At 39.9% G+C, this 57,671-nt stretch carries 48 protein-coding genes, 1 pseudogene and 1 other annotated feature (1 of these 50 running past the window's edge); of the genes and pseudogenes, 42 read left to right on the top strand and 7 right to left on the bottom strand.

Annotated elements, in window-relative coordinates; translation table 11 throughout:
- Nucleotides 1-726: the 3' portion of a 1-phosphofructokinase gene (pfkB, locus tag HMPREF2988_RS04210; protein ID WP_002297537.1), read on the top strand. It extends 189 nt beyond the left edge of the window; only the last 726 of its 915 coding nucleotides appear in the window; its start codon lies beyond the left edge, outside the window; the stop codon is at nucleotides 724-726.
- Nucleotides 727-743: 17 nt separating this feature from the next.
- Nucleotides 744-2,675 carry a PTS fructose transporter subunit IIABC gene (locus tag HMPREF2988_RS04205; protein WP_070770041.1) on the top strand — a complete coding sequence of 644 codons (1,932 nt, stop codon included), beginning with the start codon at nucleotides 744-746 and terminating at the stop codon, nucleotides 2,673-2,675.
- A gap of 105 nt (nucleotides 2,676-2,780) precedes the next feature.
- Here the strand turns inward: HMPREF2988_RS04205 and HMPREF2988_RS04200 are convergent, their stop codons facing one another.
- The gene (locus HMPREF2988_RS04200; protein WP_002340759.1) at nucleotides 2,781-4,340 is read right to left on the bottom strand and encodes a ClC family H(+)/Cl(-) exchange transporter; all 1,560 of its coding nucleotides are present in this window, start codon (nucleotides 4,338-4,340) and stop codon (nucleotides 2,781-2,783) included.
- A gap of 154 nt (nucleotides 4,341-4,494) precedes the next feature.
- Here HMPREF2988_RS04200 and pcrA point away from each other — a divergent pair, with 154 nt between their 5' ends.
- The 8 genes from pcrA (at nucleotide 4,495) to HMPREF2988_RS04160 (ending at nucleotide 14,775) form a co-directional block, all read left to right on the top strand.
- Nucleotides 4,495-6,732 carry a DNA helicase PcrA gene (pcrA, locus tag HMPREF2988_RS04195; protein WP_002335752.1) on the top strand — a complete coding sequence of 746 codons (2,238 nt, stop codon included), beginning with the start codon at nucleotides 4,495-4,497 and terminating at the stop codon, nucleotides 6,730-6,732.
- Nucleotides 6,733-6,748: 16 nt separating this feature from the next.
- Nucleotides 6,749-8,785 carry an NAD-dependent DNA ligase LigA gene (gene ligA, locus HMPREF2988_RS04190; RefSeq protein ID WP_070770040.1) on the top strand — a complete coding sequence of 679 codons (2,037 nt, stop codon included), beginning with the start codon at nucleotides 6,749-6,751 and terminating at the stop codon, nucleotides 8,783-8,785.
- A gap of 105 nt (nucleotides 8,786-8,890) precedes the next feature.
- Nucleotides 8,891-9,196 carry an Asp-tRNA(Asn)/Glu-tRNA(Gln) amidotransferase subunit GatC gene (gene gatC, locus HMPREF2988_RS04185; RefSeq protein ID WP_002288477.1) on the top strand — a complete coding sequence of 102 codons (306 nt, stop codon included), beginning with the start codon at nucleotides 8,891-8,893 and terminating at the stop codon, nucleotides 9,194-9,196.
- Complete coding sequence (gene gatA, locus HMPREF2988_RS04180; RefSeq protein WP_070770039.1) at nucleotides 9,196-10,668, top strand: Asp-tRNA(Asn)/Glu-tRNA(Gln) amidotransferase subunit GatA; 1,473 nt, start codon at nucleotides 9,196-9,198, stop codon at nucleotides 10,666-10,668. The genes gatC and gatA overlap by 1 nt, the downstream gene beginning before the upstream one ends.
- The gene (gatB, locus tag HMPREF2988_RS04175; protein WP_002297526.1) at nucleotides 10,665-12,095 is read left to right on the top strand and encodes an Asp-tRNA(Asn)/Glu-tRNA(Gln) amidotransferase subunit GatB; all 1,431 of its coding nucleotides are present in this window, start codon (nucleotides 10,665-10,667) and stop codon (nucleotides 12,093-12,095) included. The genes gatA and gatB overlap by 4 nt, the downstream gene beginning before the upstream one ends.
- A gap of 9 nt (nucleotides 12,096-12,104) precedes the next feature.
- Entirely contained in the window at nucleotides 12,105-13,160 is a 1,056-nt protein-coding gene (locus tag HMPREF2988_RS04170; protein WP_002292050.1) for a diacylglycerol kinase, read from the top strand.
- A 110-nt stretch (nucleotides 13,161-13,270) separates the two neighbouring features.
- A complete protein-coding gene (rlmD, locus tag HMPREF2988_RS04165; RefSeq protein ID WP_070770038.1) occupies nucleotides 13,271-14,644 on the top strand; it encodes a 23S rRNA (uracil(1939)-C(5))-methyltransferase RlmD in 1,374 nt (457 codons plus the stop codon).
- Between the two features lie 2 nt (nucleotides 14,645-14,646).
- The gene (locus HMPREF2988_RS04160) at nucleotides 14,647-14,775 is read left to right on the top strand and encodes a 30S ribosomal protein S9 (RefSeq protein ID WP_002295229.1); all 129 of its coding nucleotides are present in this window, start codon (nucleotides 14,647-14,649) and stop codon (nucleotides 14,773-14,775) included.
- A gap of 570 nt (nucleotides 14,776-15,345) precedes the next feature.
- Here HMPREF2988_RS04160 and HMPREF2988_RS04155 read toward each other — a convergent pair.
- Both HMPREF2988_RS04155 and HMPREF2988_RS04150 read right to left on the bottom strand, forming a co-directional pair.
- On the bottom strand, nucleotides 15,346-17,130 hold the full coding sequence (locus HMPREF2988_RS04155; RefSeq protein WP_070770037.1) for an ABC transporter ATP-binding protein: 1,785 nt from the start codon (nucleotides 17,128-17,130) through the stop codon (nucleotides 15,346-15,348).
- 14 nt (nucleotides 17,131-17,144) lie between these two features.
- Complete coding sequence (locus HMPREF2988_RS04150) at nucleotides 17,145-18,866, bottom strand: ABC transporter ATP-binding protein (protein WP_070770036.1); 1,722 nt, start codon at nucleotides 18,864-18,866, stop codon at nucleotides 17,145-17,147.
- 98 nt (nucleotides 18,867-18,964) lie between these two features.
- On the opposite strand from HMPREF2988_RS04150, the gene HMPREF2988_RS04145 reads away from it, so the two are divergent.
- The 3 genes from HMPREF2988_RS04145 to HMPREF2988_RS04135 all read left to right on the top strand — a co-directional run bounded on the left by HMPREF2988_RS04145 (nucleotide 18,965) and on the right by HMPREF2988_RS04135 (nucleotide 22,398).
- Complete coding sequence (locus HMPREF2988_RS04145; RefSeq protein ID WP_070770035.1) at nucleotides 18,965-19,726, top strand: MerR family transcriptional regulator; 762 nt, start codon at nucleotides 18,965-18,967, stop codon at nucleotides 19,724-19,726.
- 123 nt (nucleotides 19,727-19,849) lie between these two features.
- Nucleotides 19,850-20,081: a binding site (T-box leader), on the top strand.
- A 92-nt stretch (nucleotides 20,082-20,173) separates the two neighbouring features.
- Nucleotides 20,174-21,310, top strand: a complete 1,137-nt coding sequence (locus tag HMPREF2988_RS04140) for a 5-methyltetrahydropteroyltriglutamate--homocysteine S-methyltransferase (RefSeq protein ID WP_002292037.1) — start codon at nucleotides 20,174-20,176, stop codon at nucleotides 21,308-21,310.
- A 77-nt stretch (nucleotides 21,311-21,387) separates the two neighbouring features.
- Nucleotides 21,388-22,398, top strand: a complete 1,011-nt coding sequence (locus tag HMPREF2988_RS04135; RefSeq protein WP_024636158.1) for an alpha/beta hydrolase — start codon at nucleotides 21,388-21,390, stop codon at nucleotides 22,396-22,398.
- Between the two features lie 64 nt (nucleotides 22,399-22,462).
- Here HMPREF2988_RS04135 and HMPREF2988_RS04130 read toward each other — a convergent pair whose 3' ends face one another.
- Nucleotides 22,463-23,497, bottom strand: coding sequence for a LacI family DNA-binding transcriptional regulator (locus HMPREF2988_RS04130; protein ID WP_002319100.1), 1,035 nt, complete (start codon nucleotides 23,495-23,497; stop codon nucleotides 22,463-22,465).
- 113 nt (nucleotides 23,498-23,610) lie between these two features.
- Between HMPREF2988_RS04130 and HMPREF2988_RS04125 the strand changes: the two genes are divergently transcribed.
- The 10 genes from HMPREF2988_RS04125 (at nucleotide 23,611) to pheA (ending at nucleotide 36,376) form a co-directional block, all read left to right on the top strand.
- On the top strand, nucleotides 23,611-25,836 hold the full coding sequence (locus tag HMPREF2988_RS04125; RefSeq protein WP_070770034.1) for an alpha-galactosidase: 2,226 nt from the start codon (nucleotides 23,611-23,613) through the stop codon (nucleotides 25,834-25,836).
- Between the two features lie 17 nt (nucleotides 25,837-25,853).
- A complete protein-coding gene (locus tag HMPREF2988_RS04120; protein WP_070770033.1) occupies nucleotides 25,854-27,737 on the top strand; it encodes a glycoside hydrolase family 2 TIM barrel-domain containing protein in 1,884 nt (627 codons plus the stop codon).
- On the top strand, nucleotides 27,718-28,692 hold the full coding sequence (locus HMPREF2988_RS04115) for a beta-galactosidase small subunit (RefSeq protein ID WP_070770032.1): 975 nt from the start codon (nucleotides 27,718-27,720) through the stop codon (nucleotides 28,690-28,692). Before HMPREF2988_RS04120 ends, HMPREF2988_RS04115 begins: the two co-directional genes overlap by 20 nt.
- A gap of 657 nt (nucleotides 28,693-29,349) precedes the next feature.
- Nucleotides 29,350-30,372: a 3-deoxy-7-phosphoheptulonate synthase gene (aroF, locus tag HMPREF2988_RS04110; RefSeq protein ID WP_002313693.1), complete on the top strand. Its 1,023-nt coding sequence runs from the start codon at nucleotides 29,350-29,352 to the stop codon at nucleotides 30,370-30,372.
- Nucleotides 30,373-30,404: 32 nt separating this feature from the next.
- Nucleotides 30,405-31,469, top strand: a complete 1,065-nt coding sequence (aroB, locus tag HMPREF2988_RS04105) for a 3-dehydroquinate synthase (RefSeq protein WP_070770031.1) — start codon at nucleotides 30,405-30,407, stop codon at nucleotides 31,467-31,469.
- A 1-nt stretch (nucleotide 31,470) separates the two neighbouring features.
- On the top strand, nucleotides 31,471-32,637 hold the full coding sequence (gene aroC, locus HMPREF2988_RS04100; protein WP_070770030.1) for a chorismate synthase: 1,167 nt from the start codon (nucleotides 31,471-31,473) through the stop codon (nucleotides 32,635-32,637).
- A 16-nt stretch (nucleotides 32,638-32,653) separates the two neighbouring features.
- Entirely contained in the window at nucleotides 32,654-33,745 is a 1,092-nt protein-coding gene (locus HMPREF2988_RS04095) for a prephenate dehydrogenase (protein WP_070770029.1), read from the top strand.
- Nucleotides 33,746-33,757: 12 nt separating this feature from the next.
- Nucleotides 33,758-35,053, top strand: coding sequence for a 3-phosphoshikimate 1-carboxyvinyltransferase (gene aroA / locus HMPREF2988_RS04090; protein ID WP_070770028.1), 1,296 nt, complete (start codon nucleotides 33,758-33,760; stop codon nucleotides 35,051-35,053).
- Nucleotides 35,046-35,555: a shikimate kinase gene (locus tag HMPREF2988_RS04085; protein WP_002329282.1), complete on the top strand. Its 510-nt coding sequence runs from the start codon at nucleotides 35,046-35,048 to the stop codon at nucleotides 35,553-35,555. The genes aroA and HMPREF2988_RS04085 overlap by 8 nt, the downstream gene beginning before the upstream one ends.
- Nucleotides 35,552-36,376: a prephenate dehydratase gene (gene pheA / locus HMPREF2988_RS04080; RefSeq protein WP_070770027.1), complete on the top strand. Its 825-nt coding sequence runs from the start codon at nucleotides 35,552-35,554 to the stop codon at nucleotides 36,374-36,376. The genes HMPREF2988_RS04085 and pheA overlap by 4 nt, the downstream gene beginning before the upstream one ends.
- An 81-nt stretch (nucleotides 36,377-36,457) precedes the next feature.
- Here pheA and HMPREF2988_RS04075 read toward each other — a convergent pair whose 3' ends face one another.
- The 3 genes and pseudogenes from HMPREF2988_RS04075 to HMPREF2988_RS13850 form a co-directional block, all read right to left on the bottom strand.
- Nucleotides 36,458-38,188 carry a cache domain-containing sensor histidine kinase gene (locus tag HMPREF2988_RS04075; RefSeq protein WP_070770026.1) on the bottom strand — a complete coding sequence of 577 codons (1,731 nt, stop codon included), beginning with the start codon at nucleotides 38,186-38,188 and terminating at the stop codon, nucleotides 36,458-36,460.
- Complete coding sequence (locus HMPREF2988_RS13855; RefSeq protein ID WP_257243301.1) at nucleotides 38,185-39,114, bottom strand: helix-turn-helix domain-containing protein; 930 nt, start codon at nucleotides 39,112-39,114, stop codon at nucleotides 38,185-38,187. Before HMPREF2988_RS13855 ends, HMPREF2988_RS04075 begins: the two co-directional genes overlap by 4 nt.
- A 318-nt stretch (nucleotides 39,115-39,432) precedes the next feature.
- Nucleotides 39,433-39,642 (bottom strand): annotated as a pseudogene (locus HMPREF2988_RS13850) (response regulator); the annotation flags it as partial.
- Between the two features lie 324 nt (nucleotides 39,643-39,966).
- Here HMPREF2988_RS13850 and HMPREF2988_RS04065 point away from each other — a divergent pair.
- The 19 genes from HMPREF2988_RS04065 to murC all read left to right on the top strand — a co-directional run bounded on the left by HMPREF2988_RS04065 (nucleotide 39,967) and on the right by murC (nucleotide 57,549).
- Complete coding sequence (locus HMPREF2988_RS04065; RefSeq protein WP_070770024.1) at nucleotides 39,967-41,253, top strand: ABC transporter substrate-binding protein; 1,287 nt, start codon at nucleotides 39,967-39,969, stop codon at nucleotides 41,251-41,253.
- Nucleotides 41,254-41,389: 136 nt separating this feature from the next.
- Nucleotides 41,390-42,259 carry a carbohydrate ABC transporter permease gene (locus tag HMPREF2988_RS04060; RefSeq protein WP_002329276.1) on the top strand — a complete coding sequence of 290 codons (870 nt, stop codon included), beginning with the start codon at nucleotides 41,390-41,392 and terminating at the stop codon, nucleotides 42,257-42,259.
- Entirely contained in the window at nucleotides 42,256-43,143 is an 888-nt protein-coding gene (locus HMPREF2988_RS04055) for a carbohydrate ABC transporter permease (protein WP_002327853.1), read from the top strand. The genes HMPREF2988_RS04060 and HMPREF2988_RS04055 overlap by 4 nt, the downstream gene beginning before the upstream one ends.
- Before the next feature lie 167 nt (nucleotides 43,144-43,310).
- On the top strand, nucleotides 43,311-43,994 hold the full coding sequence (locus HMPREF2988_RS04050; RefSeq protein ID WP_070770023.1) for a DUF1538 domain-containing protein: 684 nt from the start codon (nucleotides 43,311-43,313) through the stop codon (nucleotides 43,992-43,994).
- A complete protein-coding gene (locus tag HMPREF2988_RS04045; RefSeq protein ID WP_002319120.1) occupies nucleotides 43,991-44,764 on the top strand; it encodes a DUF1538 domain-containing protein in 774 nt (257 codons plus the stop codon). The genes HMPREF2988_RS04050 and HMPREF2988_RS04045 overlap by 4 nt, the downstream gene beginning before the upstream one ends.
- Complete coding sequence (locus HMPREF2988_RS04040) at nucleotides 44,761-45,159, top strand: P-II family nitrogen regulator (RefSeq protein WP_002292005.1); 399 nt, start codon at nucleotides 44,761-44,763, stop codon at nucleotides 45,157-45,159. The genes HMPREF2988_RS04045 and HMPREF2988_RS04040 overlap by 4 nt, the downstream gene beginning before the upstream one ends.
- 184 nt (nucleotides 45,160-45,343) lie before the next feature.
- Nucleotides 45,344-46,015, top strand: coding sequence for an LCP family protein (locus HMPREF2988_RS04035; protein ID WP_002327855.1), 672 nt, complete (start codon nucleotides 45,344-45,346; stop codon nucleotides 46,013-46,015).
- Between the two features lie 61 nt (nucleotides 46,016-46,076).
- Nucleotides 46,077-46,514: a hypothetical protein gene (locus HMPREF2988_RS04030; protein ID WP_002319123.1), complete on the top strand. Its 438-nt coding sequence runs from the start codon at nucleotides 46,077-46,079 to the stop codon at nucleotides 46,512-46,514.
- An 11-nt stretch (nucleotides 46,515-46,525) separates the two neighbouring features.
- A complete protein-coding gene (locus HMPREF2988_RS04025) occupies nucleotides 46,526-47,194 on the top strand; it encodes a 2,3-bisphosphoglycerate-dependent phosphoglycerate mutase (protein WP_024635050.1) in 669 nt (222 codons plus the stop codon).
- Between the two features lie 62 nt (nucleotides 47,195-47,256).
- Nucleotides 47,257-47,880, top strand: coding sequence for an HAD-IA family hydrolase (locus tag HMPREF2988_RS04020; RefSeq protein ID WP_024635051.1), 624 nt, complete (start codon nucleotides 47,257-47,259; stop codon nucleotides 47,878-47,880).
- Nucleotides 47,881-47,935: 55 nt separating this feature from the next.
- The gene (locus HMPREF2988_RS04015) at nucleotides 47,936-48,322 is read left to right on the top strand and encodes a DUF1149 family protein (RefSeq protein ID WP_002291995.1); all 387 of its coding nucleotides are present in this window, start codon (nucleotides 47,936-47,938) and stop codon (nucleotides 48,320-48,322) included.
- 211 nt (nucleotides 48,323-48,533) lie between these two features.
- Nucleotides 48,534-49,925 (top strand): L-cystine transporter, encoded by a 1,392-nt coding sequence (locus HMPREF2988_RS04010; protein ID WP_002306552.1) that lies wholly within the window; start codon nucleotides 48,534-48,536, stop codon nucleotides 49,923-49,925.
- A gap of 269 nt (nucleotides 49,926-50,194) precedes the next feature.
- The gene (locus HMPREF2988_RS04005; protein WP_002374534.1) at nucleotides 50,195-50,563 is read left to right on the top strand and encodes a VOC family protein; all 369 of its coding nucleotides are present in this window, start codon (nucleotides 50,195-50,197) and stop codon (nucleotides 50,561-50,563) included.
- A gap of 176 nt (nucleotides 50,564-50,739) precedes the next feature.
- Nucleotides 50,740-51,681 (top strand): oxygen-dependent tRNA uridine(34) hydroxylase TrhO, encoded by a 942-nt coding sequence (locus HMPREF2988_RS04000; protein ID WP_002327859.1) that lies wholly within the window; start codon nucleotides 50,740-50,742, stop codon nucleotides 51,679-51,681.
- 68 nt (nucleotides 51,682-51,749) lie between these two features.
- Nucleotides 51,750-52,481, top strand: coding sequence for a metallophosphoesterase family protein (locus HMPREF2988_RS03995; protein WP_070770022.1), 732 nt, complete (start codon nucleotides 51,750-51,752; stop codon nucleotides 52,479-52,481).
- 143 nt (nucleotides 52,482-52,624) lie between these two features.
- Nucleotides 52,625-54,805, top strand: a complete 2,181-nt coding sequence (locus tag HMPREF2988_RS03990) for a Tex family protein (protein ID WP_002348392.1) — start codon at nucleotides 52,625-52,627, stop codon at nucleotides 54,803-54,805.
- A 19-nt stretch (nucleotides 54,806-54,824) separates the two neighbouring features.
- A complete protein-coding gene (locus tag HMPREF2988_RS03985; protein WP_002329265.1) occupies nucleotides 54,825-55,295 on the top strand; it encodes a SprT family protein in 471 nt (156 codons plus the stop codon).
- Nucleotides 55,296-55,322: 27 nt separating this feature from the next.
- Nucleotides 55,323-56,084, top strand: coding sequence for a YdcF family protein (locus tag HMPREF2988_RS03980; protein WP_070770021.1), 762 nt, complete (start codon nucleotides 55,323-55,325; stop codon nucleotides 56,082-56,084).
- A 130-nt stretch (nucleotides 56,085-56,214) separates the two neighbouring features.
- Nucleotides 56,215-57,549: a UDP-N-acetylmuramate--L-alanine ligase gene (murC, locus tag HMPREF2988_RS03975; protein WP_002319131.1), complete on the top strand. Its 1,335-nt coding sequence runs from the start codon at nucleotides 56,215-56,217 to the stop codon at nucleotides 57,547-57,549.
- Nucleotides 57,550-57,671 lie beyond the last annotated feature (122 nt).

The raw sequence follows: 57,671 nt of genomic DNA, 5'->3' as shown, positions 1-57,671 counted from the left end.
GGCGAATTTATTTCGAAGTGGCTTGAAAAAGAACAAATCAACTCTTTGTTCACACACGTGCAAGAAGATACAAGAATCAATATCAAACTAAAATCAGATACTGAAACTGAAATTAACGGTTTAGGTCCAGCTATTTCAGACGAAGAAATCAATGAATTGAAGCAAGCGCTAGGGACAGTAGAACAAGGAGATATCGTCGTATTGTCAGGAAGCGCGCCAGCCAGCCTACGAAAAGGATTTTATCAAGAACTGATTGATATCATTCGAGAAAAAGGTGCAGATTTCGTAATCGATACAACAGGTGATGATCTAAAAAATGCACTTGTTAAGAAACCGTTGTTGATCAAACCAAACAATCACGAATTAGCTGAGCTTTACAATACAACCTTCCAATCTGTAGAAGAAATCATTCCGTATGGAAAAAAATTACTAGCTGAAGGGGCACAGAATGTGCTGATCTCAATGGCTGGAGACGGCGCTTTGCTCTTTACAGAACAAGGAACTTATAAAACGAATGTATTGGTTCGCCCATTGAAAAATTCAGTAGGTGCAGGGGATTCAATGATCGCCGGTTTTATTGGTGCTTACAGTCGGACAAAAGATCCGATCGAAGCCTTTAAATGGGGAGTTGCTTGTGGAAGCGCAACGGCTTTTTCTGATGACTTGGCAGCTCGCGAACTGATTGATGAGTTATTGCCAGAAGTTGAAATCACAAAAATTGATTAGTTTCAAGGAGGATAATCATGAATATCAAGGATTTAATGGTCAAAGAAGCAATGATCATGGATTTGCAAGCGACTGATAAAAAAGGCGCGATCGATGAAATGGTCCAAAAAATGTTTGATGCCGGCCGGATTTCCGATATCGACACATATAAAGAAGGAATTCTAGCTCGTGAAGCACAAACCTCTACAGGTCTTGGTGACGGAATCGCCATGCCTCACGCGAAAAATAGTGCAGTCAAAGAAGCAACAGTTTTATTTGCAAAAAGCCAAAAAGGTGTAGATTATGAAGCATTAGACGGACAGCCAACTTATCTGTTTTTCATGATCGCAGCTCCAGAGGGCGCGAACGACACACACTTGCAAGCATTAGCAGCACTATCTCGATTGCTGATTGATGCAGATTTTGTAGCGAAATTAAAAGAAGCAAGTACACCAGAAGAAGTCCAAGACTTGTTCCAAACAGCTGAAGAGCAAAAAGAAGCAGAAGAAAAAGCAGAACAAGAAACACAAGTTGCTGAAGCTTCTGCTCATCCAGAAAGAAAATTCGTTGTTGCCGTTACAGCTTGCCCAACAGGAATCGCTCATACTTACATGGCAGAAGATGCTTTGAAGAAAAAAGCGAAAGAAATGGGAGTGGAGATCAAAGTCGAAACGAACGGTTCAGAAGGGATCAAAAACCGTTTGACTGCTGAAGACATCGCTCGTGCAGAAGGCGTGATCGTTGCAGCAGACAAAAAAGTAGAGATGAACCGTTTTGACGGAAAAGAATTGATCAATCGTCCAGTCAGTGATGGTATCCGTAAACCAGAAGAGTTGATCAATCTAGCCCTTAGTGGTACTGCACCAGTATTCCATGGTGACGGAAAAGAAAATAGTTCAGAAGAAGGAAACGCGGATGGTACTGTCGGACAAAGAATCTATAAAGATTTGATGAATGGCGTATCACACATGTTACCATTCGTTATTGGTGGAGGAATCGCTATTGCTCTTTCTTTCATGATTGACCAATTTATTGGCGTGCCGCATGACCAGTTATCGAATCTGGGGAACTACAATCAAGCTGCTAGCTGGTTCAACCAAATCGGACAAGCTGCATTTGGGTTCATGTTACCGGTATTAGCTGGATTTATTGCTTCAAGTATCGGCGACCGCCCTGGTTTGATTGTTGGATTTGCTGCTGGTGCATTAGCTAATACAGGTGGCGCAGGATTCTTAGGCGCACTGATTGGTGGATTCTTGGCTGGTTATGTCATCGTATTTTTACGTAAATTATTCAAGAACTTACCAAAATCATTGGATGGAATCAAAACGATCCTCTTTTATCCAGTGTTTGGCTTACTGATTACTGGTTTCCTGATGTTGCTGGTCAATGTCCCTATGAAAGCAATCAATGATGCATTGAATGGTTTCTTGACAAGTATGAGTGGTTCGAATGCTGCTTTACTTGGTGCATTATTAGCTGGAATGATGGCGGCAGATTTAGGCGGTCCAATCAACAAAGCCGCTTATGTATTTGGTACAGCAACTTTAGCTACGACTGTTGCCACTGGCGGAAGTGTTGTGATGGCTTCTGTTATGGCTGGAGGGATGGTCCCTCCATTGGCGATTTTCGTTGCTACACGTTTGTTCAAAAATAAATTCAGCAAAACAGATCAAGATGCTGGTTTGACGAACATCGTGATGGGACTTTCGTTTGTCACGGAAGGATCGATTCCATTTGCAGCAGCTGACCCGATTCGTGCCATTCCAAGTTTTATTATTGGTTCTGCTTTAACTGGCGGATTAGTCGGTGCTTTCGGAATCAAATTACTGGCTCCTCATGGCGGAATTTTTGTTGTATTCTTACTGAGTCACCCAATCATGTATTTGGTGTTTATTGCTATCGGAGCAGTCGTCTCTGGTGTGATTTATGGTTTATTGAGAAAAGCTCCTGCAGTAGCAGAAGCATAGAAATAAAAAGAAGAGACTGGGGAAATCCAGCCTCTTCTTTTTTTGTAGAGTCAAAGTAGTATAGATGAATAGTTGTTGTGCCATAAAATAGTTCTTCCCGGTTCGTTAAAATGATTGCTTCAAATTTGTGATCGAAGATTTTGCCTCGATTTCTTGCTTGATTCTTGGTAAGTTTGCTTCATCAGTCAAGATTACCAAAATATCTCCTACATTCATGATCGTATCACCGTGAGTCAAGATTTCCTGATTTCCTCTGCGTATAGAGATTAGCAGCATATTTTTAGGCCAATTGAAGTCCCGCACCATTAATCCGTCTAAAGAACTCTCTGCCGTTACTGGAAAATCAAAAGTTGTCCTGGCACCTTTAAGAGCGGCGGTCTGATTATTTCCAAGTAAACGTTCCAACAATGATTCGTAGATCGGATTCCCTCCGAGAAGATCATTGACGATATAAGCAACAAGAGCAGCCAACCCTAAAGGCATCAGATGATTGAGAGAGCCAACCATTTCTGTCACTAAAATAATTGCTGTCAGCGGTGCTTTCCCAATTGCTGTGAAATAACCAGCCATGGCAATCACGACGAAATCCTTGATGTAGATTGGATCCATCCCGAAATCAACCATGATGTTTCCATAAAAGCTACCGATTAAAGCACCCAATGTCAATATCGGAAGGAAAATCCCTCCTGGAAGACCACCACCATAAGAAATCATGGAAAAAACGAATCGAAGAACAAACAAACCGATAATCATAATGATTGGCAATGAAGCATGTCCAAAAGCTAAAACGATTTGATTGCCTCCGCCTAGCGTACTAGGCCATAAATAACCAATCGGCAAAATCAGCAAGAAAGGAACGAATCCATGAAAATAAGCTGGTAAAGGCAATCGGTTGTAAAATTTTGGCAATGCCAGCAGGACCTTTTGATAAATAAAACCTAAGACGCCTAGAAGTACGCCTAATACCACCAAAGAACCATAATATTTCAACGGCAAAGAAGGAAGATCCCCTAGATATAAAACTGGTCTTAAGCCAAAAAAATAAAGAGAGACAAAGTTAGCCGTGATGGCCGCAGCAAAAGATGTCAGCCAAACAAGAGGAGAGAAGGAGTGATGGATTTCTTCTAAAACAAAGAGTAATCCTGCGATAGGAGCATTGAATGCTGCTGCAAGTCCGCTACTTGCTCCGCTAGAAATCAAAATCTTTTCTTCTGAAGATGGACTCCGAAACAATTGTCCAGCTCCTTGTCCGATAGCTGCGCCAAGCTGTATAGAAGGGCCTTCTCGACCTAGAAAAAGTCCTGCGCCAACTGAAAGTACACCACCAATGAACTTTTTCCATAAAACAGAGAACCAGTTCATTGATAATTCCCCTCGAAGCTGTCCTTCTACTTGTGGAATCCCGCTTCCTTTGATATCCGGTTCATTTTTGACCAGATAACCCACAAAAAATGCTGCAAGGATGCAGCAAATAGCCATGCCAACTAAGTAAATCGGCTGTTCCCGACTTATTTCATAGATACTTCGAACAAAATCGCCTAACTTTTCGATTGATAAACGAAACAGGCTAACCACGATTCCTGTCAGTAGTCCAACGAATATTCCTTTTAGAATAAAATATATCTGAGTTTTATCTAATTTCTTGATTTTTCCTTTTTTTTCCATTCAAACGCCTCGCTTTCTTTTAATTTAGCGCGAAATCAACGAATTGACAAGGAGAAATCCATAAAAAGAAACAAATGATTTTGAATTAGCTAGTTTAATGAAAGCCAAGAAAATGCTATAATTAACAAGATTGATAAAAGAAAGGATGTTGTTAATGTCATCCAAAGCTGAATTATTAAACGGGATGAACCCCCGTCAGAAAGAAGCTGTTCTTCACACTGACGGACCATTATTGCTGATGGCAGGTGCGGGAAGTGGAAAGACGAGAGTGTTGACGCATCGTATTGCCTATTTGATTGAGGAAAAAGAAGTCAATCCTTGGAACATCCTAGCGATTACTTTTACCAATAAAGCTGCAAAAGAAATGAAAGAACGTGTCAATGCGATTCTCGCATCTGGAGGCGAAGATGTCTGGGTATCGACTTTTCATTCAATGTGTGTGCGTATTTTAAGAAGAGATGTTGATTTTATCGGGTATAACCGGAACTTTACGATCATCGACTCTTCTGAACAGCTGACCTTGATGAAACGGATACTGAAAGAACTGAACATTGACCCGAAAAAATATGATCCTCGCAGCATATTAGGAACAATCTCCCAAGCAAAAAATAGCTTGCAGACCCCTCAGGATTTTGCAAAAATGCAAGGTAGTTATTACGAAGAGATTGCGGCAAAATGTTATGCTGCTTACCAAAAAGAGCTTCAATACAATCAATGTATGGACTTTGACGACCTGATCATGAATACGATCCGGTTATTCGAAGAACATCCTGATTCACTCACATATTACCAAAACAAATTCCATTATATTCATGTAGATGAGTATCAAGATACAAACCACGCACAGTATACGTTGGTCAATTTATTGGCAGGTAGATTTAGAAATCTATGCGTAGTGGGAGATGCAGATCAAAGTATCTACGGCTGGCGCGGTGCAGATATGCAGAACATCTTGGATTTCGAAAAAGATTATCCAGATGCTGCAGTGATTTTACTGGAACAAAACTATCGCTCCACGAAAAACATTCTTAGCGCGGCAAACCAAGTCATTGAAAACAATAGCAATCGAAAACCAAAAAACTTGTGGACAGAAAACAAAGAAGGAAACAAGATCACTTACTATCGTGCAGATAATGAACGAGACGAAACTCGTTTTATCGTAGACCGGATGCAAGAAGAGATTCGAAGCAATCATAGGAATTACGGCGACTTTGCCATTTTGTACCGGACGAACGCACAATCTCGTGTAATGGAAGAAACCCTGTTGAAAGCAAATATTCCTTATAAAATGGTTGGAGGGCACAAATTCTACGATCGTAAAGAAATCAAAGATATTTTAGCGTATTTAAATGTGCTGGCAAATCCTCAAGACTCAATCAGTTTTGAGCGTATCGTTAATTCGCCCAAACGAGGCATCGGACCAGGATCTATCGAAAAACTACGCAGTTTTGCTTCTCTCCATGAATGGCCGCTGCTTGAAGCAGCCCAAAATGTGGATCTGGCAAATATCGGTGGAAAAGCAGGCCAGCAATTAGGTGCATTTGGAGAGATGATTCAAGAAGTCACGCAGATGATCCCATACTTGACAGTGACAGAATTGACGAAAGAGGTTTTGGATCGTAGCGGTTACCTGGAAGATTTAAAAATCCAAAATACATTAGAAGCACAAGCGCGCATCGAAAACTTGGAGGAATTTTTAACGGTCACACAAGAATTCGATAAGCAGTTCGAACAGCAAAATGAAGAAGATGCTGATGCACCAGAAGAAAAACTAACGGTCTTCTTGAACGATCTGGCACTTGTTTCTGACATTGACAATTTAGAAGAAGACGCTTCGCAAGTGACATTGATGACATTGCATGCAGCCAAAGGATTAGAATTTCCAGTTGTATTCCTGATTGGTCTAGAAGAAGGTGTTTTTCCTTTATCTCGAGCATTGATGGAAGAAAGCGAACTGGAAGAAGAACGTCGTCTCGCTTATGTGGGAATCACGCGAGCAGAAGAAGCGTTGTATTTAACCAATGCTTTCTCCAGAACATTATATGGACGGACGCAATATAACCGACCTTCTCGTTTTGTAGAAGAAATCGATCAAGAATTGCTAGAAATCGAGGGCATGCGTCCTACGCCTAAAAAAACACCTGTATTCGCTAAAAAAACAGCAGCATATAGCTATAAACAGCCAGAGACAGCGGTTGTTTCCTCTAAAAGTGCCACTGGAGGGGAAAAGAACAGCTGGAAACCTGGAGATAAAGTCAAACATAAAAAATGGGGACTAGGAACAGTCGTCCGAGTAAGTGGGACGTCGAAGGATCTAGAACTAGATGTGGCTTTCCCAAGTCAAGGAGTAAAACGTCTTTTGGCTGCCTTTGCGCCAATTGAAAAAGCTTAGTAGTGGAGGGTAAATGATGGAACATGAAATGACGATTGACGAAGCTGCTAAACGAGCAGAAGAACTTCGTACAAGATTGAACCAATGGTCTCGCGAATACTACGTAGAAGATAAACCAACAGTGGAAGACTATGTTTATGATAAAGAATACGCAGAATTAGTAGCAATCGAAGAACAATATCCTGATTTGATCACGTCGGATTCTCCCACTCAACGAGTAGGCGGAAAAGTATTAGAAGGGTTTGAAAAAGTCACTCATGATATTCCGCTTTACAGTTTGAACGACGTTTTCAGCAAAGAAGAGCTGATAGCTTTTGATCAACGTGTACAAAAAGCAGTGGGACGTGTAGTCGATTATTGCTGCGAACTAAAAATAGATGGTCTTTCCGTCTCTTTGCGTTATGAAGATGGGAATTTCGTTAGAGGAGCGACTCGTGGGGATGGGACTGTAGGAGAAAACATCACTGAAAACCTAAAGACTGTCCGATCAGTCCCAATCAAATTAAAAGAACCGATGAACATCGAAGTAAGAGGCGAATGTTTCATGCCAAAACGTTCATTTGTTCAATTGAATCAAGACAGAGAAGCAGAGGGAAAAGATATCTTTGCGAATCCTCGGAATGCCGCAGCCGGTTCCTTGCGTCAGTTAGATTCTAAAATCACAGCGAAAAGAAACCTGGATACTTTCTTATACACAGTAGCTGATTTCGGTCCTATGGAAGCAAAAACACAGTATGATGCACTAGAAGAGCTAGAAAAAATAGGATTCCACACGAATCGGGAAAAACGTCTATGTCATTCGATTGACGAAGTATGGGCATACATTGAGGAATATCATGATAAACGTGTAGATTTGCCCTATGAGATTGATGGGATCGTCATCAAAGTGAATGAGTTCTCGCTGCAAGATCAACTTGGCTTTACTGTCAAAGCACCACGATGGGCAACAGCTTATAAGTTTCCCCCAGAAGAAGTTGAAACACTGATCGAAAACATCGAATGGACAGTCGGACGAACGGGGGTAGTGACGCCAACGGCTATCATGACGCCGGTCCGAGTAGCAGGAACGACAGTAAGCCGTGCCAGTCTGCATAATGGGGATTATATCAAGTTGAAGGATATCCGCTTGAAAGATACAGTTCTGGTTTATAAAGCGGGAGATATCATTCCAGAAGTTTCGCAAGTCGTGTTGGATAAACGACCTAAAGACAGCGAAGAATACCAATTACCTACACATTGTCCAGTTTGTGGAAGTGAACTTGTCCATTTGGATGAAGAAGTAGCGCTACGGTGCATCAATCCTAAATGCCCTGCTCAAATGAAAGAAGGCTTGAACCACTTTGTCTCAAGAAATGCGATGAATATCGACGGGTTGGGCCCACGTGTGCTTGAACAGATGTATGACAAAAAACTAGTCGCAGATGTTGCTGATCTTTATAAATTGACAGAAGAAGAGTTATTGACGTTGGATAAAATAAAAGAAAAATCAGCAAATAATATTTTGACAGCAATTGACAACAGCAAAGATAATTCGGTCGAGCGGTTGATTTTCGGTTTAGGAATCCGACATGTCGGAGCGAAAGCAGCAAAAATTTTAGCAGAACATTTTGGTGATCTAGAGACATTGAGTAGAAGCGACTATGAGTCGATCATTGCGCTTGATACAATCGGTGATATCATTGCCGACAGTGTAGTCACTTATTTTAGTAACGAAGAAGTCCATGAATTGATGAATGAATTAAAACAAGCAGGCGTCAATTTCGAATACAAAGGGCTTCGAAGTACCCAATTGCAAGAAGTCGAGTCGCCTTTTAAAGAAAAAACAGTAGTCCTTACTGGTAAACTAACACGATTGACTCGTGAAGAAGCAAAAGAGACGATCGAAAATCTTGGCGGGAAAGTGACTGGTAGCGTATCGAAAAAAACAGATATCGTGGTAGCAGGAGAAGATGCTGGCAGCAAGCTAACCAAAGCACATGAATTAGGAATCGAAGTTTGGACAGAAGATCAAATGGCAGAAGCATTGGCTAAAAGCCACTCAGCAAAAGAATAAATATTGAGTTTTTTCAGACAAATTTCAATAAATAATTTCAGACAGAGCACTCTTATGTTAAAATAGAGAGCAAAGTTTTTAACTCGTTTAGAAAGAAGGGGTAGTATGGCGATTAGTGAAGAACAAGTGAAACACGTTGCCAAATTAGCAAAACTTGCGTTCGCAGATGAAGAACTTGCAAGTTTTACCGACCAATTAGGTAAAATCATCGATATGGTGGAAATGCTGGAAGAAGTAGATACGGAAGGTGTTCCATTTACGTCGAATGTTGTCGAAACAGTAAACGTGATGCGACAAGATCGGGCGCAAGCTGGATGGAACCGTGATGAATTATTGAAAAATGTGCCGGAAACAGAAGACGGCTTTATCAAAGTACCCGCAATCATCGATAATGGGGAGGCTGGCGCATAATGACAAAATTACACAATCGTTCTCTAGAAGAACTGCATCATATGCTTGTATCAAAAGAAATCACTGTACAAGATTTGACAAAAGCAACATTTGAACGAATCAAAGAAACAGAGCCTGAGATCGAAGCATTTATCACATTGAATGAAGAAAAAGCATTGGAACAGGCAAAAGCTTTAGATGAAAAAGGTATTGATGAAAGCAACATCCTTGCTGGAATTCCAATTGGGATCAAGGATAATATCGTTACAAAAGATATCTTGACAACCGCTGCATCTAAGATTCTTTACAATTTTGAACCAATTTATGATGCAACGGTCATGGATAAAATCTATCAAGCAGATATGATCCCTGTTGGTAAACTAAACATGGATGAATTTGCTATGGGCGGAAGTACAGAAACTTCTTATTTCAAGAAAACAAAAAATGCTTGGGACCAAACAAAAGTACCTGGTGGCTCTTCCGGTGGTTCTGCAGCAGCAGTAGCAGCTGGACAAATCCCAGTTTCTTTAGGTAGTGATACGGGGGGAAGTATCCGCCAACCAGCAGCTTTCAACGGCATTGTAGGAATGAAACCTACTTATGGCCGTGTCTCACGTTTTGGTTTGATTGCCTTTGCTTCATCTCTTGACCAAATCGGACCAATGACCCGTACGGTGAAAGATAACGCATTAGCATTGACAGCTATCAGTGGTTATGACGAAAAAGACGGTACTTCTTCAGGCGTTTCAGTTCCTGATTTTGCAGAGGGACTGACCGGCGACATCAAAGGAATGAAGATTGCTTTACCTAAAGAATACTTAGGCGAAGGTGTGGCCCCTGGCGTAAAAGAAGCTGTATTGAAAGCAGCAGAAACATTCCGTTCATTAGGTGCTGTTGTGGAAGAAGTCAGCTTACCTCATTCAAAATACGGTGTGGCTGTTTATTATATCATTGCCTCATCAGAAGCAAGTTCCAACTTGCAACGTTTCGATGGTATTCGCTATGGTTATCGCTCTGAAAACGTGAAATCATTGGATGATGTATATGTCAACTCACGTTCAGAAGGATTCGGTGAAGAAGTAAAACGCCGTATCATGTTAGGTACATTCTCATTAAGTGCGGGTTATTATGACGCTTACTTCAAAAAAGCAGGACAAGTCCGTACATTGATCAAACGAGATTTTGAAAAAGTCTTTGCAGATTATGACTTGATCATCGGACCATCTTCACCAACAGTGGCGTTCGGAATCGGTGAGAACATCAACGATCCAATCACGATGTACATGAATGACATCTTAACGATCCCTGTCAACTTGGCTGGACTTCCAGGTATGTCTGTACCGGCAGGATTGTCAGAAGGATTACCAGTTGGATTGCAGATCATCGGTAATTATTTTGATGAAAAAACGATGTATCAAGCGGCATATGCGTTTGAACAAGCAACAGAATTCCACACACAACAACCAGCTATTTTAGGAGGGAAAGACGAATGAATTTTGAAACAGTCATTGGACTAGAAGTCCACGTCGAATTGAAAACCAACTCAAAAATTTTCTCTCCAGCGCCAGCTCATTTTGGTGCAGAACCAAACAGCAATACAAACGTGATCGACTGGGGTTATCCAGGCGTGCTGCCAGTAATGAACAAAGCTGCGCTGGAATTCGGGATGAAAGCAGCTTTGGCATTAAACTGTGAAATCTCTAAAGATACTCATTTTGACCGGAAAAATTACTTTTACCCAGATAATCCGAAAGCATATCAAATTTCCCAATTTGATCAACCAATCGGTCATGACGGATGGATCGAAATCGAAGTAGAAGGCAAGAAGAAAAAAATTCGGATCGAACGGGTCCATTTAGAAGAAGATGCTGGGAAAAACATGCATGGTATCGGCGGCTATTCTTACGTTGATTTGAACCGACAAGGCACGCCTTTGATCGAAATCGTTTCTGAAGCTGATATGCGTTCACCAGAAGAAGCATACGCTTATCTAGAAGCATTACGTTCAATCATCCAATTTACAGAAGTCAGCGATGTGAAAATGGAAGAAGGCTCTATGCGTTGTGATGCGAATATTTCTCTACGCCCTTATGGACAAGAAGAATTCGGTACGAAAGCAGAATTGAAAAACTTGAACTCTTTATCTTTCGTGAAAAAAGGTTTAGCTTTTGAAGAAAAACGTCAAGCAAAAGTTCTTCTTTCAGGAGGAGAAATCCAACAAGAAACACGCCGTTTTGACGAAACAACGAATAAAACAGTTTTGATGCGTGTGAAAGAGGGTTCTAGTGATTATCGTTATTTCCCAGAGCCTGATATTCCGAAATTCGTGATCGATGACGAATGGATTCAAAAAGTAAAAGCTAGTTTACCTGAGATGCCAGCTTCTCGTCGCGAACGCTATATCCGTGAATTTGGTCTTCCGGAATATGACGCAATGGTATTGACACTTACAAAAGAAATGTCTGATTTCTTTGAAGCTGTTTTGGAAAATGGTGCAGATGCCAAGCAAGCATCTAACTGGTTGATGGGTGAAGTTTCTGCTTACTTGAACAGTGAGAAACTGGAATTAGCTGAGACAAAATTGACACCTGAGAACTTAGCAGGAATGATTCGTTTGATCGCCGATGGAACGATCAGCTCAAAAATCGCCAAAAAAGTCTTCCGTGAATTGATCACAAATGGCGGAGAAGCGCAAGAAGTTGTTGAGAAAAATGGTTGGGTACAATTATCTGATCCTAGCAAACTTCTTCCAATCATTAATGAAATCTTGGATAACAATCAACAATCTGTCGATGATTTCAAAAATGGTAAAGATCGTGCGGTTGGCTTCCTAGTCGGTCAAATCATGAAAGCAACTAAAGGGCAAGCAAATCCTGGTGTCGTGAACAAGCTGCTTAAAGATGAATTAGCGAAACGCTAGAGGCTGAAAATGAAAAAAGCACGCGTAATTTATAACCCTACTTCGGGAAAAGAATTATTGAAAAAAAATTTGGCGGATATCCTGCAGGCATTAGAAGAAGCAGGATTTGAAGCCAGCGCCTATGCCACTACACCAGAACCTGATTCAGCCAAGAATGAAGCACGCAGAGTTGCAGAACTAGGTTTTGATCTAGTAGTGGCAGCTGGGGGCGACGGAACGATCAACGAAGTGGTCAATGGGATCGCTCCGCTTGAACACCGTCCTAAAATGGCCATTATCCCAGCCGGTACGACGAACGACTATGCTCGAGCATTAAAAATTCCTAGAGATAATATTAAAGCAGCAGCAGAAGTAATAAAAAAACACCAAACCGTAAAAATGGACATTGGTCTTTCTGATAGCAGTTACTTCATCAATATCGCTGCAGGCGGCTATTTGACAGAATTGACTTATGAAGTTCCATCAGAACTAAAGAGTATTTTTGGTTATCTTGCCTACCTTGCGAAAGGAGCAGAGATGCTGCCTCGAGTAAAGCCAATCAAAATGCGCTTGAAGTATGATGAAGGGGAATATATCGGAAATGCTTCGATGTTTTTTCTAGGGCTGACGAATTCTGTTGGAGGATTCGAACAGATCGCGCCAGATGCCAAATTGGATGATGGCAAGTTTTCTTTGATCATTGTGAAGACAGCAAATATCTTTGAGATCTTGCATATTGCGGCACTCATGCTGAATGGCGGTCGACATGTCGATGATCCAAGAGTAATCTATACCAAAACAAGCAGTTTGTTCGTCGAAACAGAAGATGATATCAATCGACCAGTAATGATCAACTTAGATGGTGAATATGGCGGGGAAGCACCGATGCATTTCCAAAATCTTCATCAGCATATTGAGTTCTTTGCCAATACCGATCAGATTCCTGATGAAGCAATCACAGGCACAGATGAAGAAGAATTAGAGGTTGTCAGCAAAGAATTCGTAAAAGAAGTCGAACGTTTAACGGATGAAGATATCGACGGTGACGGAAAAATAGCAGACGAAACACCTAATCAAAAGAATTAATCAAAAGCCGGTGCTGAACGTAGTAAGGTCAGTGCCGGTTTTAGTTGTGTAATTAGCTGATTTATAGTAGAGTTCAGTAGGATTGAAAAATAGGCTTAAAGGAGCAAAATATGACAGAACAGCAAATAGTAAAGAAAAACGAACGATATACAGTCAAAATCGTCGACTTGAGTTATGAAGGAATGGGGGTAGCAAAAATCGATGGTTATCCATTGTTTATCGAAAATGCACTTCCTGGAGAAGAAGTAGAAATACTAGTAGTGAAAGCGGGCAATAAGTTTGGATATGGGAAAGTCGAAACATTTATTACACAATCTCCTGATCGCCAGCCTGTAGAAAACAATGCACTACTTCGCACAGGTATCGCACCTTTAGCCCATTTGAAGTATGAACAACAGCTTGTTTTCAAACAAAAACAAGTAGAGCATGTAATGGCGAAGATTGCTAAGATGCCAGAAGTTCCTGTACTTCCAACGGTCGGAATGGCAGAACCATTCGGCTACCGTAATAAAGCACAGATCCCTGTTCGCCGTATCGATGGACAGTTAGCCACCGGTTTTTACAAAAAGAATAGCCATGATCTAGTCCCTATCGAAGATTTTTATATCCAAGATCCTGTCATCGATCAAGCAATCAAAGTAGTCAGAGATATCTTGCAACGGTTCCAAGTACGAGGATATAATGAAGAAAAAAATGAAGGACAGCTTCGTCACATCATTATCCGTCGTGGTCATTATTCCCATGAAATGATGGTCGTTTTAGTTACTCGTAAAGAAAAATTCTTTAAATCCAAGGAAATTGCTGAAGCCATTCATGAAGAATTGCCAGAAGTGGTTTCGGTCATCCAAAATATCAATGAAGAAAAAACAAATGTGATTTTAGGAGACAAAGAAAAAGTTTTATATGGCAGAGACTATATCGAAGATCAGCTATTAGGAAAAACCTATCGAATCTCAGCAAAGTCATTTTATCAAGTAAATACTCAACAAGCAGAGTATCTGTACCAAACAGCCATCGAGTTTGCTGAGTTAGATAAAAAAGACATTGTGATCGACGCTTATTCAGGAATAGGTACGATTGGCTTGTCTTTAGCAGACAGAGTGGATAAGGTGTATGGGATGGAAGTTATTCCAGAAGCAATTGAAGATGCACAGTTCAATGCTTTAAATAATAAAATCGAAAATGTTCATTATGAAGTCGGAAAAGCAGAGAAAGTCATGAAAAAATGGCAAGAAAAAGGGATCAAACCATCTGTGATCGTAGTTGACCCTCCACGAAAAGGATTAGATCATCATTTTATTGAATCAGCAATCGAAATGTCACCAGAACGAATCGTCTATATCTCCTGTAATCCGGCAACTTTTGCAAGAGATGCTAAGTTATTTGCAGAAGCAGGTTATGCCGTGAAGAAAGTTCAGCCTGTAGATCTTTTCCCGCAAACCCATCATATCGAATTAGTCGCTTCATTCGTTAAAGGAGAATAAAAATGGACCAAAAAGAAAAAATGAAAGAATTGATCAAAAAGAAACAAGGTGGAGGCCGATCCAAACAAATGGAAACACCTAAAAATGATCGTAAAAACATGAGAAAAGGCCCTAAGATCTTTAATAAGTAATATGGTTAAAAAAGGATGGGGAACGATGATTTTGATGATCGTTCCTCATCCTTTCGCTATTTAAATCCTCATACACTTTGTTTTAAATTCTTGAAAATGATATAACCTAAAAAAGATAAAGAAAGAGTGAATAAAATGCCGCTATACTCCGCATTTTTTGGTAATTCAATCGGCTGTTCGTGAAAAAGTCGTTGAAAATGAGAGGTTAAAAAAGTCATGATGACAAAAGAAACAAGAAATTTAGCTGCATTTAGAAAAGCTTAGAAAAACTCATGAAAGCCATCAGAATTGCTCCTGCTGACTGGAAAGCTACATACGAGGCCATTCCAAAATATTTAGCTGATTGCATTCAGATATTTTAACATTTTTTGTGTTCAACCAGTAATGAGACAAAGAGGCTGGGACAGAAGCGTTTAACTCCAAGAAATAAGAAGGAATTCAGGAAAATTGCTTTTCAAATTTTTGTGAATTTCAGCTTATTTCCGAAGGAGTTGCTTCTGCTTCCGCCGTTTATACGTGTTTAGAGCGTGAGACAAAAGTGTTCTTTACTTTTGTCCCACGCTCTTTTGGCTATGCTACCTGAAATTGACTATTATAAAGGCTAGCATAAAGCGTTGGTGCTTGGAGTAATTCAGAATGCGTTCCTTTTTCGACGATATCGCCGTTTTTCATTACAAGGATCATATCTGCATTTTCAATCGTTGACAAACGGTGCGCGATGACAAAACTTGTCCTGTCTTTTGTCACAGCCTCCATTGCTTGCTGGATCAATGCTTCTGTTCGTGTATCTACACTAGAAGTTGCTTCATCTAAAATAACGACAGGGGGATTTGCCAGAATGACCCGTGCAATTGTTAATAATTGTTGCTGCCCTTGAGATAACGTACCATTTTCGCTAGAGATGATTGTATCATATCCCTCTGGCAGTGTTCGAATAAAGTGATCACATTGCGCGATTTCAGCCGCTTCGATAATTTGTTCTCTCGTGGCATCCATTTTCCCATAGGCAATATTATCGGCCACTGTTCCTTCAAACAGCCAGGTATTTTGTAAGACCATCCCAAAAGAACGGCGTAGTTCTCCACGCGAAAGCTTAGTAATATCGCGGCCGTCAAATTCGATCTTTCCTTTATTCAGTTCATAAAAACGCATCAGCAGATTGACTAAAGTCGTTTTTCCTGCACCAGTTGGTCCAACGATCGCCACAGTTTGTTTTGGTTTTACTGAAAAATCAACTTGATTCATCAATATTTTATCCGATGTGTAACCAAATTGTACATTTTTGAAAACTATTTTTCCTTCCGGCTCTTCCAAAAGTTTTGCTTCTGGTAGGTCCGGAATTTCATCTGTTTCATCTAATATCTCAAAGATCCTTTCGATTGCAGCCATTGCGGATTGGATCGAGTTGATCACATAAGAAGCAGTGGAAATTGGTTCAGAGATCTGATTGATGTACTGAAGGTAAGCTTGTAAGAAGCCAATCGTCACACCGCCAGAAAGAACGAGTATAGCACCGAATACCGCACTTATGATGAAGGCAAGTTGATTGATGAAACGGATTGCCGGATAGATGGCAAAGTTCATAAATTGAGCACGTTTAAAAGCATTGTATTGTTTTTTGTTTACTTCATGTATAGAAGCTTCTGCATGAGCTTGCTGATTGAATGTTTTGACTACTAGATTACCAGCTAAGATTTCTTCCATCCGATTATTCAAGACACCTAGTTCATATTGGTTTTGTTCAGAAATCTGTTTGTTTTTATTCGCAATTTTAGTTGTAACAATTGAACTTCCGACGATCAGCAATAAGACGAGCAAAGTAAGCTTGCTTTCGATATAAAACAGCATTAGACCAGCAGCAGCTATTGTTACGACAGAAGTGAAAAATTGATTGATACCTGTCAATAACACTTGAGAAAGCTGATTGAGTCCGGTAGTCGTTCGACTGATGATGTCGCCGACTTGATGATTATCAAAAAACGACATCGGTAATGTTTTGAATTTTTTTGTGATTTCTTTTCGCACCCTCAATGTGATCTTTTCGCTTAATGCTGCCATTGTACGTTCTTGGATAAATGAAGCAATACTGCTTAGGACTGAGCAGCCGATCAGCAATAAGACAGGGAACAGCAATGCTTGTTTGATATCACTGAAAGAAAGCTGTCCAATACCTGTTTTTCTAATTTGCGACAACAAATCATCAATCCCGATTCCCATGATCAAGGGCATGGCTACAACTAATAGGTTGCCCAATAAACTACAGAGAAACAATCCGTAAAAATATTTATGTTCAGGCTTGATCATTTTCCAAAAACGTATCAAAGCGCGTGTGTTCAACGTTTTTTTCTTTTCCATCGAATCCCTTCTTTCTATATTCCTTGTGATTTGGCAAATTCTTGATATGTTTGACAATTAGACAATAGTTCTTCATGAGTACCTTGTCCTACGATTTTTCCTTCATCTAAAACAATGATGTTATCTGCTTGTTGGATCGTACTGAGACGTTGAGCAACAATCACGAGAGTTTTCTCCGACATGTGTTTATGGAGTGCTGCCCTTAATGCTGCGTCTGTTTTATAATCTAAAGCGGAAAAACTATCATCGAATACATAGATTTCTGCTGGTTTGATCAATGCTCGAGCAATGCATATCCGCTGTTTCTGTCCGCCAGAATAATTAGAACCACCTTGAGCAACAAAGCTATCTAATCCATCCGGAAGAGTGTCCACTAGTTCTTCTAATTGGGCGATCTTGATCGCTTTAGTCAATTCTTCTGGTAAGGCATGTTCATTTCCCATCTGCAAGTTGCTTAAGATCGTACCGCTGAATAAGAAGGCTTTTTGAGGGACATAACTGATGTGTGAGCGGATCTGTTCCTGCGTCATTTGAGTAAGAGGAATACCACCAAGGGTCACTTTTCCTACAGTAGGATCACTTAGTCTCAAGAGAAGTTTTGCTAAACTACTTTTTCCAGATCCGGTCCCGCCAACGATCGCCGTTGTTTTTCCTTTAGGTATTGTAAAATCAATATCTTCTAGAACTGGATCAGAAGTTTCAGTATATTTGAATGTGACATGTTCAAAAGCTGCTGCATTTGTCTGAGCAAACGATGGTTTAGCAACTGTTTGGATCGTCTCTTCTTTAATTTCGATCTCTGCTTCGAGTATTTCTTCTATTCGTCGTAAAGAGGCGAATGATTTAGGGATAATGACCAGTACCATGGCTGCAATCATCAAATAAGCAAGTGTCAGCATAGAGTATTCCACTACCGCGGTCACGACCCCGATCTGTAACGTCCCGTCTGCCACAAGATTTCCGCCAAACCACAAAATAGAAGCATAAACGATTCCCATGAGTAAAAAAGCAATTGGAGTGACCCAAGCAAAGATTCGGTTCACTTTGATCATTTGACTAGCATAATCTGCAAAGGTCTGATTCGTTCGCTTTTCTTCATATGATTGATTATCAAAGGCACGGATCATATTGATCCCCGTAAAGAATTCTCTCAATGTGATGGTGATCCGATCCATTTTTGGTTGGATACTCAAAGATAAAGGCGTTCCTCGTTTCATCAGTCGGTAAACGATCCATACGTAAAAAACAACAGAGAGTAATGTAACCCATGTAAGCAATAGAGAATAACGAAACATCATGAGGATGGTGAAAAAGCAAATAACTGGTGCTGGTAAAATCATTTGGCAAAATAAAACAATCATTTGCTGGACATTATCGACATCATTCGTCATTCTTGTCAAAAGAGATCCAGAACTGAAACGGCTGATATCCTTCATTGACAGTTGTTGGAATTTACGGAAATATTTCTCCCGTGTCTGGAATCCAAACCGAGCGGATGCCAACGCTGAAAAGTAACTAGAGGCAACTGCAGCGATTGTTCCTAGAAATGCTACAAGTAGCATTTCAACGCCGATTTTCTTGATAACAGAGGCTTCGCCACTTGCTATACCTGTGTCGATCAGTTTGGCTACTAATTTTGGTACACCTAATGTACCGGCGATTTGTAAACAGATCATCACAAAGGTAAGGAGAGCGAGTCCTTTGTTTTGCTGTAAGAATTTTTTTAAGATAGTCATATTATTCCTCCTTTTTCCTGATACTTTTCGATTCTATACCTTCAAGTAGCTTGAAGGTCAATAGAAAAAAGAATAAACTGGAAAAGAGGTGAGAAAAAATGAAAAAAATGTACACGATCGGCCAAGTATCGGAACTGTTCGATTTGCCAAAATCAACGATTCGCTATTGGGATGAACAGGGCCTGATCCGGTCAAGCAGACAGGAAGAGAATGATTACCGCTTGTTTGATATCGACGATATTTTTATGCTTTATGATATTGTTTTTTATAGAAAATTAGATATACCGATCAAGCAGATGAAGAATTTATATGGTAAAACGCTGACGGAGTTATATGAGACACTTGATGAAACAGAAAAAAGAATCCATAAAGAACTATTGATAATGAAACAAAAACAGAAAGAGATAAGGGCGCGAAAAAAACAGTTGAAATTGATGATCGATACAGACGAGGAAGAATTTCCTATAGAAGAGATCCCTTTTGACTGTATGATCTCAACGGAATTTGAGGATATTGTGGAAATAAAACAATTTCTACCGAACTATTCGAGTTTTGGAATGATGAGTATGCCAGCTTCCAGTTCGCAAACGATGTACGGCTTTTTTATCGACCCTAGTGAGATACATTTATTTTCCCAAGATGTGATTTGGAAGAAAAAAGATACGACTGTTTATCGCCGGTTTTTATTGAAATCTGAGATGAACCATGCGGAACGTAATAATATCTTAGAAGTCAGAGAAACAATGCATGAAAACGGGTGGGAAACAGGAGAAGTGATCGGACAATATCTATTGACAAATACGGACGAAAACAATATCAGAATTGAATATTATCATGCATGGATGGAAATGAAAAAATAGGAAAGAAATATTTAGGATAAGTGGATTGAATGGATGAAAATGAAATAAGAGAGAAACTGCTCGATTTTTTTATTAAAAAAAGATTGACAAAATGAAACGAAAGTGGGATATTAATTAGCAAATAATGAAGCGTTGAAGAGAAGAGTAGCTGATCGGAAATAAGTACAGAGACCTTGGTAGGTGAGAGCAAGGATTGTTTGGTCAGTGAAGATGAGCTCTGAGTTTTTTGGATTGTTCACGCAATCTAAACGGTAAAGCGACCGATAACTCGCCGGGTATACAATCTGTACCGATGAGGCATTATTTGTGAAAATAATGCAAATAAGGGTGGTAACACGAAGTATTCGTCCCTTTTGTCGTTCAACGGCAAAAGAGGCGGGTACTTTTTTCTTTTTTTGAAAAGCTTCATACGCTTTGTTAAAACATGATTATTGGAGGAGATTTTTTATGACAATTCGAACAACATCACCATTTCGCTATGACATCGTCGGGAGCTTTTTACGTCCTGAAAAGCTGAAAGAGGCAAGGACTCGTTTTACCGATGGGGAAATCACACAAGAAGAACTTCGAAAAGTAGAAGATGAAACAATCATCGAATTGATAAAAAAACAAGAAGGAGCTGGTTTGAAAGCTGTTACTGATGGAGAGTTCCGTCGCAGCTGGTGGCACTTGGACTTCTTTTATGGGTTGAATGGCGTGGAATTTTATGTGCCTGAACATGGCTATTTCTTTCATGGAGAAGAGACACGTCCTGGTACAGTGATTGTGACGGGAAAAATTTCTGGTACGAACCACCCTTTCGTCGAACATTTTAAATTCACTCAGGCTCATACAAGTCAAGGCATCGAAGTGAAACAGACAATTCCTGCTCCAGCTCAAATTTTAGTGGAACTACTTCGTCCGGATATATTACCCCATGTTCGAAAAGTCTATGAAGACAATCAAACATTGATCAAAGATATCATCGCAGCTTATCGTCAAGTGATCGACGACTTATATGAAGCAGGTGCGCGGACGATCCAGCTAGATGATTGTACATGGGGAGTATTAGTTGCACCACTTCCTAAAGGGTTTGCGATGGATGAGGGAAAAGATGAAAAAGAAGTTCGTCGGGAACTAGCAAATCTTTATTTAACGATCAACAATGCAGTCTTAGCTGACCAGCCGGATGATTTAACACTCAATACACATGTCTGTCGCGGGAATTATCATTCTACTTGGGCAGCATCGGGGGGCTATGACGACGTAGCAGATCCATTATTTACTCAAGAAAATGTCCGTGCCTATTATTTAGAATACGATAGTGAACGTGCTGGGAGTTTTGCACCTTTAGCGAAAGTTTCCGAAGATAAATTAGTCGTATTAGGCTTGATCACAACGAAAAGTGGTGAACTGGAAGAGCGCCAGCAAGTGATTGACCGGATCTACGAAGCGACACGATATCTGCCTTTGGATCGTTTGTGCTTAAGTCCTCAATGCGGATTTGCTTCAACAGAAGAAGGAAATATTTTGTCTGAAGAAGAACAATGGGAAAAGATTGCTTTTGTCAAAAGCATTGCAGAAGAAGTTTGGGGGAACAATTAAATCATGCAGGAGAGCTTGCTAGGAAAGAACACTATGGTATAATCAGAATGCTTAATATTAATTACTGAGGGAGACTTATGAAAAAGAAAATTCTTAAATTTATCGGATGGTTCTTCGGAATCATTCTTGGGATCGCGTTTGCACTCTTTCTTGCCTTCCAGCTTTCCCCCAGACCCGGAGCATTCTTGATCAACCATATGTTTTCAAATACTGTTCAAATCACCGATCAGAAAACGTTCAATCAAGCAGAAAAAAACGTGGCGAAAAAAACAGATTTGACGTACGAGTCCAACTATAAAGAGAATACGTATGATATCTACTATCCAAAAAACAGCAAGGGACCTGTTCCTGTTCTGTTTTGGGTACATGGTGGAGGGTTCGTCGGCGGAGATAAATCAGGTGTCAAGGAATTTGCGACAAAATTAGTATCAGACGCCAACATCGCAGTGGTGGCGATGAATTATGAATTAGCGCCTGATTCAGAATACCCTAATCAAGTTCTTCAAGTGAATGAGCTGGTCAAAGATTTATTAGCTGAAGGCGACGACAAACTGCTAGACATGGAACAACTATTTTTTGGCGGAGATAGTGCAGGTGCACAAATCGCTTTGCAATATGCAGCTCTACAAACAAATGAAGCGTATGCCAAACAAATGAAAATCAAACAGGTACTTCCAAAAGATAGTTTGAAAGGAACCATTTCTTATTGCGGACCCGTTGATTTGAAACTAACAGCACAGCAACATTCGGATGATCGATTTATGAAGTTCTTCGTCAAAACCGTTGCATGGTCGTTGATTGGAACAAAAGATTGGAAAACGAGCGAGCAACTGAAAGAAGCTAGTGTGGCTGACCATGTTTCTAAGGAATTTCCGCCAACGTATATAACTGACGGAAATGCATACTCATTCCAAGAGCAAGGTCAAGCATTAGAAAATCGGTTGACAGAATTAAAGGTACCCGTGCAATCCTTGTTTTATACAGATACAAAAAAAGAGATTACCCATGAATACCAATTTGATTACACGCTAAAAGAATCGCAAAATTGTTACCAGCAGACATTGGATTTTGTGAATAAGTATAAGTAAGAGGTTGTGAAAAAGCCGTTTAGTTTTGAGTATGAAGAAACGAAGCGGCTTTTCACAACCTCTTTTAATACCTTTTTGTTCTTGGGATAAAACTTTCCCGAACAATCAATCGTGCAGGATAAGTCAAAATGATTGGTTCGTCCCGTATTCCGTCAATTCGCTCCAATGCCATTCGAACAGCTGCTTGCCCAATTGATTTCGCATTGATTTGAACACTGGTCAAGCCAGGGGAGAGGTTTGCGATTGTCTCGATATTATCAAAGCTTGCTACAACAATCTCTTCTCCAATTTGGATATTTTTTTGTTTCAATGCGCGATAGACACCGATTGCCATTGGATCGCTCCCGACAAGAATGGCAGTAGGAAGAGGAGATTCATTTTCTAATAGATCAGTCGCAAGTACCTCACCTTGTTTTTCTGTCCAGCCACCTAGACGATAAGAAATATACTTTTCCAAGTGATGATCTGCCATAAAATGTTGATAGGCACGCATCCTTTTTTCATTTGTAGAAATCTGTTTCCCACCAAATTCATCCATATCGACTTTATATCCCCCGATATAGGCTATTCTTTTATGGCCATTTTCTAAGAACAATTCCAGTACGGTTTTAGTCATCCGTTCAAGATCTGCATAGACCATATCGACCTCTTGCTGGATGTCAGGGTTATCCACGACGACTATTTGCATGTTTTGTTTTAACAAGGCGGTAATCGATTCTTTCGTAACGGTCCCAACAACGATCACCGCACCTAACTGATCTAGATCTTCCCATTGTTTAGGATTATCAGATAGATTATAGATTCGATTCATCCCTAAATGCAGACGTCGAGCTTCTTCTTCCATCCCTACTCGCAAATGTTTGTAATAGATATCCTGTTCTTCGCTCGCCTTGCCGATCGTAGAGATCACACCAATCGAAGGCATTCTCTTTTTGATATATTTTCGAGTACTGATATCATAATCCAACGCAGCTGCTGCCTCTACTATTCGTTGCCGAGTAGCCTGAGCCACATGGATCGTCTGATCGTTATTCAACACGCGGGAAACTGTAGCAGGAGAGACATTTGCCTTTCGTGCGACATCTCTAATTCCAACCATTTTTACACACTCCTCAAAAAAACAAAAAAATTCTATTGACAAAATTGTTTAGTAAACAGTATACAGGAATTATAAAAAAAGTAAACGGTTTCCGTTTTGGTGGGAGTGAAATGATGGATATTACGCATAGAAAAACAGAAAAAAATTTCATCTTATTTGATGAAAAGAGCCGAGTCTTCCATTTACGAAATACATTTCTTTCTTATCTGATAAAGATAGAAGAGAGCAATGTATTGGCGCATATTTATTTTGGCAAACCAGTCAAGCAGTACAAAGACAATAAAAATTATCCCCGAAGAGATCGTGGATTTTCAGGAAATATTCCCTTAAATCCTGACCGGTCTCTGTCGAAAGATACACTACCACAAGAATACTCTTCTCATGGCAGCATGGACTTTCGAACGCCCGCATCGATCATTCAGCGCAAGAATGGGTCAGACTTACTGGATCTGAGATATGACAGTCATTATATTACAGATGGGAAGCCAGACATCGAAGGCTTGCCTCAAACTTATGTGCTAGACAAGTCAGAGGCACAAACGTTGGTGATTTCACTTAAGGATAGAGAAACAGCGATTTATTTCGATTTGTTCTATACCATATTTAGTGATAGAGCAGTGATCACACGATCTGTAAAGATAAGAAATGAAACCAGAGAAACAATCAAACTAGAAAAAGCAGCTAGTTTCCAGCTAGATTTTGCCCATACTAGGCGATTTGATGAAGTCATTGCTTTGCCAGGAGCACAGGTCAATGAAAGACAGATCTCACGGCAATCTCTTTTATCTGGAACAAAAGTATTTGAAAGCCGTCGAGGAACGAGCAGTCACCATATGAATAACTTTATTGCTTTAGTTCATCATCATACGACAGAAAATACTGGAGAAGCGATTGGACTTCAATTTGTTTATTCCGGCAACCATTCTTTCGAACTTGAAAAAGATCAGATTAATCAATTGAGAGTTGTCGGTGGGATCAACAGCCATCGTTTTTCGTGGGAATTGAATGCAAATCAGTCTTTTCAAACACCTGAAATGATTCTTTCTTACTCAAGTCAGGGATTGAACAAAATGAGTCAGATCCACCATGAGTTGCTACGTGAAAGAATCGCAAGAGGTCGTCATCAATTTGCTGAACGGCCGATTCTTGTCAATAACTGGGAAGCCACTTACTTTGACTTCAATAGTGAAAAAATCAAGGCGATCATTGATGAAGCAAAGGAGCTAGGCATCGAAATGTTCGTATTAGATGATGGCTGGTTTGGAAAAAGAGATGCGGACAATTCTTCATTAGGAGACTGGATCGAGTATGAAGGCAAGTTGACAAATGGATTACGTGAAATAGCAGATTATGCTCATAGCAAAGGATTGAAATTTGGTTTATGGTTTGAACCAGAAATGATCTCCATTGATTCTGAACTGTATCGAACACATCCTGATTTTCTTATGCAGGAGCCAGGTAGAATGCCTTCTGCTTCCAGATCACAACATGTACTGGATTTTACAAGGTTAGATGTTCGCCAGACGATTGAGAAACAAATGAGAAAGATTTTAGACACGATTCCTCTTGACTACATCAAATGGGATATGAACCGTTCGCTTTCAGATGTCTATTCGATTACCCTTGACCCACAGAGACAAGGAGAAGTAGCGCATCGTTATATGCTCGGGCTTTATGAACTACTCGAACATTTGACAGCTGATTATCCGGAAATCTTATGGGAAGGCTGTTCTGGTGGAGGTGGGCGGTTTGATGCTGGTTTTATTTATTATATGCCGCAGTCCTGGACAAGTGATAACACGGATGCAGTGGAGCGTATGAAAATCCAATATGGAACAAGTCTTGCTTATCCGATTTCGTCCATCACGGCTCATGTATCAGCTGTACCAAACCATCAGACTGGCAGATCTACTTCGTTGAAAACAAGAGGAGAAACAGCTATGAGCGCTGTTTTTGGTTATGAACTGGATTTGACAAAGCTGTCTCCTGAAGAAAAAAAGCAAGTCAAAGACCAAATTATATCCTATCAAACGATTCGTCCGGTGATCCAGTACGGCCATTATTATCGTTTGGCGAGTCCTTTTGAAGAAAATATTGCCGCATGGATGTTTGTGTCTCCTAAACAAGATGAAGCTATTGTGTTTTTAGGGAGGATACTAGCTTCAGCTCAACCAGCGTTCCATGAAGTATATCTGATGGGGTTAGATGATGAGGCACTTTATCAGGAACAGACCTCGAAGCGGATATTTTCGGGGGCCGAATTGATGGCAGTCGGACTTTACTTCCCTGATTTTCAAGGTGATTTCCAAACAGAGCTGCTTCATTTCAAAAAGTTATGAGAGAGAAGGAAAAAAGTATGAAAGCAAATATAAAATGGTTAGATGATCCACAAGTTTTTAGAGTGAACCAATCAAATGCGCATAGTGATCATGTTTGCTATGCAACAAGGGAAGAGGTAGAAACCACATCATCCCTTAAACAGTCTTTAAATGGAACATGGCGTTTTTGTTATTCGCCAAATCCTTCGGTACGTCCAAAAACATTTTATAAAAATGATTTTGATGCCTGTTCTTTTGATGAAATCACTGTTCCTAGTCATATTGAATTAGCAAATTATGACAAGATCCATTACATCAATACGATGTATCCGTGGGAGGGACATGTATTTCGCCGTCCCCCTTTCACGACAAGCCCTGAGAAAGAAGCGAAAGGGATCTTTTCAACTGCTAAAGACAATCCGGTCGGTTCGTATTTGACGACTTTTCGATTAGAAGAAGGTCTAAAGGGAAAACAAATCTCGATTCATTTTGCTGGTGTAGAACAAGCAATGTTCCTTTGGTTGAATGGCCATTTTATCGGGTATGCCGAAGATTCGTTCACTCCGTCTGAATTTGATTTAACACCTTATTTGGAAGAAGAAAATATTCTAGCTGTGGAGGTTTACAAAAGAAGTACAGCTGCATTCTTGGAAGATCAGGACTTTTTCCGATTTTTTGGAATCTTCAGAGATGTCTACTTAGTTGCTCGAGGACAAAACCATTTAGAAGATCTTTGGATCAAACCTCGCTTAGATGACAAATGTCAAAATGGCAAACTTGAAGTAGATTTGTCTTTTGAACAAGTAGCCAAAAACAGTCAGCTGAATGTAGCGATACTAGATCCTGAGGGGAAGGAAATCTATCAACAGCAATATCCGTTAAAAGAGCAAATGACGATTCGGATCGATGGATTTGAAAACGTGGCACTGTGGGGGCATTTTCAGCCCAATTTATATAAGCTTGAATTGGAGACGATAGACGAAGAAAAAAGAGTAACGGAATATATTGACTATTCCTTCGGTTTTCGTAAAATCGAAATCAAAGATAAAATCATCTATTTCAATGGAAAACGAATGATTATCAACGGAGTAAATCGACATGAATGGCATCCGAAAAAAGGACGCGCCATCACTATAGAAGATATGGAAAAAGATTTGGCTATCATAAAAAATGCAAAGATCAACGGCGTACGGACATCTCATTACCCCAACCAGATCACTTGGTATTATTTATGCGACCAAGCAGGCATCCATGTGATGGCGGAAACGAACCTCGAATCCCATGGCTCATGGCAAAAAATGGGTGCATTTGAGCCTTCTTACAACGTGCCAGGTGCAGTACCTCAGTGGCAGGCTGCTGTTCTTGATCGGGCAAAAACGAATTTCGAAACATTAAAAAACCATCCAAGCATTCTTTTTTGGTCTCTTGGAAATGAATCCTATGCGGAAGAAAACATTCGACAAATGAACGATTACTTCAAAAAAGTAGACCCCGATCGACTCGTCCATTATGAAGGGAATTTTCCAAATCCAGCATTCGAAGATTCGATTTCAGATGTAAAAAGCTGCATGTATGCGCCACCAGAAGAGATCGTTGACTACCTTGAAAATAAAGCGGAAAAACCGTTCATCTTATGTGAATACATGCATGACATGGGGAATTCGTTAGGTGGAATGGATTCTTACATGATGTTGCTTGATCGTTATGAAATGTACCAAGGAGGCTATATATGGGATTTTAAAGATCAGGCGATCCAAGTGACTGATCCAATCACTGGTAGAGAAGTGATGCGCTATGGCGGTGACTTTGACGATAAACCAAGTGACTATGAATTCTCAGGGAATGGGATCGTTTTTGCAGATGGACAAGAAAAACCAGCCATGCAGGAGGTAAGATATTATTATGAAAAATACAGTAAATAAAAGTCATATGGAGACGGAAAAAGTTGCAATCGTCTTCGGCGACTGTACATTAGGTGTCAAATCGGGGAATACGCATTATATTTTTTCTTACACAAGAGGCGGACTGGAGTCGCTGAATAAAAACGGAAAAGAATGGCTATACCGAGAAACACTTCCAGTTTTTTGGCGGGCAACGACCGATAATGACAGAGGTAGTGGATTTGGATTTAAATCTGGTATGTGGTTAGGAGCCGGATTGTATCCAAAAGTCAAAGAAATAGAAGTACTGGTGGACGATAAAAAGATCGATTTGCCGATTGCTCCAGTAAATAATCAATATTCAAGTAATGAATACGCTAGAACGGTTGAAATCATTTTTACACTGGAAATCAACACAGTACCAAAAACACAAGTGACAATTTCCTACCAAATCGCTGGAGAGGGTAAAATGCTTGTTAAGATGCATTATGTTGGACAAAAAGGGTTGCCGGAATTACCAGCATTGGGTATAAGGTTCATTATGCCAACAAAAGCAAAATTCTTTGAGTATGAAGGTTTATCAGGGGAAACATATCCGGATCGGCTGGCTGGTGGTATCGAAGGTATTTATAAAGTGGAAGGACTCCCTATCCCTCCATACCTTGTTCCCCAAGAATGCGGTATGCATATGGAAACGAAATGGCTAGAACTAACAAGAAATCAAACATTGGATAATACGGACAACGATCAAGAAGACTTTTCGTTACGGTTTGAACAGCAGGATACGCCATTTGCTTTTTCCGCTTTACCATTCAAAGCAGAAGAACTGGAACAGGCGACACATATAGAAGAACTACCGCCAGAAAGACGAACGGTTCTTACGATTTTTGCAAAAGTAAGAGGAGTCGGGGGTATCAATAGCTGGGGAGCGGATGTTGAGTCACCTTACCGCATCAGCGGCGAAGAGGACCATGAAATCAGCTTTATTATCCAGTAGCGATCTTTAGATGATTATTTGAAAAACGGAGTGTACAAGACAAAGCTGCTTTATTCTATATGTCATGAACAAGGGAGTAAAAGAGTCTCAGAGTCTTTTGTTCATGACTGTTTTCTTCAATAAAACCAATTGTTATTTTTCTGAAAAGCAAAGTTAACTATCAGAAAATTAAAAAAAGTTTCACAAAAATGATTGACAGTCGATTTTTTTATGTCTATACTAGGTACAATTCTTACATCAGTTTGGAGCGATTTTTTATGAAATCTAGAAAACTTACAAAACTGAATACGTATTACTTTAGCTATTTTAGATAGGTTTGTATTCATGACTTCGTGGGTACAAACAAACCAAGTTTGTATCTATGATGGCTAAAGATTTTTAAACACGACTTACAGCCACGTAGAGAAATTCATCTATAGTGGCTATTTTATATTTTTGCAGCGCTTTTTAAGGCTCGTTGAAGATGTTCACTGTAGAGGTAATTTCCTACAGGGACATCTTTTTTTGTTGATTAATCGGGTCATAAGTAGGAAAGAAGGAGCGAAAATGAGAACAACAGGACACGGTCGTTTAGTAGGGATTTATGTAAAACCACCTTGAAAAAGTAGAGAAAATCAGCCAAGATAGATAAGTAAACAAAAGAAAGCGGGAAAAACAATGATAGTAATTATGAAAAAAGAAGCAACGGAAGAACAAGTAAAAAAAGTCGTCGATCATATCGAAAAAGAAGGATTCAAAGTCTCAATCGATCAAGGAACAGAACGAGTAGTGATTGGACTAAAAGGTGATACGCGAAGTTTACAAGAAGGAGCATTTACACGCTACGAAGGAGTAGAAAATGCTGTGCGTATTTTAAACACATACAAATTGACTTCTCGAGAATTCCATCCTGGCAATACAGTCGTGGATGTAGACGGAGTAAAAATCGGTGACGGTAGTTTCGTGACGATGGCTGGTCCTTGTTCTATCGAAGGATTAGACCAAATCAGAGAATGTGCGCGAATGGCCAAAGCCGGGGGCGCAAAAATTCTGCGAGGTGGTGCCTTCAAACCACGTACTTCTCCATATGCTTTCCAAGGTTTAGAAGAAGAAGGATTGAAATACATCCGTCAAGCGGCTGATGAATTTGGAATGAAAGTGATTACTGAAGTGATGGATGAAGGACATATCGACATGGTGGCTGAGTACAGCGATATCTTACAAATTGGCGCACGTAATATGCAAAATTTCAAACTGCTATCTGCTGTCGGTAAAACAGGTAAACCTGTTGGATTGAAACGTGGGATTTCTGGTACGATCAATGAATGGCTTAATGCTGCAGAATACATTGCAGTCGAAGACAAATCTCCTGTCATTTTTATCGAACGTGGGATTCGGACTTACGAAACAGCTACACGTAATACGTTTGATTTAAGTGCTGTCCCATTGATGAAAAAATTAACTCATTTCCCTGTGATCGTTGATCCAAGTCATGGTACAGGTATTTGGGATCTTGTACCACCAATGGCCCGTGCGGGTGTGGCAAGCGGAGCAGATGGCATGATCGTAGAGATCCATCCTGATCCTGCAAATGCTTGGTCAGACGGTCCCCAATCGTTGAATGAAAAGACTTACTCACGCATGATGAAAGAAGTGACGATCATGAAAGAAGCAATGGAAAAGATTCAAACACTCGATTAATATCAGCTTTTTAAAAGAAAGAAGTGAAACGAATGCTTACTGTACATGTTGATAACCAGAAATACGATATTCATATTGAAGAAGGTGCACTAGAACAGGCTGGATCATGGCTTCAAACGATTTGGAAGCCTCAAAAAGTAGCTGTGATCACTGATACCAACGTTGCTCCACTGTATGCGGAAAAAATCATGTTCCAATTGAGACAAGCTGATTTTGAACCAGTCCTTTCAATCGTACCGGCGGGTGAGACCAGTAAATCTTTGGAACAAGCAGCTGAGTTATACGATTTTTTGGCAGATAATGATTTTACCCGCAGCGATGGAATACTTGCACTTGGTGGAGGAATGGTGGGTGATTTAGCCGCATTCGTGGCCTCGACGTTCATGCGTGGGATCCATTTCGTTCAACTTCCCACTACGCTACTTGCACAAGTAGATTCTAGTATCGGCGGGAAGACAGCAGTTAATACAAACAAAGCGAAGAACCTTGTCGGAACATTTAGTCAGCCATCTGGCGTATTGATTGATCCTGAGGTTCTAAAGACTTTGCCGGTACGTCGTTTACGAGAAGGAATCGCTGAAATCATCAAATCAGCAGCTATAGCAGATGCAATGCTTTGGCAACAGCTGAATGAGCTGAAAGACGAAAAAGATCTTCTAGAGCATGCTGTTCCAATCATCACTGCTACGTTGAAAATCAAGCGAAAAGTAGTGGAAGAAGATGTCTTTGACCAAGGAAATCGACTTATTTTAAATTTTGGTCATACAATTGGCCATGCAATTGAAAATACAGCAGGATATGGGGTAGTCAGTCACGGAGAAGGAGTAGCTATTGGAATGGTAGCCATCACTTCTCATGCAGAAAAAATCGGCTTGTCTCCAACTGGATCGACAGCTGCATTAGAAAGGATACTCCAAAAATTCCACCTGCCGATTACTTACGATCTAAGTCATTCAGAGGAATTATTCCACGCGATAACCCATGATAAGAAAGCAAGAGGAAGCCAATTGAATATCATCTTACTAGAAAAGATTGGGCAAGCAAAAATCGTACCTGTTCCCACAGAGACATTCAAAGATTACTTAGGAGGACTGTAAGATGCGTTATATGACTGCGGGAGAATCCCATGGACCAGAATTAACAGCGATTATTGAAGGACTACCAGCAGGGTTACCTCTATCAGAAGAAGAAATCAATCACGAACTCGCTCGCAGACAAACTGGTTACGGCAGAGGAGGAAGGATGAAGATCGAAAAAGACCGTGTTCGTATCACGTCTGGCATCCGTCACGGCAAAACAATTGGTTCACCTGTCACTTTAGTAGTAGAAAATAAAGATTGGAAAAATTGGACAACTGTCATGTCTGTAGCAGAAGTACCTGAAAAAGACCAATCACTACGGCGAGTTGCACGTCCGCGTCCAGGACACGCGGATTTGGTAGGCGGTATGAAATACCATCATCGAGATCTTCGGAATGTGCTTGAACGGTCCTCTGCAAGAGAGACGACCATGCGTGTAGCAATCGGCGCAATTGCCAAGAAAATTCTGGAAGAACTTGACATCATCGTAGCCGGACACGTGATTTGTCTTGGTGGAATCCAAGCAGAAATACCTGGAAATATCTCCATTCAAGAAATCAAAGAAATTTCTGAAGCATCAGAAGTACGGGTTGTTGATTCAGCAGTCGAGCAAAGAATAAAAGAACTGATCGATCAGACAAAGAAAAATGGAGACACGATCGGAGGAATTGTAGAAGTGCTCGTTGGAGGCGTTCCAGCTGGATTAGGAAGCTATGTACAATGGGACACGAAGCTAGATGCCAAAATCGCGCAAGCTGTGGTTAGTATCAATGCCTTTAAAGGAGTAGAATTTGGCGTCGGATTCACTGCTGGATCATTACCAGGATCAGAAGTGATGGATGAGATCTTATGGGAAGAAGAACGAGGCTACTTCCGACATACTAATAATCTAGGCGGCTTCGAAGGCGGAATGACCAATGGCGAACCACTTATTATCCGCGGGGTCATGAAACCCATCCCTACATTGTACAAGCCACTTCAAAGTGTTGATATCGATACAAAAGAACCTTACAAAGCAAGTGTAGAACGTTCGGATAGTACAGCAGTTCCTGCAGCTAGTGTCGTTGCGGAAAATGTTGTAGCCACTGTGGTAGCGACAGAGCTATTGTCAAAATTCCCAAGTGATTCGCTTGTTGAGTTGAAAGCTGCAGTGAAGGAGTACCGTGACTACTTGAAACATTACTAAAAAGGGGGCAAATAAGATGGCACAACATGTTTTTATCGTGGGGCTTGGACTGATTGGTGCTTCTATGGCACTTTGTATGCGTCAGACCAATCCAGAACTGATAGTAGTTGGTTGGGATAGTCAGTCAAAAACCCGTGAGCAAGCAGTAGAACAGCAGATCGTTGATTACGTTGCAAATGATTTTGAAACAGGTGCAGAACAAGCAGACGTTATCTTATTAGCCGTTCCCGTCCGTACAACCTTAGCTTATCTTGATGTCCTTGAAAGAATCAACTTGTCTGATCACGTCATCATTACGGATGTCAGCAGTACGAAGCAGCAAGTCGTGACATCCGCTGAGCAGAAAAATCTTCGGTTTGTTGGTGGACATCCAATGGCTGGTTCTCACAAATCAGGTATACAGGCAGCAGATGCTAAACTATTTGAAAATGCCTATTACATCTTTACACCTTTGGAAAAGACGAAAAAAGATGTTGAAAAACTGCAAGAACTATTTTGCGGAACCAAGGCAAAATATGTGACTCTTACAGCAGAAGAACATGACCGTATAACAGGAATGCTAAGTCATTTTCCACATATTCTGGCAGCTGGTTTAGTCAATCAGGCAGAACAATTCAATCAAGAATATCCGCGAGCCAAACAACTGGCAGCAGGAGGCTTTCGAGATATCACTAGGATCGCTTCCTCGGATCCTGTCATGTGGACAGATATTTTGTTGAGCAATAAGCAGATATTATTGGAACGATTGGCAGATTGGCAACAAGAAATGACACAAATAGCAGAATGGATCATGACTGAGAACCAATCGGAAATCTTTTCTTTTTTCAATCGGGCAAAAGAAAGTCGAGACCAGTTGCCTGTCCATAAGCAAGGCGCGATCCCTGCCTTTTTTGATTTATTTATCGATGTGCCAGATGAGCCTGGCGTTATTGCAGAAGTAACTGGACTGATTGGAAAAGCGGGAGTTTCTTTGATCAATTTGAAGATCCAAGAGACGCGAGAAGATATTTTAGGGATACTGCAAATCAGTTTCAAAAATCAACAGGATTTGTTACAAGCAAAAAGAACCATTATATCTAATACCAGTTATCATTGCTGGATCAAATAGGAGGCTGGATAAATGCGATTATTACAACAAATACATGGATTAAGAGGGACTGTTAGGATACCAGCAGATAAATCGATTTCTCATCGCAGCATCATGTTTGGAGCAATTGCTGAGGGAACGACGACTATACAAAATTTTTTGCGCGCAGAAGATTGTCTGAGTACTTTACATGCCTTCCAACAATTAGGCGTCGAGATCGAAGAAGAGGAAGAGGTAATCAAGATTCATGGTCGCGGTAGCCACTCCTTTGTCCAACCAACTGCACCCATCGACATGGGAAACTCCGGTACGACGAGTCGTTTATTGATGGGTATTTTGGCTGGACAGCCTTTTACAACGACTCTGTTCGGTGATGCTTCGTTGTCTAAACGTCCAATGGGGCGAGTGATGGAGCCTTTACGCGAGATGGGTGCTGACTTGCAAGGAAATGAAAATGATCAGTATCTACCAATCACTGTGACAGGAGCCCGCTCTTTATCACCTATCCGATACAATATGCCTGTAGCTAGTGCACAGGTCAAATCTGCTTTGCTGTTTGCGGCACTACAAGCAGAAGGTACATCCGTAATCGTTGAGAAAGAACGTTCCCGTAACCATACGGAAGAAATGATTCGTCAATTTGGTGGAAGGATCACAGTGGAAGATAAAACAATCATGGTGACAGGACCACAAAAATTAACCGGTCAGCAGATAACTGTTCCAGGTGATATTTCATCAGCTGCATTCTTTCTAGCAGCAGGACTTCTTGTTCCGGAAAGCCAGCTGTTGTTAAAAAATGTCGGGGTCAACCCAACAAGAACCGGTATCTTAGATGTGTTGGAGGAGATGGGCGCAGCAATTACCCAGACGAATCACAATGAACAGAACCAATCGGCTGATTTAAGTGTCAAGACGAGTCATTTGAAGAAAGCGACGATTGGTGGAGAAATCATTCCGCGTCTGATTGATGAACTGCCCATTCTATCTTTAGTGGCTACTCAAGCAGAAGGAATCACGATCATCAAAGACGCAGAAGAATTAAAAGTAAAAGAAACCAACAGAATTGATGCGGTGGCAGAAGAATTGCAAAAAATGGGGGCAAAGATAAAAGCAACAGCAGACGGTTTGATCATCCATGGACCAACACCTCTGCATGGCGCAAAAGTTTCCAGCAGAGGCGATCATCGAATCGGGATGATGCTGCAAGTAGCTGCTTTGATAGCTGATGGACCTTGCGAACTAGAAGGAGCCGAAGCCGTTTCAATCTCTTATCCGGCATTTTTCGACGATTTAGCAGAACTTGTGTCAGGAGGAGAAGCTCATGGCTAGCATTTTGCTGATTGGTTTCATGGGCGCTGGAAAAACAACGATCGGTAAAGGGTTAGCTCAACGTTTACAAAAAGAGTATGTAGATTTAGATACAAAGATTGAGGAACATATCCAATTATCGATTGCCGAATATTTCCACTATTACGGTGAAAACAGCTTTCGAAAAGTGGAGTCAAAGGTTTTAAGAAAGCTGTCAAATGAAGATAAAATTATCGCGACTGGTGGAGGAATCGTCCAATGTGCTGCCAATCGGCAATTTTTACAAACGCAGCCAATTGTTCTTTACTTAGAGGCAGAAGCAGACTGTCTAATCGATCGTATCCAACAAGATAAAACGTCTATTCGACCGTTAGCTCTTGGAAAAACAAGAGAAGAAATAAAAGCCTTATTGGCACAACGACTTTCCTGGTATGAAGAGAGCGCGACACATCGAATCAACACGACCAATCAAACACCAGAAAAGATCATCGATACCATTATAGAAAGGATCAAAAGCATATGAATGTCAGCTATCTAGGGCCAGAAAGTTCGTTCACTTATCAGGCGGCTTGCCAGCTATTTCCTACAGAACAATTGACTGCGTATGCTTCGATCCCTGCTTGTTTGCGCGCGTTGTTTCGCAAACAGGTCGATCTGGCTGTCGTTCCTGTAGAGAATTCATTGGAAGGATCTGTTCATCACACAATCGATCTTCTTTCCAAACATCCAGAAGTCGAAGTTAAAAGTGAAATCGTTCTTCCTATCAAGCAGCAGCTTTTAGGCAATGCAGCAACAAAGATTACAAAAATCCTTTCTCATCCCCAAGCACTAGCACAATCACAACAGTTTTTAGAAACGCATTACTCTAATGTTCCTTTAGTAGCAACAGAATCAACAACTGCTGCAGCAATGTATGTAGCAGAACATCCGAAAGAAGACGCAGCAGCGATTGCTTCATTAGAAACAGCACAGCATGTTGGATTGGAGATCTTAGCTGAGAATATCCAAGATAATGAGTTGAACCAGACACGTTTTTGGATCGTCGGTGACCGAAAGCTGACCAGCCAGCAGTCAGCTCCAGTAAAAATGAGTGTCATCTTGACCCTACCTGCTAATCGGCCAGGGATGCTTCATAAAATGCTGGCAGCTTTTGGCTGGCGGGAGATCAACTTAAGTAAGATTGAATCCCGACCAGTGAAAACTAGCTTGGGAGAATATTTTTTCGTAATCGATTTGTTATTGGACCGCCCAATGGCATTAGTAGAGAATGCGCTCCAAGAAATCAAGATGCTCGGAGGAAAAAGTCAAATATTAGGCTGTTATCCAGTATTGACAGTAGAATAGACGCGTAGATGAAAGTCAAGAATACTGATTGATTTATTTAACTTAAAAATAAAAAAATCAGCGCTTGGCTATTCTTTATTTTTAATATTCTGATTGGTTTTTAAGAAGAAGCGGGAGACAAATCGTTACAGTCGTTCCTGTCCCAATCACTGATTGGATCGTTAAGCCATATGCATCTCCATACATTAGGCGTATCCGCTCATCTACATGGCTGATGCCGATTCCTGAAAAATGATCATTTTTTTGTTTGGTATTTTCAGTATCGAAGCCATCTCCGTTATCAATCACTTCGAATAAAAGAAGCTGATTTTTTATTTTGCCGTACACCGTGATGAATCCTTGCGTTTTATTGTGAAAAGCATGAAGATAGGCGTTTTCGATAATTGGTTGAAGGATCATATTCGGCATAGATAATGTCTGCAGTTCATCAGGAATCATTATTTTAGCCGAGATTCTTTCGCCATATCGCATACTCAAAAGATCGATGTAACTTTGTACGCTTTTGATTTCTTCCTTGACTGGAATCACTTCTTCTTTTTTTCCAATCGTACTTTTTAGTAAAGTAATGAAACTGTCGATTCCTTGAACTGCTTCATCTGTTTTTTGCTGCCAAATCAAAAATTTCAAGCTAGTCAGCGTATTATAAATAAAATGGGGCTGTATCTGTGCTTGCATAGTCTGGATTTCAAGCGAACGTTTCTTCTTTTCGTCTTGGATCGTCTGTTCATAATGATGCTGCGCATTACTTAGCAATTGATTGATCGTATTCCCTAGCAATTGGACTTCATGGCTTCCTTGCACAGGAACAGTAGCTTTTAAGCCATCTTCCTCTAGCCATTTTAGCGAATCAATCAAGCGGTAGATCGATTTTGTGTGTCGATCCAAATACATAAATACCAATGAGCCAGCAAAAACAAGTGTCACGATATTATACAAAATAATGGGGAAAATCACGCCCATTTGGTTAGACAAAGAATGAAGATCGACTTGGCTGAGTAATGTACAATGCTGTCGGTACAGAGGAAGACGGGTCAACTGCTGTCCATTTGAAATGACTGTTTCACCTACTATCAGTTTTTTGAAAATCATTGATCGGCTCCCAATTGTATTTTCTTCATTAGATGCGATGACCGTCTGTTCTTCGTTCATGAAGGAGATCTTCGATATCTCGGGATTTACCACAGATTGAAAAAGATTCGCTAGTTGCTGGGATGAGATCGATAAAACAGCATATCCGTAAACGTGATTCAATGTGTTTTTCAGTTTTTTGACAAAGAAGACGCTGGGCGCTTTCTTATCGCGAAGAGTCAATCCGTATTGTGCAAAAAGCATTTGTGTATCAGCAGCGCGTTCATTCACTCTCTGGGCAATCGCAGATTGAAAAAAAGAATCGGCAGATACGGCAGTGAGCATGTCATTTCCGACAAAAGTTCTTCCGTTTTCTCCAAAGATCAATACATCGTAATCGATCATTGGATGGATTTTTGAAAGAGAGTCATTCATTTTTTGGATTGTTCTTAGTTGCTGAAGCTGTTCCATATGTTGGGCTGGATCATTGGAAAAATAGCTTTCGACAGCTGGGTTGGAATCAAAAGCGGCTAATGTATTCTCGATTGCATCATTTAAGCTTTCAAATTCAGATTGGATCTTTTTTAGTACCACATCATTCGATTGATTGAACAGCTGGATATAGGCATCCCTTGATCGATGATAAATAAACAAAGAGATGACGATGGCTTGCAGAAAAAGACCGATGAACAAAATGAACAGAAGTTTGGTAAAAAGTTCATGCTCTTTGATTTTTTTTCTCATTTTACAAAAGTTCCTTTACGGTATTGAGAAGGTGTCATTCCTGTCTCTTCTTTAAAAACTCTGGAGAAATAACCCAGTTCGGTATAGCCGACTTTCTCACAGATTTCCGTCAAAGTAAGCCGTGTTTCCGTTAAAAAGAGCTTAGCTTTACTGATACGGACTTTTTTTAGATATTTTGAAAAGTTGATACCAAATTTTTCAGTAAAGATAGCTGAGAGATAGCTATATGAAAAATGATATTTTTCGGATAGAAGTTGTAAATTGATTTCTTTCTCATAATTTTCCTGGACGAACTCGTAGATCAAAGTCAAGATATCGAAATTGTCTTTTATTGCATTTGCAGAAAAGTGGGTGAGTTTCTCAAGTGTTTCTTTGACAAGAATAGAAAAATCTTCCAAGTACTCAGCATCGGCTAATAAAGAAGGAAGGGCGATCTTGAGCAAAGAAAGTTCTTCATTCCCAACATATTCGTCAGCCAAAGCGTTGAGTAATGCATAGAAACGATTGATTGCTTCATGTTTCAAATAAGCTGGATCAATAGGCTGTTCCAATATTGTCGTGAAGAAACCCTCAAGTTCTTTGACAGCTAAAGCGTAGTCTTTATGAACGATTTTTGTTAAATAGCTACTTGCTTGCTGCTCGTGGTTGGTTGATAACGGAAGAAGTTCATGCTGATAAGCAAGGTTTTTTCCCTTATGATAGAAACGTTGTCCTTTGGTGCAATTTCTGATCTCTTGGAATATTTCATTGATATCTTGGATTGCAAAAGAATCAGAAACAACAAAAAAATCATCTGGAAAAATTTCTTGACGAAACTTTTGAACAAACTTTCTAAGCGTATCTTTGGAATCAGTATTGATCACATAGCCGGATTCTTCCGAAAAGGTAGAAAAGGGATAAATAGTAAACGAATCGTCGCTATCCATCAACGAATGGATGATCGACTGTTTTTGTTTAGAGCCTTGTTTTGAACTGAATGGCCGTTTTTCGGTATATAACAGAAAAAACAAGGTGTGTTCAAAAAGAAGAGGGTCAAGCAATGGACGAGTTTGTCCAGCAATCTGCTGTGAAAGATTCTCGCAGATCTGCTCATAACGATCGGTGATTGGGCTTTTGTTGGGCTTTTTTTTGATTTTTTGTGAAACGGCAGTTAAGGAATTTAGAAAAAAATCAGGACTCAATCGAGGCTTTAAAAGATAATCAGCGACGCCTTCTTTAAAAGAATCTTTAACCATATCAAATTCATCATAGCTAGAGAGGATAAGGATCTGTGTTTCAGGTTGTTGCTGTTTTAATAGCCGCGATAATTCGATCCCATTTAGTTCAGGCATCATTACATCTGTGACCACGATATCGATTGCATGTACCAAAGAAAAATCAAGCGCTTTCAACGGGCTGGAAAAAGTCCCTATTAATTGAAACCCGTGCTCAGACCAATTGATCAACTGTTTCATTCCGTCTAAAATCGTCTGTTCATCATCGATAAGAATTACGCGTATTGGCATTTTTTTACCCGCCTTAAGAATAGTCTTGTAATTTAAAAATACTTATTTCTAGGAGAAAATGCAAGGATATTTTTATTTTAAAGAAACCTCCACCCTTTCAATCTTTGGTCTAGATGCTAAGATTATTCCTTTTGTCATAGTTGATTTGTATTTTTTTATTATTTTAGGATAAATTTTTGAAGTATCTGAATAATAAAGAAACCGTTTTCAAATTTTGGTATGATGAATGTAGTAAACATAAACAACTAATGGATGGAAAAGGAGCGGATAAAAATGAACATCAGAAAGTTAATTGCTGGAGTCGTTTGTTTAGCGGCAGCATCAGGTTTCTTAACAGGATGCGGAAGTGCTAGTAGTACAGCAGACAACGAAGAAAAAGTCACTGTCTGGGCGTGGGATGAGACATTCAATATCAAAGCAGTGAATGAAGCAAAAAAAGTTTATGAGAACGAAGAAACAGAGATAGAAGTTGTTACGATGTCTCAGGATGATATCGTTCAGAAACTGAACACCGCTTTAGCAAGCGGGAATACAGAAGGATTGCCCAATATCGTCTTGATTGAAGATTACAGGATACAAGGCTATTTGACTTCTTATCCAGATGCATTCGCTGATTTGTCTGCTATTGTAAAGGAAGATCATTTTGCACCGTATAAATTTGCGGTAAACAAAGTAGGAGAAAAAATATACGGTGTTCCTTTCGATTCGGGCGTAACAGCAAACTTCTATCGTATGGATCTGATGGCTGAAGCAGGCTATACAGAAAAGGATATGGAGAATCTGAAGTGGGACGAGTATATTCAAGTGGCGCGAGATGTCAAAGAAAAGACAGGAAAGAAAATCGCTGAAGTCAATCCTTCTGATCTTGGTCGAGTAAGAATGATGATGCAACAGGCGGGAGAATGGTATACGTCCAAAGATGGGGAGACGGTCACGATCCAAGACAATGCATCTTTAAAGTATGGTCTTGAATTATTTGCCACTCTTTTGAAAGAAGACCTAGTCGAACAAACTTCTGACTGGAATGCTGGAGTAACTGCGATACAATCAGGAGCAGTAGCTTCTAGCCCAACTGGCGCTTGGTATTCTTCAACGATCCAAGGAGCAGAAGACCAATCTGGAAAATGGAAGATTGCGCCAATACCTGCACTACCAGAAAATTTACAAAAAGCGCAAGCTTCTAACTTTGGCGGAGCTGGCTGGTATGTGCTCAAAGGAGTAGCTGGAGAAGAATCAGCGAAAGATTTCCTCGAAGCAACGTTTGCATCGAATGAAGAACTGATGGGCACTCTTGCGAAAGAAATCGGACTGGTTTCTACGATGCTTAGTGCAAATGAACAAGAAGCTTATCAAGAAGCTTCAGAATTTTACAGTGGCCAAAAGGTCTTTGATGATTTTTCCAAATGGACATCAGAAATTCCAGAAGTGAATTACGGACATGAGACCTATGCAATTGAAGCAGTCGTAGCCGAAGCTCTTCATCGAATCATCAATGGAGAAGAGACAGACAAGGTACTAGCAGATACACAAAAACAAGTAGAAGCACAGTTGGCTAATTGATTGGTGATGAAAAAGCAAATTTCTTTGTTTTTTTATCAGACAACCGAAAAGACAAAAAAGATGGCGGCTGCCTTACAGACGTTGTCTTTCTTGTCTTTTCATGTAGATAATCAATGATAGAATTGGAGGGAAAAGAATGAAGCAGAAAGATTTATTCAAAAACGGGCATGCTTTTTTAATCTTGCCAGTCATTTTGATATCGATCATGGTTTTTATTCCGATGGTTTTGGCTTTGATCACGTCTTTTCAAAGTGGTCCCCCTGTCAATATGACATTTAACGGATTAGGTAATTATCAGCGGATGCTGACAGATGCTACTTTTAAAAAAGCTTTTTTCAATACGTTTCTGTATTTACTAGTTCAAGTACCAATCATGCTGTTTCTAGCGCTTTTTATTTCCAACCTTTTAAATGATAAAAAGCTGAAATATAAAGGGTTGTTTCGAACAGCTATTTTTCTTCCGTGTATCACTTCGATGGTCAGTTATTCTCTGATCATGAAAAGTCTATTTTCTCAATCTGGCCTTGTAAACAACTTGTTGTTGGGCATTGGTATGATTGATACACCGATTGGCTGGCTGACTCATCCAATTTGGGCGAAAGTTCTGATCATTCTTTCGATCACTTGGCGTTGGACTGGATACAATATGATTTTTTTCCTTTCAGGCATGCAAAATATTGATTCGGAGATTTATGAAGCAGCATCTATTGATGGTGCTTCTAAATGGCAGCAGTTTATCAAAGTGACGATCCCGAATTTAAAACCGATCATTTTGTTTACTTCCATTACTTCGACGATCGGGACATTGCAGCTTTTTGATGAAGTACAAAATATTACTGGCGGGGGTCCAGCAAATGCAACGACCACCCTGTCTCAATACATCTATAATTTGAGTTATAAATTCACGCCTAATTTTGGATATGCGGCAGCAGTTTCCTTTGTTATTGTTGCCTTTATTGTGATATTGTCGATAATCCAAACGAAAGTAGGAGGAGAGAGTCGATGAAAAGCATGGTAGAAAAAGAAACGATCGCACATCCCAACGTCAAAAAACAAGCCTTAGGACTTCGTTCGGCAATTGGGTCAGCATTAAAATATACAGCATTAAGCATCCTATCATTTATTTCCATTTTCCCTTTTGTCTGGATGATTCTGGGAATGACGAATACACCCGTGGATATCACATCGGGAAAAATAAAGATTGGCAGTAACTTGATCATCAATTTTCAAAATTTGTTTTCCAATGAACTGAATTTTACTCGTTCCCTTTGGAATTCAGCAATGATCGCTCTAGTGACCACTGTGTTTGCATTGCTGATTTCGTCAATGGCAGGATATGGATTTGAGATTTATCAAAGCAAGCGAAAAGACTTGATTTTCAATATTCTACTGCTATCGATGATGGTTCCTTTTGCGGCATTGATGATTCCTTTGTATCGAATGTTTTCACAATTGAACGGAACGATTTTGGGAATCAATAGTTTCTTAGTTGTAATCTTACCATCTATCAGCACTGCTTTTTTGATCTTCTTCTTCCGACAAAATGTTAAATCCTTTCCAAAAGATCTAGTAGAAGCCGCTCGATTAGACGGTCTAAAAGAACTAAGTATTTTTTTTAGAGTATATATGCCGACGGCTAAAAATACCTATGCAGCGGCAGCAATCATCACATTCATGAGCAGCTGGAACAATTATTTATGGCCCTTAGTGGCTTTGCAGTCTCCTGATAAACGGACGGTTCCGCTTGTTTTATCTGCTATGGGTGCTTCCTATACACCAGACTATGGAATGATCATGGCTGGATTAGTCATTGCTACTTTACCAACTGCCATCGTATTTTTTGTTTTGCAAAAGCAATTCGTTCAAGGAATGATCGGCTCTGTAAAATAAAAAACAACAGTAAGTGCGTCCCTACAAAGTCATCTTTTCCAAGTAAAAAGATACTTTTGGGACGTGTGTTATTTTATGGCGAGAAAAATTAAATGATAACGTTTTAAATTTCTACTCGAAAACTCTTTCATTTTAAGGTAAACTTAAAGAGTAAAGGAGGAGGATACATGCTAAAAAATTTTAAAGAAGTGATTGCTGCCATATTGCCGATGACCGTCCTGATTGTCATTTTAACGTTTGTTTTTGCGCCGTTAGAAGGAGAAGACCTCGCTTCATTCTTGGTAGGTGCGGCTACCATGATGATCGGAATGACGCTCTTTTTGTTTGGGGCAGACTATTCCATGATGGAAGTCGGAGATCTAGTAGGGAAATATATGATCAAAAAGAAAAGTTTGGCTGTTTTGGTCAGTTTGGGGTTTGCTATCGGGATCGTGATCACGATTGCCGAACCTTCCGTGCAAGTTTTGGGACAACAAGTATATGATATATCTGACGGAGAGATTGGCAGAGTGTTGCTGATTGGGATCGTCAGTGTCGGCACTGGAGTATTTCTAGCCTTTGCGCTGCTTCGGGTCGTATTCAAGCTATCCTATTATCAATTGATGGCTATAGGCTACATAGGCGTTTTGATCGCCTCGTTTTTCACTAGTTCCGAATTCATGCCGATTGCTTTTGATTCGGGGGGAGTGACTACTGGTCCAGTAACTGTTCCATTTATCTTGGCCCTTGCCGGAGGGATGACTAGTATGATCAAACAAAAGAAAAATGAAAATGACAGCTTTGGAATGGTTGGTATTGCTTCATTAGGGCCAATTCTTGCCGTAATGATTTTGGGGGTGATCTTCCAATGAGTTTCTGGCAGCAAGTGATAGATGGTATCGAGATCGTTACTATGGAAGTTATTTTAGCAGTGGCACCTATCGTGATTCTATTTGTTTTGATGAATATCATTAGTTTTCGTATGCGCAAGAAGCGTTTCTTTGACATTATGAAAGGCTTCTTGATAACGACTATTGGGTTGATCCTTTTCCTGCACGGAGTCAATATGGCTTACGTTCCGGTAGGACAGCATTTAGGTAGTACGATCGCTGGATTGCCCTATAATTATATATTGGTTCCCCTTGGCTTTTTGATGGGGTTCCTAGTAGGGTTTGCTGAGCCGGCGATTCATGTAATGGTCAAACAGGTTGAAGAATTGAGTGAAGGGAGGATCCGGTCGAAAATCATGCTGATGGTGATTTCGATTGGGATTGGCGCAGCAGTAGGATTGTCTATGTGGCGTTTGCTCGTCGGATTCTCTCTTTATTATTTCTTGATCCCAGGATATGGGCTAGCATTTATTTTAGGACGAAAAGTGGACAAGATCTTTTTAGCAATGGCTTTTGACAACGGTGGAGTAGCAACGGGTCCGATGTGTTCGACATTTATTTTATCAATGAGCGTGGCGATCGCTGCACAAATTGAGGGAAGAGATCCAATCATTGATGGGTTTGGTGTGGTTGCAATGATTGCATTGACACCAATATTATCCACTTTAGTACTAGGATATATTTATAAACGAAAAGATGAAAAAGACAGAATCGAAAAAGAAAGATTGCGAAAATTGGGGGAAAGCAAATGAAAGATCTTGTAGCATTGAATCTTCACATGATTGTGACGATCGTGGACGGAGGAACAGGTGAAGATGTCATCGACTTTTCAAAAGAAGCAGGTGCAGCTGGCGGAACGATCTTGCATGGTCGTGGTTCTGGTGTACATGATTCAGGGAAATTTTTAGGTTTGGACATCTCGCCAGAAAAAGATGTTGTTTTGACATTAGTACCAGATAGTTTGACGAATCAAGTGATGGATGCGATTGGTCAAGGCATCAACATCGATGTTCCAGGTAACGGGATTTGTTTTAGTATTGATGTAGATAAAGTAATTGGTATCACTAAGATTCATCAGTATCGGGAAATTATCGGGATGCAGGAACTTTTGGATGAAACTAACGATAGAGAAAATCCTGAATCATAGACAAGCATTTGAAGAAGAAATAAACCTAAACAAGAAGGCGGATGAACGTTATTTCCGCTTTTTTGTTTATGTTTTTTTCGTGAATACTTATGAAATAGTAAATTTTTATGAAATTCTTCTCTAAGCATCAGACTTTCTTTTCAAAATATGCTATTTTAAAAATGATGAAAAAAGGGGGAGAAAAATGAATTTTTTAGTTGTTTTAAAAGATACTCTGATTGAGCGGTCAACATTTCTATATGTTCAATTGCAGGAAAATAAAACATTGCTGCATTTTTCACCAGAGTTCCATCTAGAGGGACTAACATTAGGAGAAATTTATCAAGCAGAAGGGCTATCGGCTGTTTTGCACTTTTTTGAGGCAGAATTGGAATTACCGGTAAAAGATTATATCGAGCTTTCTCTTGAATCTTGGGATCGAGCAGTCGTTGAGCTATTCCCAGAAGGTTTGATGATCGATACGAACGATGAGAAGATTCATTTGACTGCAGCAGAACTACAGAAACAAATGCGTTATCAAATAGATGATGAAAATTCTTTTTCTATTTTTAGACGTCAGCAAAAGATTCTAAAAAGCTTTTTAAAAGTAATCAGTAAAAAACGGAATTTGATCAAAACGACTCAACTGTTGAAAAAATATCCAAATCTGCTTCATACGTCCATTCAATTCCCTCAATTGATTACGATGATCCATCGTTTTATACGTATGCAACAGCTACCATCTAAGAAGCTGTTTTTGCCATTGACGGACACATTCCGTGTAGTCAACAGAGAAGATAAAAAGAAAGTGATTGTGATCGACTTTACCAGAAATCGGAATGTCCTTCATCAAGTCGCAATGGAAAAGGCCAATTAAGGCTTTTTCTTTTTTGATTTTTTTGTCATAATGAATGATAGATGATGGAGGAGATAACAGGATGCAAACATGGTTAGAAAGACTGATACGGTTTCAGCAGAACTATCAAAAACTTATGCAGGGAAGATATGCAAAATTTGATCAATTGAATCGTGTTCTATTGATTATCGCACTTTTTTTTAGTTTACTAAGTCGGTGGTTGCCATATAGGATCGGGCAATTGTTGTTCATCGTCTTTTTCGGATGGATGCTATTTCGTTTTCTATCAAAAAAAATCTATCCTAGACTAAATGAAAATCAACGTTATTTGGAATATTTTGATAAAGTCAAAGAAAAATATCATCAGATGAGAAACAAAAAGCAAGCTAAAACGGAACGAAAAAGCTATACTTTTTTTGAGTGCCCGAATTGTCATCAAAAGCAGCGTGCGCCTAGAGGAAAAGGACGAATACGCGTGACATGCAAAACATGTGGCATAAAATTCGAAACGAATGTTTAAGGGAGAAAAAAATGAAATTAGTATTATTGCGTCATGGCGAAAGCGAAGCAAATTTTGAAAATTACTGGACAGGGTGGCTAGATGTCGCCTTAACAGAAAAAGGAAAAGAACAAGCAGCAGTAGCCGGTCAAAAAATGTGTGAAGCCGGTCTTCAATTCGATGCGGTTTACACCTCTGTTTTAAAACGCGCGATTCTTACCGGTCAAGTCGCACTAGAAGAAATGGGGCAGTTGTGGCTTCCTATAGTAAAAACATGGCGTCTGAATGAACGGCACTATGGGGATCTTGTTGGTAAAAACAAGGATCAGATGAAAGAAATATACGGAAAAGATCAAGTAAAGAAATGGCGCAGAGGATATACAGAAGTTCCGCCGTTAACTGCAGAAAACCGATTTGACCGCAGATATGATCATTTGGATCCACATTTGATTCCGTACGGAGAAAGTCTAGAAATGACAGTGAATCGGATCATTCCTTTGTGGCAAGATCAACTGGCACCAAAACTGAAAGATCGGAAAGATTTACTAGTTGTGGGTCATGGGAATAGCATCCGAGCACTGACAAAATATTTAGAAAATATTCCTGAGGATCAAATGGATACAATTGATATCCCGAACGCACAACCAATCCAATATACATTAGCAGACGATTTGACGATTCTAGAGAAAACAATACTTTAATCAACGTATTTATCTATAATGAAAGATAGAAAAAAGAAGCAAAGGAATGGAACAAAAAGAACATGAAAAATTATATATGGGACTTTGACGGGACATTGTTTGATACGTATCCCGCAATGGTAGATGGTGCTCAGCAAGCTCTAAAAGATTTTGGTATCAATATGGACAAAAAAGAGATCTACTTCAAAATGAAAAAATATTCCACCAGTTATTTGATCAATGAATCAAATTTGGACGCCAATGAATTTAATGAATGGTTTCATCGGTATGAGAAAAAAAGCAAGGAAGCTTCCCGTCCATTTCCAGAAACGAAACAAGTACTTGAAAGTCTAAAAATCAATGGAGGACGTCACTTCATCTTGACCCACCGTTTGACAGAATCGACATGGGAACTGCTGAAAGAGTATCAATTAGCCCATCTGATTGAGGAAGTAGTAGGGATTGATCAGGATTTTCCTCGTAAACCGAATCCAGCATCGTTAAATTATTTGATCGATACTTTTCATTTAGAAAGAACAGACACGATGATGATCGGCGATCGCCGTTTAGATATCGAAGCGGGGAAAAACGCAGGAGTCGTTACTTGTCTTTACGATATCGATCATTTTCTGGGGGAGATTCCTGCAGATCATGTGGTAGGAAATTTGAATGAAATCCTATCCTTGCAGAGTAACTTAAAAAAATAGTATCCCCTTACAAAGGAGATATGTTATAATTTTTATAAAGGAGTGATAAAATTATATGGAAATCAGAAGACAAAAAGAAGTAGTAGAAGCATTTCATTATGATATGAGATTACCGAACCAAGAAGTAGAAACAGATTTGAAAGTGGGCTTCTCGCCTTTGAAAGAAACGATCGAAAACTATCCGAAAGAACATAGCATCGTAGGAGCACGCTTAGAGTTCCGTTTAGTGTTTGATACATATGTTTTATCTGGAAGTGTGAGTCAGATCAATCATATCCTCAATCGGAAAATTGAAGGTCAAAATGATGTCACACAAGAAGAAGTGGACGAGCTAGTAGCACCGTTATTCGATATCGTACGCCGGATGTCTTATGAGGTGACAGAGATCGCCTTGGATCAGCCTGGGGTAAAATTGAATTTTCAATCAGAAAAACAAGAATAGACAGTAAAAACATGTCTGCGATAGTTTTAATCTATCGCAGACATGTTTTTTTATTACTAATTGTAAGCAAAAAGAATGTCATTTCGATAAAAATCGTCTAAAATGTAAAAGTCACTGAAAAAAATTTTTCAGGAGGATGGTTGAAGAATCATTCTCGGGAACCTTTACTTCCTTCGATGGACTTGTCATTAATAATATGAGGAGGAGAAAAATGACAACACTCATCACAGTTTTAGTGGTTCTAGTTTTTGCGGCATTATTATATGTGTTCTATCGTATGCAAAAGCGCCATACAAAATTTTCAACACGCGTCTTTACAGCATTAGGAGTTGGTATCGTCTTTGGCGGTCTGCTTCAATTGATCTTTGGTGTAGAAGACAAAGTCGTTACTCAATCAATGGAATGGATCGGGATCGTAGGACAAGGGTATGTATCATTCTTGCAAATGTTAGTTATGCCTCTAGTGTTCATTTCGATCATTGGTGCATTCACAAAAATGAAAGTTTCTGAAAAGCTGGGGAAAATCAGTGCAACTGTGCTGACTTCTTTACTTGGTACAACAGCTATTGCAGCATTGATCGGAATCGGTTCAACGATGCTGTTCGGTCTTCAAGGAGCTAAATTCACACAAGGAGCAGCAGAAACAGCACGGATCTCTGAATTGGCGACACGTCAGGAAACGGTTGAAAACTTATCGATTCCGCAGCAGATTTTATCCTTTATCCCTAAAAACGTATTTGCTGATTTAGCAGGTAGCCGTGCAACTAGTACGATTGGAGTCGTTATTTTTGCAGCCTTTGTCGGTATCGCTTATCTAGGTGTGAAAAGAAAAGCGCCAAAAGAAGCAGCATTCTTTTCAGATCTAGTCGACAGTCTGTATAAAATCATTATGCGGATCGTGACGCTTGTTCTGCGTTTGACACCATATGGGGTATTTGCTTTGATGACAAACGTTTTGGCAACAAGTGATTTTGCAGCTATCGTCAATTTAGGTAAATTTGTCGTTGCATCTTATGTAGCCTTGCTTGCTGTTTTGATTGTCCACTCACTGATTTTGATTGGTGCAAAAGTTAATCCAATCAACTATTTCAAAAAAGCCTTTCCGGTATTGAGCTTTGCGTTTACTTCACGTTCAAGTGCCGGAGCCTTGCCATTGAACATCGAGACTCAGACAAAAGCTTTAGGAGTAGACGATGCAACAGCTAACTTCTCAGCAAGTTTTGGTTTGTCTATTGGACAAAACGGCTGTGCTGGTGTTTATCCAGCTATGTTGGCAACGATCGTCGCACCAGCGGCTGGAGTGAATGTCTTTAGTTTGGAATTTATTTTGATGCTTGTGGCGATTGTAACAATCAGTTCTTTTGGTGTAGCCGGAGTCGGCGGTGGTGCAACATTTGCTTCACTGATCGTTTTAGGGGCAATGAACTTGCCAGTAGCAATCGTTGGGTTAGTTATCTCTGTCGAACCATTGATCGATATGGCACGTACAGCAGTAAACGTCAGCGGTAGCATGGTAGCTGGTATCGTGACAAGTGCACGCATCAAAGATTTAGATCGCGATGTCATCAATGATGATTCTAAAGTGATCGATGTGAATGCATAGTTAAAAACATACTAAGATTAGAGGGGAACATCATTTATCAATGATGTTCCCCTCTCTTAGTATGTTTTTTTATTCATTCCATATAAGTACAAAACATTTATTCCGAAAAGTGAAAACCTAGATAACAAAAACAACCAACTTATTTATTATTAAAGAGAAGCGTATTTAAGTAGGACGATTCTGTTGAGAGCTTTCGTAGATTTTCCCATTTTCCTATGGTAAACTGACAAAGTTGGGAATGTTAGAACAGATCGTTTAGGAGGAAACAGATGTTTACGAATGAAATAAAAATCATGCTTTATGTGGACGATGTAGAAAAAAATGCAGCGTTTTGGAGAGCAATTGGCTTTGCGGAAAAAGATCGTCAAGAAATGGATGGGACGCTTGTAATTGAAGTAGGAGTTGAGGACAGTCAAACCTCATTCGTGTTATATGATCGAGCGTTTGTTGAGTCCCATTCACCTGGCACAGCTACTAGTGCCCCATCTTTGATGTTTTACAGCAAAGATATCTTTGGACTATATAAAAAAATGCAGACGCAATCAGTCACATTAGGTGATATGGTACAGCTTGGAGAAGAATATGTCTTCAACTTTGCTGATCCTGATGGCAATTACTTTGCGGTTACAGGTAAATAATAGAAACAAAGACTTTGTTTTTCTGTGCAAAACAGGAAAGCGAAGTCTTTTTAATTCAAATAATAATATTATGTAAACAAAAAACGCATGCGTAATTATACACAAGCAAATAAATCGTCAAATGCGAACGCCTTCTTTATACTGTTTAGGAACGAAAAGAAGGAAGGAAGAAATACATGGATTATCAAGTACTGCTTTATTACAATTATACAAAAATAGAAGAACCAGAGGAATTTGCCAAAAATCATTTAGCCTTTTGCAAATCTTTGGATCTTAAAGGTCGTATTCTAGTAGCTGAAGAAGGAATAAATGGTACTGTGTCTGGAACCGTTGAAAACACGACTGCCTATATGGAAGCAATGAAAGCTGATCCTCGATTTGCTGATACGATGTTCAAGATCGATCCAAGCGAAGGACATGCCTTTAAGAAGATGTTTGTAAGATACCGTCCAGAGCTTGTAAGTTTAAAGCTAGAAGAGGACATTGATCCAAACCAAGTGACAGGTGCTTATCTTTCACCGCAAGAATTTAAAGAAGCTATTTTAGACGAACAGACAGTGGTGATTGATGCACGGAATGATTATGAATATGACTTGGGGCATTTTCGAGGGGCTGTACGCCCAGATATACGCAGTTTTCGAGAGCTTCCAGACTGGATTCGCGAGCACAAAGAAGAATTTATGGAAAAACGGGTAGTGACCTACTGTACTGGTGGTATTCGTTGCGAGAAGTTTTCTGGTTGGCTTGTCCGTGAAGGATTCAAAGATGTCGGACAGCTGCATGGCGGTATTGCTACTTATGGTAAGGATCCTGAAGTTAAAGGGGAATTATGGGACGGCAAGATGTATGTGTTTGACGAACGGATCGCTGTCGATATCAACCAAGTAGATAAACAAATCGTCGGTCGCGACTGGTTTGACGGAACACCATGTGAACGATATATCAATTGTAGCAATCCTGAGTGCAATCGTCAGATTCTTGCTTCTATTGAAAATGAAGAAAAACATTTAGGAGCATGTAGCGTAGAGTGTGCGAAACATCCACGCAACCGCTATGTTCAAGATCATGGAATCTCTCCAGAAGAAGCAGAACTGCGATTTGCAGCTTTAAATAAATAGAAAACAATAGTTTTGATTGTCGACCATTTCCAATATGCGCTATACTAGCGTTGAGGATGGTGATCCACATGAAATCATTGATTTATGCTATTGGCGATGTCCATGGTAAATATGATCTTTTTGTAAAACTTATTCACTATTATGATCCGAAGATCCATCAGCTTGTTTTATTAGGAGATCTCAATGATCGAGGACCTCGTACAAAGGAATGTTTTCTATTAGGAAAGCAATTAGTCGAAGAAACAGGAGCCATTTATCTCCGGGGCAACCATGAAGAATATTTTTTGCAATTTCTGCAAGCGCCGGAGGACTGGTATGCGCCTTATATCAGAAATGGTGGAAAAGAAACATTTGAAAGCCTACTTCACCCAGGTGCGTCGGAGGAATACTCCCCGACTGAAATTTCAATGATGATCCAATCAAGATACCCAGAACTGATTGAATTTTTAGTCCAGCGCCCCTTGTATTATGAATGGGAAAATTATCTGTTTGTCCATGCTGGAGTGGATTTGACAAAGAAAGACTGGCGTAAGACAAGTCCAAGAGACTTTATTTGGATACGGGAACCCTTTCATGAAGGGAAAAACAATACAGGTAAGACAATTGTATTTGGACATACGATTACACCAATGCTCCATGGAGATATGCAGACAACAGACCTCTGGATTCAGGATCATAAAATCGGAATGGACGGTGGAGCTGTATTCGGAGGGTCATTGCATGGGGTTGTTTTTGACAAGGAAGGTATCCTTCAAGACATTGAATATCAGAACAACGAAGGATCTTGGCAAGGAATCTGACGAATGGAAAGAATGAAGGAGCTGCGACTTTGTTGCGGCTCTTTTTATTTGTATAGAGAATATTGTTTCTTTCAGCAGTTTAACCCATGATAAAAAGTATGATAGAATAAAGAAGCAATTTTTAGCAGAAAAGAGGCATTTTAATGACGGAAAATTTGAACCAGACAATCATTCAGCTTGTACAAAAAGAGCTTTCAGACTATCGTCCCAAGCAGTTGACGACTGTACTTAATTTGTTAAATGAAGGAAACACCGTTCCTTTTATCGCGCGTTATCGAAAAGAAATGACGGGAAGTCTTGATGAAGTCCAGATTCGTGAAATCGAAGAGCGGTATGCCTATCTTGAAAACTTAGAAAAACGAAAAAACGAAGTGATTCGGCTGATCGATGAACAAGGGAAGCTGACCCCTGAGTTAGAAACAGAAATCACGCAATCCGTAAAAATGCAACAAGTGGAAGATTTATATCGTCCATACAAACAGAAACGACGGACAAAAGCAACGATTGCTAAAGAAAAAGGACTTGAACCACTCGCGCTGTGGCTGATGCAGCTTACAGATGGAGAGGTGCAATCGGAAGCAGAAAAATATATCGATAAAGAAAAAGAAGTCTCTTCTGCTGAAGAAGCGTTGCAAGGTGCGCACGAGATCATTGCTGAACAAGTCAGCGATAATGCAAAATTTCGGACTTGGATTCGGTCTTATACGTATAACAAAGGCATGTATGTCAGTCAAGTCAAGGATGAGCAAGCAGATGAAAAAGGCGTATACGAAATGTATTATGACTTTGCAGAACCTGTCCATAAAATGGTTTCTCATCGGATATTGGCCACTAATCGAGGAGAAAAAGAAGAGGTTCTCAAAGTATTCCTTCAAGTAGACGAAGCAGCAATTTTAGCTTACTTGGATCGCCAATTAGTGAAAAATCCTGCCTCTCCTTCTTCTTCCTTTGTAAGAGAAGCCTATCAAGATAGTTATAAACGCTTTATACAGCCGGCAATCGAGCGAGAACTGCGTAATGAATTGACTGAAAAAGCGGATGAGCAAGCCATCGCTATTTTTGGAGAAAATCTTCGCAATCTTTTGTTGCAACCGCCGCTAAAAGGTAAAGTCGTACTGGGATTTGATCCGGCCTATCGTACTGGATGTAAACTAGCAGTCGTAGATGCGACAGGAAAAGTTTTGGCAATCGAAGTCATTTATCCGCATAAACCTGCAGCACAAGCGAAAAGGGAAGCTGCTGGTCCAGCTTTTATCCAATTGATCAATAAATATCAAGTAGATATGGTAGCTATCGGGAATGGAACAGCTAGTCGGGAATCAGAACTTTTTGTGGCTGAGCAATTGAAATCAGCCGACCATAAAGCCTATTACGCCATTGTTAATGAAGCTGGCGCTTCTGTTTACTCCGCTAGCGAAATTGCACGAAAAGAATTCCCGCATCTACAAGTAGAAGAAAGAAGTGCTGTTTCTATTGCCCGTCGTCTACAAGATCCTTTAGCTGAATTAGTCAAGATCGATCCTAAAGCTGTCGGTGTAGGACAGTACCAACATGATGTTTCTCAAAAACGTTTAGCTGAACAATTGGATTTTGTCGTGGAAACAGCGGTCAACCAAGTAGGCGTGGATGTGAACACGGCTAGTCCACAGCTCTTGCAGCACATATCAGGATTGAATAAAACGACTGCCCAAAACATTGTCAGTTATCGTGAAGAAAATGGAGAATTTACTGCACGAACTCAGCTGAAAAAAGTGCCACGTTTAGGACCAAAAGCATATGAACAAGCAATCGGCTTCTTGCGAGTTCCTGGTGGGAAAAACATTTTGGACAACACCGGTATCCATCCCGAAAGTTATTCTATTGCGAAAGACATATTAATGACCGTCCATCTTTCAGAAAAAGAGCTTGGGACAGAAGAAGCAGTAGAAAAATTGACACGGTTATCCGCGGAGAAACTGGCTGAAAGTTTATCAGTCGGAGAAGAAACGTTAGCCGATATTTTAGCTGGGCTGACACAACCTGGACGAGATATGCGTGATGAGATGCCAGCGCCCCTATTGCGTACAGATGTGTTGAGTATGGAAGATTTGAAACCAGGGATGGAATTGACTGGAACGGTCCGTAACGTCATCGACTTCGGCGCATTTGTCGATATCGGTGTGAAACAAGACGGACTTGTCCATATTTCAAAACTTAGCAAAAAATTTGTCAAGCATCCTACAGACGTCGTGTCAGTCGGAGATATCGTGACGGTTTGGATAGAACAAGTTGATACGAAAAAAGGCAGAATCAGTTTGACGATGCTTTCCCCTTATGAAGAGTAACAATGAGGAGTAACAAAAATTGACACAAGAAGAACTGCAGCAGTTAGTAGAAGAGATATCATTAAAAAGCTTCCAGCGTCCTTTCAAGCACCAAGCAATGTTCAATCCACGCTTGCGTACAACTGGCGGGCGCTATCATTTAAACGATCATCATTTAGATTTTAATGCAAAGCTGTTTGAAGAGTCAGACAAAGAAACGATTACAGGAATCATCAAACATGAACTTTGCCATTATCATCTTCATCTCACTGGAAGAGGATATCGTCATAAAGATATGGACTTCAAGTATCTTTTGAAAAAAACAGGCGGGTTGCGCTATGCGCCAGCCTTGACGAAGAAACAGATAAAGATCGAATATTATCAATGCCAAGATTGTTCTGCCACAATCTGCCGCAAAAGAAGAATCGATGTACACAAATATCGTTGTGGAAGATGTCATGGGGAAATCAAATGGATTGAGACAAAGAGAGAAAGCCTCAATGAAGTATAAAAAATCAGATGAAAGGATGAAGCGTTTTTGGAAAAAAACGAGCAGAGAACTCTAAAAGACTGGAATCAGCTATTAGCCTTTTTAGCCGCACCTGATGAGAAAGATTTTGAGAAATTGTCGGCACCTACACTTATTTTAGCTGGAAACGGTCTTCCTATCTTAGCTGATAAAGCAGCACAAATGTATGTAAATGGTCAAGTAGAACGTTTGTTTTTGGTCGGCGGTGTGGGTCATGCGACTAGGATCCTTTATGAGAATTTTGAAAAGCAAGGATTTCATTTTGAAGAAGGCATGAGTGAAAGTGAAATCTGTCGTCAGTATCTGAAAGAAGTCTATGGTTTGCCTGATAAAGCTCTTCTGATAGAATCGAAGTCTACAAATTCTGGAGAGAACGCTACTTTTTCACTGGAGATTCTTCATTCCTTAGATGCTGTACCAGAAAAAGTCCTATTGATGAATGATCCGACACTGCAACGCAGGACTCGAGCAACTTTTGAGAAAGTATGGCAAAATGAACAAACTGTTTTCGTAAATGCTGTGCCATTTGTGCCGGAAATCCTTCACTTTTCTGAGGAGATCATCTTTACAGCAAAAGAACTGAACCACCAATGGCCGAAGGAATATTTCTATGCACTGGTGTTAGGAGAAATGGAGCGACTCCACGACGATGAGAATGGCTATGGTCCGAAAGGAAAAGATTTTATTCCTCATATTGATATATCAGAAGAAGTTTGGTCTTCTTATACAAGAATCAAACAGTCAATAAAAACGGATTTTTCCCGTACATGACCTTTTTAGCAGGCGAATCCTCCTTTCTAAATAAATTTGGTTGAAATTTTCAATCGTTTATAAGATAATGAGGAGCGTGTTGAATGTAATAGTTAAAAGAATGGACGCTAGATAAGAGAAGAGGATTCAAATGGAAAATCAAAATAAATTGTATCATTTCGTTGGTATCAAAGGTTCAGGAATGAGCTCCTTGGCTCTTGTTTTACATGAACAAGGTTTAAATGTCCAAGGATCAGACATTGAAAAATATTTCTTTACACAAAGAGATTTAGAAAAAGCAAATATCACGATTCTGCCATTTAACGCAGAGAATGTAAAACCAGGTATGACGATTATTGCAGGAAATGCATTTCCTGATTCACATGAAGAAATCCAGCGAGCAAAAGAATTAGGTTTGGAAGTGATTCGCTATCACGACTTTATTGGTCATTTTATCCAAAACTATACGAGTATCGCTGTAACAGGTTCTCACGGAAAAACAAGTACGACTGGTCTGCTCTCTCATGTATTGAGTGGTGTCCGTCCAACAAGTTATCTAATTGGAGACGGAACAGGGCATGGTGATCCGCAAGCGGAATTCTTTTCATTTGAAGCCTGTGAATATCGCCGTCATTTCCTTGCCTATTCACCAGACTATGCGATCATGACAAACATCGATTTTGATCATCCGGATTATTATACAAGTATCGACGATGTATTTACAGCTTTCCAAACAATGGCTGGACAAGTGAAAAAAGCTATTTTTGCGTACGGTGATGACGCTTATTTACGCAAATTAGAAGCAGATGTGCCGATTTATTATTATGGTGTCACAGAAAATGATGATATCCAAGCACGAAACATCGAACGTACAACATCCGGTTCTGCTTTTGATGTCTATCATGGGGATGAATTTGTTGGACATTTCACTGTACCAGCATTCGGCAAACACAATATTTTAAATGCTTTAGGTGTTATTGCAGTCGCGTATTTCGAAAAACTGGATCTGAAGGAAGTTGCGGAAGAAATGCTGACTTTCCCAGGAGTAAAACGTCGATTCAGTGAAAAAATAGTAGCAGACATGACCGTAGTTGATGATTATGCGCATCACCCTGCAGAAATCAAAGCAACCATTGATGGCGCACGACAAAAATATCCAGATAAAGAAATAATTGCAGTTTTCCAACCTCATACGTTTACGCGTACGATTGCATTGATGGATGAATTTGCAGAAGCACTTGATTTAGCTGATAAAGTTTACTTATGCGATATTTTTGGTTCGGCTCGGGAAGAACAAGGAAACGTTAAGATCGAAGACCTTGGAGCGAAAATCAAAAAAGGTGGAGAAGTCATCAAAGAAAATAATGTATCTCCATTATTAGATTATCATGATGCAGTAGTAATCTTCATGGGTGCTGGAGATGTTCAAAAATTTGAACAAGCGTATGAAAAACTTTTAAGCAGCACGACGAAAAATGTACTGTAATACAATTACTGCAGTGTCCTTATAAAAATAGAAAGAGGGAGAGTGGCAAAATTCTTGTCATGCTCCCTTTTTTACAACTTTTGATAAACGGCGTTCAAAAGCTTGCATCTGCGGTAATAAGC

The sequence above is a fragment of the Enterococcus sp. HMSC061C05 genome (genome assembly GCF_001814765.1).
Classification (GTDB): domain Bacteria; phylum Bacillota; class Bacilli; order Lactobacillales; family Enterococcaceae; genus Enterococcus_B; species Enterococcus_B lactis.
The sequence above is the reverse complement of the archived record's forward strand: the minus strand, read 5'-3'. Positions and strand labels throughout refer to the sequence as shown.

Bases quoted from the DNA above. Each gene is read 5' to 3' on its own strand.
- HMPREF2988_RS04205 (WP_070770041.1), top strand. From the start codon at position 744: ATGAATATCAAGGATTTAATGGTCAAAGAAGCAATGATCATGGATTTG.
- HMPREF2988_RS04200 (WP_002340759.1), bottom strand. From the start codon at position 4,340: ATGGAAAAAAAAGGAAAAATCAAGAAATTAGATAAAACTCAGATATAT.
- pcrA (WP_002335752.1), top strand. From the start codon at position 4,495: ATGTCATCCAAAGCTGAATTATTAAACGGGATGAACCCCCGTCAGAAA.
- ligA (WP_070770040.1), top strand. From the start codon at position 6,749: ATGGAACATGAAATGACGATTGACGAAGCTGCTAAACGAGCAGAAGAA.
- gatC (WP_002288477.1), top strand. From the start codon at position 8,891: ATGGCGATTAGTGAAGAACAAGTGAAACACGTTGCCAAATTAGCAAAA.
- gatA (WP_070770039.1), top strand. From the start codon at position 9,196: ATGACAAAATTACACAATCGTTCTCTAGAAGAACTGCATCATATGCTT.
- gatB (WP_002297526.1), top strand. From the start codon at position 10,665: ATGAATTTTGAAACAGTCATTGGACTAGAAGTCCACGTCGAATTGAAA.
- HMPREF2988_RS04170 (WP_002292050.1), top strand. From the start codon at position 12,105: ATGAAAAAAGCACGCGTAATTTATAACCCTACTTCGGGAAAAGAATTA.
- rlmD (WP_070770038.1), top strand. From the start codon at position 13,271: ATGACAGAACAGCAAATAGTAAAGAAAAACGAACGATATACAGTCAAA.
- HMPREF2988_RS04160 (WP_002295229.1), top strand. From the start codon at position 14,647: ATGGACCAAAAAGAAAAAATGAAAGAATTGATCAAAAAGAAACAAGGT.
- HMPREF2988_RS04155 (WP_070770037.1), bottom strand. From the start codon at position 17,130: ATGGAAAAGAAAAAAACGTTGAACACACGCGCTTTGATACGTTTTTGG.
- HMPREF2988_RS04150 (WP_070770036.1), bottom strand. From the start codon at position 18,866: ATGACTATCTTAAAAAAATTCTTACAGCAAAACAAAGGACTCGCTCTC.
- HMPREF2988_RS04145 (WP_070770035.1), top strand. From the start codon at position 18,965: ATGAAAAAAATGTACACGATCGGCCAAGTATCGGAACTGTTCGATTTG.
- HMPREF2988_RS04140 (WP_002292037.1), top strand. From the start codon at position 20,174: ATGACAATTCGAACAACATCACCATTTCGCTATGACATCGTCGGGAGC.
- HMPREF2988_RS04135 (WP_024636158.1), top strand. From the start codon at position 21,388: ATGAAAAAGAAAATTCTTAAATTTATCGGATGGTTCTTCGGAATCATT.
- HMPREF2988_RS04130 (WP_002319100.1), bottom strand. From the start codon at position 23,497: ATGGTTGGAATTAGAGATGTCGCACGAAAGGCAAATGTCTCTCCTGCT.
- HMPREF2988_RS04125 (WP_070770034.1), top strand. From the start codon at position 23,611: ATGGATATTACGCATAGAAAAACAGAAAAAAATTTCATCTTATTTGAT.
- HMPREF2988_RS04120 (WP_070770033.1), top strand. From the start codon at position 25,854: ATGAAAGCAAATATAAAATGGTTAGATGATCCACAAGTTTTTAGAGTG.
- HMPREF2988_RS04115 (WP_070770032.1), top strand. From the start codon at position 27,718: ATGAAAAATACAGTAAATAAAAGTCATATGGAGACGGAAAAAGTTGCA.
- aroF (WP_002313693.1), top strand. From the start codon at position 29,350: ATGATAGTAATTATGAAAAAAGAAGCAACGGAAGAACAAGTAAAAAAA.
- aroB (WP_070770031.1), top strand. From the start codon at position 30,405: ATGCTTACTGTACATGTTGATAACCAGAAATACGATATTCATATTGAA.
- aroC (WP_070770030.1), top strand. From the start codon at position 31,471: ATGCGTTATATGACTGCGGGAGAATCCCATGGACCAGAATTAACAGCG.
- HMPREF2988_RS04095 (WP_070770029.1), top strand. From the start codon at position 32,654: ATGGCACAACATGTTTTTATCGTGGGGCTTGGACTGATTGGTGCTTCT.
- aroA (WP_070770028.1), top strand. From the start codon at position 33,758: ATGCGATTATTACAACAAATACATGGATTAAGAGGGACTGTTAGGATA.
- HMPREF2988_RS04085 (WP_002329282.1), top strand. From the start codon at position 35,046: ATGGCTAGCATTTTGCTGATTGGTTTCATGGGCGCTGGAAAAACAACG.
- pheA (WP_070770027.1), top strand. From the start codon at position 35,552: ATGAATGTCAGCTATCTAGGGCCAGAAAGTTCGTTCACTTATCAGGCG.
- HMPREF2988_RS04075 (WP_070770026.1), bottom strand. From the start codon at position 38,188: ATGAGAAAAAAAATCAAAGAGCATGAACTTTTTACCAAACTTCTGTTC.
- HMPREF2988_RS13855 (WP_257243301.1), bottom strand. From the start codon at position 39,114: ATGGATAGCGACGATTCGTTTACTATTTATCCCTTTTCTACCTTTTCG.
- HMPREF2988_RS04065 (WP_070770024.1), top strand. From the start codon at position 39,967: ATGAACATCAGAAAGTTAATTGCTGGAGTCGTTTGTTTAGCGGCAGCA.
- HMPREF2988_RS04060 (WP_002329276.1), top strand. From the start codon at position 41,390: ATGAAGCAGAAAGATTTATTCAAAAACGGGCATGCTTTTTTAATCTTG.
- HMPREF2988_RS04055 (WP_002327853.1), top strand. From the start codon at position 42,256: ATGAAAAGCATGGTAGAAAAAGAAACGATCGCACATCCCAACGTCAAA.
- HMPREF2988_RS04050 (WP_070770023.1), top strand. From the start codon at position 43,311: ATGCTAAAAAATTTTAAAGAAGTGATTGCTGCCATATTGCCGATGACC.
- HMPREF2988_RS04045 (WP_002319120.1), top strand. From the start codon at position 43,991: ATGAGTTTCTGGCAGCAAGTGATAGATGGTATCGAGATCGTTACTATG.
- HMPREF2988_RS04040 (WP_002292005.1), top strand. From the start codon at position 44,761: ATGAAAGATCTTGTAGCATTGAATCTTCACATGATTGTGACGATCGTG.
- HMPREF2988_RS04035 (WP_002327855.1), top strand. From the start codon at position 45,344: ATGAATTTTTTAGTTGTTTTAAAAGATACTCTGATTGAGCGGTCAACA.
- HMPREF2988_RS04030 (WP_002319123.1), top strand. From the start codon at position 46,077: ATGCAAACATGGTTAGAAAGACTGATACGGTTTCAGCAGAACTATCAA.
- HMPREF2988_RS04025 (WP_024635050.1), top strand. From the start codon at position 46,526: ATGAAATTAGTATTATTGCGTCATGGCGAAAGCGAAGCAAATTTTGAA.
- HMPREF2988_RS04020 (WP_024635051.1), top strand. From the start codon at position 47,257: ATGAAAAATTATATATGGGACTTTGACGGGACATTGTTTGATACGTAT.
- HMPREF2988_RS04015 (WP_002291995.1), top strand. From the start codon at position 47,936: ATGGAAATCAGAAGACAAAAAGAAGTAGTAGAAGCATTTCATTATGAT.
- HMPREF2988_RS04010 (WP_002306552.1), top strand. From the start codon at position 48,534: ATGACAACACTCATCACAGTTTTAGTGGTTCTAGTTTTTGCGGCATTA.
- HMPREF2988_RS04005 (WP_002374534.1), top strand. From the start codon at position 50,195: ATGTTTACGAATGAAATAAAAATCATGCTTTATGTGGACGATGTAGAA.
- HMPREF2988_RS04000 (WP_002327859.1), top strand. From the start codon at position 50,740: ATGGATTATCAAGTACTGCTTTATTACAATTATACAAAAATAGAAGAA.
- HMPREF2988_RS03995 (WP_070770022.1), top strand. From the start codon at position 51,750: ATGAAATCATTGATTTATGCTATTGGCGATGTCCATGGTAAATATGAT.
- HMPREF2988_RS03990 (WP_002348392.1), top strand. From the start codon at position 52,625: ATGACGGAAAATTTGAACCAGACAATCATTCAGCTTGTACAAAAAGAG.
- murC (WP_002319131.1), top strand. From the start codon at position 56,215: ATGGAAAATCAAAATAAATTGTATCATTTCGTTGGTATCAAAGGTTCA.